We start from the raw sequence: 47,196 nt of genomic DNA, 5'->3' as shown, positions 1-47,196 counted from the left end.
GCACCCCATTATACACATCCGCGCGTCGAGGCGTGTAAAGAAACCGCAGCTCTCCACATGCGTACCACTCTTGACATTTGATAATCGGGCACCCCTCCAAAAGGTGTACCTTTTCGCGCCCACAGGGGCGCGTCGGGGCCGGGGAGGAGGGGCCGGGATGCCCGTCGCAACAGCGTCAGCAGCGAGGTCGGCAGCCCGCGGCGGCCTGGCCGCAGGGCTCCCCATGGGGCGGCGCAGCCCCAGGGGCCGCGAGCGCTGGTACCTCCTGCGGATGCCGGAGGGGCGCGAGGCGAGCCTCTGTACCGAGCTCAAGCGCCTGCTGCCGGCGTCCATCCTCGCAGACGCCTTCGTCCTGCGCAAGGAGCGTTGGATGAAGCGTGGTGGGACCTGGTTCCTGGAGCCGGTGAACATGTACCGGGGCTACGCGTTCGCGATCTCGCGGGACGCGGCCGGTCTGGCGAAAGAGCTGTCGCGTCTCACGCTACCTGTCGAGCTCGTGGGTACCGACACCCGCTCGTGGGCCCCGCTCTCTGACGAGGCGGCCGTCTGGTACGCCTCGGTCACCGACGACCGCCACGTCATCCGCAGCTCCACCGCCGTCATCGTGGACGGTGTCCTGCATGTGCAGTCGGGGCCCCTGGTCGGCCAGGAGCCGCGCATCTCCAAGGTGGACCGCCACCGCAGGCGCTGCCAGGTGCTCGTGGGGGAGGGCGATTCCGCCTTCTTCGAGCAGGCGCCGATAGACGTGCCGTTCAAGAGTTGACGTGGCCGGCGGCTGTCTTTCAAGCATTACCGCAACTGTAGGAACACTGGATCAGGGTCGGGATTCTTTGTCGATGGGACTGATGGAACAAGGCATGCCCTCGAACATTGAGGGGCACTCGATGCCATGCATGGGCATACGGGGGCTGGTGTGGTAGCCGCTCACGAGGAGGTCTTGCTTGAGGCATCCGCTCCTGCCGCATATACGAATACCGAGGGAACCGCCGGGCATCAAGCCCCCGCCGCGATCGATTCGGCCACGCAGGCCGCCGCCGAGCGCCTGCGCACGGGGCGGCTGGCCTACCGCTTCTGCAAGCGCGCGTTCGACGTCATTTTCAGCCTCATCGTGCTCGTCGGCCTCTGCTGGCTGTACGCCATCGTGGCCGTGGCCATAAAGCTGGACGACCCGCGCGGCCCCGTCGTCTTTAAGCAGGTGCGCGTGGGCAAGGACGGCAGGGAGTTCCAGATGTACAAGTTCCGCTCCATGGTGACCGACGCCGAGGCGCACTTGGCGCAGCTGCTGGAGCGCAACGAGAAGACCGGCCCGGTGTTCAAGCTGCACGACGACCCGCGCGTGACGCGCGTGGGCCGCGTCATCCGCAAGGTGAGCCTTGACGAGCTGCCGCAGTTCGTGAACGTCCTCAAGGGTGACCTCTCCGTGGTCGGTCCGCGCCCTGCTCTGCCGCGAGAGGTGGCCGCCTACGATGACCACCAGCGCCAGCGCCTGCTCGTGAAGCAGGGGCTCACCTGCTACTGGCAGACGCGCCGCGATCGGGACTCCATCACGTTCGACCGATGGATTGACTTGGACCTGCTCTACATCCGGAAGTGCTCCGCGTGGACGGACCTCAAGCTGATCTTCCAGACCGTGGGCTGCGTGCTCACGGCCCAGGGGCACTAGGGAAAGGACAAAGGATGAGGATAGCCGTGGCAGGCACGGGATATGTGGGGCTGAGCGTCGCCCTGCTGCTCTCGCAGAAGAACGATGTGAGGGCGCTCGACATCGTGCCGGAGAAGGTCGCGATGCTCCAGCGGTGCGTAAGCCCCATCAGGGACGCCGAGATCGAGCGATTCCTGGCGAACCGCGATGAGATGGGCCTCTCCTTCGAGGCGACGACCGACGCCGCCGAGGCGTACCGCGACGCCGAGATGGTGGTTGTGGCCACGCCCACAAACTACGACGCGGACACCAACTCGTTCGACACCTCCGCCGTGGAGGCCGCCATGGACGCGGTGCGCGCCGTGAACCCGGACGCCTGGATAGTCGTCAAGTCCACTGTGCCGGTTGGCTACACCGAGCGCATCCGCGGGGAGCGCGGCGACAACAGGATCATTTTCTCGCCGGAGTTCCTTCGCGAGGGGCATGCCCTGTACGACAACCTCCATCCCAGCCGCATCGTGGTCGGCGCGCCCCGCGACGACGCGGAGGCCGCGGCCGCCGCCGAGCGGTTCGCGGCTGCGCTCGAAGAGGGCGCCGACCCGGAGGAGCGGGAGCGCGAGAACGCCGACGGCACGACCGGCATCCCCACGCTCGTGCTCGGCCCCACCGAGGCCGAGGCGGTGAAGCTCTTCGCCAACACCTACCTGGCGCTGCGGGTCTCCTACTTCAACGAGCTGGACACCTACTGCGAGACCAAGGGGCTCGACACGCGCGAGGTCATACGGGGCGTGTGCCTGGAGCCCCGCATCGGCTCCCACTACAACAACCCCTCCTTCGGCTACGGCGGCTACTGCCTGCCCAAGGACACCAAGCAGCTGCTCGCCAACTACCGGGACGTGCCCCAGTCGCTCATATCGGCCATCGTTGAGGCCAACCGCACCCGAAAGGACTTCGTCGCCGACGAGGTGCTCAAGCGCGTGAACGGGCTCGCCTACTCTGGCACGCCAGCCCCGACCGTGGGCGTCTACCGCCTCACCATGAAGTCGGGCTCCGACAACTTCAGAGCCTCCTCCATCCAGGGGATCATGAAGCGCGTCAAGGCCAAGGGCGTGCCCGTGGTGGTCTACGAGCCGACGCTTGACGCCCCCGAGTTCTACGGCTCCGAGGTCACCCACGACCTCGAGTCCTTCAAGTCCCGCTGCGACCTCATCATAGCCAACCGCTGGTCCGACGAGCTCTCCGACGTGGAGGACAAGGTGTACACCCGCGACCTGTTCGGGAGGGACTAGTCATGGCGGGCTGCATGAAAGTTTTGGTCACGGGCGCCGCCGGGTTCATCGGCGCGTTCCTGTGCAAACGGCTGGTCGAGGACGGCGGCTGGGATGTCGTCGGGCTCGACAACGTTAACAGCTACTACGACCCGGGCATCAAGAAGGACCGCCTCCGGATGCTGCGGGAGATGGACGCGGAGGGCCGCTTTACCTTCGTGCGCGGGGACCTCTGCGACGCTGCGCTGATCGAGCGGATGTTCGCCGAGAACTCCTTCGACGTCGTGGTGAACCTCGCCGCCCAGGCGGGCGTGCGCTACTCGATCGAGAACCCCAAGGCGTACGTCGACTCCAACCTTGTCGGGTTCTTCAACATCCTGGAGGCCTGCCGGCACCACCCGGTGAAGCACCTCGTGTACGCCAGCTCAAGCTCGGTCTACGGCGGCAACGAGAAGGTCCCCTTCTCCGAGGGGGACAGGGTCGACTCCCCGGTGTCGCTCTACGCGGCGACGAAAAAGGCGAACGAGCTCATGGCGCACGCCTACAGCAAGCTCTACTCGATCCCCGCCACGGGCCTGCGCTTCTTCACGGTCTACGGCCCCATGGGCCGGCCCGACATGGCCTACTTCAAGTTCGCCGACACCCTGCGCTCGGGGGGCACCATCAAGATCTACAACATGGGCGACTGCAAACGCGACTTCACCTACGTGGACGACATCGTGGAGGGCATCGTGCGCGTGATGGCGAACCCGCCCGAGGTGCGCGAGGGCGCCGACGGCCTGCCCATGGCCGCCCATCGCGTCTACAACATCGGCAACTCCGAGCCCGTGCAGCTGCTCGACTTCGTGGAGACACTCCAGCGCGTCCTCGTTGAGGAGGGCGTGCTGCCCGCCGGCTACGACTTCGAGTCGCACCGCGAGCTCGTCCCCATGCAGCCGGGCGACGTGCCGGTCACGTACGCCGACACCTCGGCGCTCGAGCGCGACACGGGCTACCGGCCCGCAACTTCGCTCGAGGACGGGCTGCGCGCGTTTGCGAAGTGGTACGCCGGCTACTACGGGGTGTCATAAGCCATGACCAAGCGTAAGGAACGGGTAAAAATCTGCCTGGTGTCGTCATCGGGCGGCCACTGGGAGCAGCTGAAGAAACTGAAGCCGCTTATCGACAAGTACGGCGGCTTCTACGTGACGGAGCGGACCCCCTTCGTGGAGGACGGCCCCTACCTCATGGTACAGACAGATTTAAAGGACAAACTGATGCCGCTCAAGATGCTGGTGAACGCCGTCCACGCGCTCGCCATCTGGGTCAAGGAGCGCCCCGACGTCGTCGTCACCACGGGTACCATGGTCGCCTACCCCTTCTACCTGCTCGCGGTGCTGCTCAAGAAGAAGTTCGTCTTCATCGAGACCTTCGGGCGCTCCAACGAGCCCACGGTCGCGGGGAGACTGATGCAGAAGCACGCCGACCTGTTCTTCGTGCAGTGGGAGAGCCAGAAACGCTTCTACGACAACGCGATCTACGTGGGGTGCCTGTACTGATGATATTCGCGTGCGCGGGCTCCAGGCCCTACCAGTTCAACCGGCTCTTCGAGGAGCTCGACCGGCTCGTTGCTTCCGGAGATGTCGGGGGCGAGGTCTTCGCCCAGATCGGGGCCTCCACCTACGAGCCGAGGAGCTTCCCCTTCGAGCACTTCATGGAGCCCGAGGACTTCAAAGCCGCCGAGGAGCGGGCCGACATCGTCATCAGCCACGGCGCGTCGGGCTCCATCATGGGCGCGCTCAACGCCGGCAAGAAGGTGATCGCCGTGGCGCGGCTCGCCAGGTACGGCGAGCACATAAACGACCACCAGGTCGCCATCAACGAGACGCTGGCGCGCGAGGGCCTCGTGCTCAACGTCGCCGATATGGCCGACCTCGGCCCCGCAATACGTGCGCTCCAGTCCGGCGAGGTCGAGCTCAGGGCGTGGAGGAACGACAACCCCACCGCGATCGTGGACGCGATCGACGAGTTCATACAGGAGAGCTTCCATGATTGACTTCATGCCAATAGAACGTGCAACTGACAGTGGCACAGCCTCGATAGTGGGGGCTAGGTCATGAAGGTTCTCGTCATTAGCACTAACGGAATTAAAAAAGACGGAATCACCGCGTGGATGCTTTCTTATTTTTCAACCATGAATACATCTGGGATTGAGATTCACTCCGTCGCATACGAGGACGTCGATTCCGCTGCCATAGAGTCCGCGCGTCGTGCTGGAATCGCTGTTCATACGTTGCCGCGAAGGAGCTTGGCGGGTAAGTATCGTCGCTGTCTTAAGAGTCTGATGAAGGGCATCGGCTTTGACGTTGTGCATGTCTGCGGGAACAGCGCGACGATGGTGCTCGAGTTGTCGGTAGCTGAATCTGCCGGTGTCAAGGTGAGAATTGCCCATTCTCATAACACCAGGTGCACCCATGTTTATCTCGACAAGATGTTGCGGCCCTTTCTCTACAGGATCGCCACTGACCGCTACGCGTGTGGTATTGCGGCAGGAGAGTGGCTTTTCGGAGACAGGGATTTCGTTGTCATTCCCAACGGAAAGGAAATAGACAGGTTCCGCTTCTCTCGGAGAGTACGTACTAAGCACCGCAAAGACTTAGGAATGGGCAGAGAGACTGTGGCTATCGCTCATGTAGGCACGTTAAACAAGCAGAAGAACCATGGTTTTTTACTGAGAGTGTTTCAGGAATTGAGAAAACGTAGTGACTGCTATCACTTATTTCTTATGGGAGACGGTGACTTTCAGGGCACTTTGCAGAGACGCTGCTCAGAAATGGGGATTGCAAACTCGGTTTCATTCCTTGGATGGCGTTCGGATGTAAATGAACTGCTTAACGCAATGGACTGCGTGGTATTCCCCTCATTGCATGAGGGTCTACCCAATGTCGTTGTTGAGTGGCAGATAAACGGTCTTCCTTGTGTCGTTTCAGATGCCGTTTCGAAAGAGTGTGCATTTACTCCTCTCGTGCGTTTCATTTCGCTTAGAAACGATCCGGAAGAATGGGCCGACGTAGTTGAGGCCTCAATCGCAACCTCGCAAAGAGATCGGGACAGCGTCAACGGCTCTTTAGCGGCAATTGAAGCAGGTTTCGACATAGTAAAGGATGCAGAAATGCTTCGCGAACTCTACCTCAAGGGGGTGTCACGATGAGCATCGCAAAGAAAATCAGAAATATCACCTGGGAGACCGTGCGCTTGAAGTGGCGCTCAAAAGTGATTGTCCCGTTACTCCGGGACAGTTTGAGGGATGAGCTCCTGGTGACCGACTTCACAATCATATCCAACAACTGCTGGGGCGGCATGGTCTACGAGAGTTACGGGCTCAAGAAGATGAGCCCTACCGTCGGCATGTTCATCATGCCGGACGACTTCGTGCGCCTCTGCGCCGACCTGTCTGGCTATCTCGCCCAGCCCCTTGAGTTCATCGAACCCGAGGAGTCAAAGTGGGTCGACGCACTGCGCGCGAACGACAGCTGGGGTACCTACTTCATTGGACGCGTAGGCGACGTCGAGCTGCACATGCTGCATTACCACGACAAAGAGATAGCGCGCCGCAAGTGGGAGTCACGCGTCCGACGTGTCAACTACGATCGCATCCTCTACAAGCTCAACGACCAGAACGGCGCCACGGAGGACGACCTACTCGCCTTCGACACCCTGTCGCTTGAGCACAAAGTGGTCTTCAGTGCGCGGGAGCACTCAAAGGTCGTCTCCTGCGTAAAGCTGCGCTGTCCCAGAAGCCACAAGTACATCCGCGCGTCCTACGAGCCCTTTGGTCACAATAGGGCCTTCGACGTGACGCGCTATATCAACGAAAACTTGAGGTAAGATGCAGTCTTTGAATATGATTATTAATAAGTCATCGTGTGTTGTCCGTCAAGCTAACGGCAGCGCTATTGGCACATTATGCCGGATGGCGTTAAGATATACTGGCTACTTTGTTTTTGCTCTTTTCGCATTGTTACCGTTCGTCTCGAACAGCCATAATGCATTAGCCTTTGTCGTTACAGCGCCTTTTGTCGCCGTTGTATCTTATGCCGTGGCTCAAAAGAACTCGCTGTCTTTTACGATATTGTTTTGCCTCGGCGTTTCATTCTGGACAGATTTCTTGATTCACTATGTTTACGTTAGTTTGGACATCCGAATCAAGGTGATCTGTCTTATCCCTGCAGTCAGCTGTTGTTTGCGCTCAGGTGTTCAAACTAAGCGCGTGCGTATTGCCACTTTTGCGCTTCTGTTTGGGTCGGCCATTAATATCGTCGCGGCATTGTCTGAAAGCTCCCTCTTAATCGAAAACTATGTCTACTCTTTTACCCCCTTGTTTATCCTCACTCTCTTCTCAATGGAGGATGATGCATCTGAGCTAAAACACGTATATACATACATATATTGTGTATCACTGTTTTTAACGTCGATACAATCGCTTGCGAATTTCAATGTGGACACGCGCAACGGCTTATTTGGAGTTTATGGGCAAGCAGGATATTATTTATTTGCCCTATTAGCACCTTTGTATGTTTTGACTCGCTACATATATGGATATGACAAAATCAATAAAGTAATTATTCTCACGGCAAGCTCTTCGTATATCTATTTGATGACAGAAGCAAAGTCTTTTATTTTCATCTTAATTGCGCTGGAGATATGCTGCTTCATCATTTCAAGAAGAGCTAGCATAAAAAACGTCTTTATGGTCTGCCTTCTGTTTTTATGCTTTCCCATTGCTCTTTCGCTTATAGTGGCCATTCATCCTAAATTCGAATTTCTTGATATTAGCGTCATACTATCGACTTTACTTGATGAACAGGCACGCAGCGGTTTTATGTTCACAAGGTTTGAATCGCTACAAATAATCGTATCTAATATTGATCTCCCTCGCCTGATCGTAGGCAGCGGAATGGGCTCGTATTCGATACCTGACAATATGCTCATGGTGGCTCATGGTCTGGTCGAAAACATGCCTCAGTATATGAATCATTATGGTTTCTATCATGGATATGTACAAAGCACCGTCTCGGTTGCCCTTCTTGAGGGCGGAATAATCCTGATTGCCTGTATTGCGGTCATATGGTTGGGAAACATAGCTCAGCTTCTGCGAGGCATCCAAAGCAATAACAAGTATGCATGCATGGGGCTTTTACTGTTAGCCATGCATCTTGCTATACTGTACCAGCTCATATATTCAAATCTTTTTAATTATAACTCTATCCTGTTGCTCAGTATCATTCAAATATTAATAAATAACTACCTAACACTGTGTAAGAATTCTTGCTATTCAGAAAGATGGCCCAGATGATTTCTGTCTGTATACCTGCGTTTAATTGTGCCAAAACAATTGAATCTTGTCTCGAATCAGTCCTGTCTCAAAACGATGGCGGAATTGAAATAGTAATCGTGAATGATGGTTCCCGGGACGGGACGCAGGAAAAATGTGCTTCTTACGCAAAGAAGCACGGAAACGTTACGCTATACAGTCAGGATAACCGAGGCCAGATTGCCGCTAGACAGCAATGTATCAGGATGGCTCGCGGAGATTATTCTGTATTTCTGGATGCTGATGACGAGCTATGTCAAGGTGCTTTGGAGCTGCTCAACCAGCACATCGAAGCCAGCCATTCAGATGTGTATTTCTTCGATTGGAGATATGATAGCTCAACAGGCCAAATTGTCAGCCCTCCCTTCAGGAGAGAGGGTGCAATCAGCAAAAAAGAGGTTGTCGAAACCTTTAGCAGGACAGGCAAGATTAACGCAATGTGGAGTCATGCTGTCAAAACATCGCTACTTCGAGAAGCCCTTGTTTCCGGATTCGAAGATTTGCGGTTTGGAGAGGATGCCGTTCAGAGTTCAGTAATATTTGCAAAAGCAGCAACATTTTATTATTTTAGTACACCATTCTATATTTATAGGCAAAATTCATTTGGTGTAACCCACGCCCTAGACATATCGAAGCGTTACTTCGATTTGGAATATGTGCGACAGTATCTCTATGTGTATTATCTTCGCCTTGCAGATAAAGAAAAAATATTATCAGTTGATGAGATGTCTCGCCTTCATAACAATTTGGATGCTGTCTATCTAGAGAATACGATTAATCTAATATGGCAATGCTATCGGCATTTGTCGGGCGATAACATAAAATGGATACGCTATCTTCCGAAGTCGTCCCTTTTTCGCTCTGCGTCTCGATTGTCCGTGTGTGTCCGACTGCCAATACGCTATTTATTTTTAGTTGTATTAGTTAAATTAAAAGTCAATAATTTATTAATACATCTATATGGATTGATCGGGAAGGGCGATGCAAAATGCGACGCTGAGGGCACGTGTGGGTAACGGCATGCAGCAAGCAGTCAAATGGAAATAATAAAAATGAACCGGCTGAGAGAGGGGAATATGGATAACACGGTTGGAATATTGACATTTATTGCAACGATTAATTATGGAGCTGAGTTCCAGGCATATGCGCTAGTGAGAGCCGTTCGTGAGATGGGATATTGCGCTGAGCTGGTTAACTATACGTGCCCTAAAATTGCTGACCAAGAGACACCGAAGCTTATTCGAAACAATGAAGAGTTTTCGCTGTCTTCGTTCGCTCGAAATCTACTCAAATATCCTTCGCAAAGGGAGCGTCAGCGTAGATTTCGGGAGTTTTCATCATCTAAAATCCAGCTCGGACGGATCATGCGGGGGGCACAGGACATCCTTGATTCGTACAGGTATATCGTGGTGGGTAGCGACCAGGTTTGGTCGTCAAAAATCACGGGCGGAGATGGAACCTTCCTTTTAGACGGAAAAAGGCATGAAGGTCAAAGGCTCGTATCCTATGCCGCCAGTTTCGGAGATTCTTACCCGGACCCCGGGGGACGCCAACGGCTTAGCCGCGAACTTTCAAAGTTCGACAGGATTAGCGTGCGCGAGGAATCCGGGCTCGCCGTACTTGAGCAGCTTGGAATTGCTGGCGGAACAACGACTATTGATCCCACATTGCTGCTTTCGAAAGAAAACTGGAGCGAAATCGCTGCCCCAAATAATAAAGACAGCTACGTCTTTGCCTACGCCGTTGCCGAGGGCCGATCGACACTGGAGTACGCAAGACGAGTGGCGAATGAGTTCGGTATGGAACTTCGCTACATCAGTGCTTACGGCTCACGACCTTTGCCGCATGCGAAGAATTGTGGATCCTGCTCTCCCAGCCATTTTCTTTCCCTGATAAGGGATGCCGCTTTTGTCGTGACGAGTTCGTTTCATGGAATGTGCTTCTCAATCCTCTTCAACAAGCAGTTCCGCTTTGCTTTTGCAGGGGATAAGGGGACCTCGAGATTGTGTAGCCTTGCAGAAAAGCTCGGTATATCCGCATACGACATATCCAATTGCGACTTCGATGACAAGATCGACTACTGCATGGTCGATAAGTTGCTGGAGGATTTGAGAAACGAATCGAAGGAGTGGCTGAAAGCCTCTCTCTATTTTCAAGGGTGAATCCCCCCAGGATTCTATAGCGTCCTTCTGTTTAGGAGATGAACTGGACGATTGTCAATGAAGATTGGACGTGGCCGATCCCAGGCCTTTATCAGCAATACACTTTGTTCGCTGCTGTTGCAGGTCGTGAACATTGTCGTGGGTTTCATCGTGCCGCATGCTCTCATCGGCACCTACGGTTCGGGGGTCAACGGCTTAGTCACCTCGCTCACGCAGTTCGTGAGCTACGTGCAGCTCGTTGAGGCGGGCATCTCGTCGGCCGCCGTGTTCCAGCTGTATGCCCCTCTTGCACAGGGCGATGCAGAAGGGGCGAGCCGTGTGGTGTCCGCCGCACGGGTCTTCTACTATAAGTCGGGAGCCGCCTTCACCGCCCTTATGCTCGCCCTCGCATGTCTGTACCCGGTGTTCGTTCAGGTCGAGGGCGTATCGACGCCCGGTGTGTTCGTGTTAGTGCTCGCGCTAGGGGCTACGGGGTTTCTTGACTTCTTCACGCTCGCCAAGTACCGCGTGCTTCTCACGGCGACGCAACGCAACTGGGTCATCCAGCTCGCGTCAATCGCCTACAAGGCGCTCTACGTTGCCGTCGTGCTTGTCGGCACCTTCACCGGCGTCTCTGTCGTCGCCCTGTTCGTAATCGCTGTGCTGCCCATCATCGTCAGGACTGCCATCCTGATAGTCTACGCCAAGCGGAACTACCCCGAGATAGACTTCAATACTGACGCCAAGGGGCTCAAGCTCGACCAGCGTTGGGACGCCTTCTTCCTGCAGGTGCTCGGGGCGGTGCAATCGGGGGCGCCGACCATCATCGCCACCTTCGTGTTGGGAGACCTCTCGCTCGTGAGCGTGTTCTCCGTGTACATGCTCGTGGCGAACGGCTTGCAGAACGCGGTCAACTCGCTCAGCCAGGGGACGCAGGCCTCCTTCGGGGACGTGATTGCGCGCGGCGAGAGCGAGACCTTGAAACGCTCGTTCCGCGAGTTCCAGGCGCTCACTTACGGCGTCACGGGTGTCGCCTGCGGCGTGGGAATCGCGCTCATTGTGCCCTTCGTGCGACTCTACACCGCGGACATCGCCGACGTGGATTACGCCTATCCGCTCGTTGGCATCCTCTGCATGGCGAACGTCCTGCTCTACCACCTCAAGACCCCGCAGGGCCTCCTCGTCATCGCTGCTGGGAAGTACCGAGACACGAGGCTTCAGACGTCGCTGCAGACCGTGATCCTTCTCGTCGGCTCCATCGTCCTCGGTGCGGCGTTCGGTATGCCCGGCATCCTTTCGGGCATGATTTTCTCCAATCTCTATCGCGACATCGACCTGATGTTCTACGTCCCGCGCGAGGTCACGAAGACTGAGCCGATGGAGACACTCAAGTTCATGCTGCTTGCCGTCGCCGTCTGCGCGCTCGTCTCCGTGCCGTACCTCGCGGCCCAGCCGCTCTGCACGGGCTGGGCCGCATGGGCGTTATCTACCTTCGTCCTCGCGCTATGGGGCTGCCTGCTTACTTTGGCGCTCTACCGTGCGTTCGCCCGTGAGCAGCTGGCGGGGCTGCTCTTCCGCGCTAAGCGCCTCGTGGGCGCTAGATAGGAGACAACTGATGCTCTACACTTGCGATTTGATTTGCTGGGGCGCCGCTTCGCCGCGCACATTCCAGTCCTTCCTCGCCATGCTGGAGCGCCGTTCCGCAAAGAGCGTCGTGACCTATGTTCACCGCGGCTCCGGGATGCGCTCAAATGGTGCTGAGATCGCGATTTACTCCGATGGAGCTTCCGAGTCGGGCACCTCGGCTACCCGCTCATGGCGCCGCATCTGGTACGATCGCCTCTGCCGCGAGTCCTGCTACCGGTGTGGGCACCACTCGATGGAGCGCCCCGGTGATATCACCATCGGCGACTGGTGGGGGCTCAAGTGGTTTGCGCCCGACCTGGAGGACCCCTGGGGCGTCTCGTGCGCCGTTGCCAGCACGCCGCGCGGCCTGTCTCTGCTGCGAGGTGCCTCCGGCGAGCTTGAGCTCGCGGCGACGCCCGTGGCAGACGTCGCCAACCCCGCCCAGCCGATGCTCCTCCATCCGCCCGAGCGGAAGGGCCGCGACGCGTTCTGGCCGGAGCTCTACGCCCGCGGCTTCGAGGCCGCATGCCGCTCCGTGGGCGCGCTCGGCCCCGGACGCGAGGCGAGGGACCTCGTCAAAGGGGCCGTCTCTGCGCTCAAGGGGCCCGCGAAGGACCCCGATGCATCATCCGTGGACAATGCCTGGGAGGAGGCCCCGAAGGTGAACTTCGAGGAGCTAGAGTCGCGCGACGAGTACCCCGTCGCGTTCGTCGCGAGGAACCGCGATGACCATGTGCGCCGCCGGAGCTCATCGGGCGGCATGTATCACGCGCTCGCCTCGCACGTTATCAATGACCTGGGCGGGGTGGTCTACGGCTGTGCCTTCGACGGCGACCTGCGGGCGGTGCACATTCGCTGCGAGACCATGGCCGAGGCCGAGCGCTGCATGGGATCGAAGTACTCGCAGAGCGACATGGGGGACTCCATCCGGCGGGTGCGAGGCGATTTGAGAGCTGATCGCACCGTTCTCTTCACCGGGACGCCCTGCCAGGTGGCAGCCGTCCGCGCAGCCTGCTCGGATGTTTCGGGGGGGGGCGCCTCATGACCGCTGACATCATCTGCCACGGCGTGCCATCCCCGGGGGTGTTCCGGGGCTGGATCGCCGAGTTGGAGCGCGCCCGCGACGCAAGGGTGGTTCGCTACGAGCACCGACCCAAGACCGCGGGCTGGGGCCACTTTGAGCGCGTCACATGGGAGGGCGGGCGCACTGAGCAGGGCACGCGCTTTTCTGAGACCTGGAAGCGCCTGTTCTACGGCAACAGGATGCTGCGCACCTCGTGCTACCGCTGCCCCTACACCGTGGTCGAGGGCCGTCCCGGCAACCTCACCATTGCGGACTTCTGGGGCGTGGAGGCGACCCAGCACGCGAGGGATGATGACGCCGCCCTTGGCGTGTCGCTGGTCCTCGCCAATGGTCCGGCTGGGCTGCGCGTCCTATCAGGGCTCGACATTGACCTCGAGCCCGCGACGATGGACGAGGCGCTGCCCAGGAACCCGATGCTGCAGCGCCCCTCGACCTACGAGGGCGACCGCGATGCTTCCTGGCGAGAGCTCTACGGGGACGGCCTGCTCGCCATGACTAGGCGCGAGCGCTACCTAGCCTCGCCTGCCCGCTTCCTCGTGTCGCATGCCAAACGAACCGCCAAGCGTATCCTCGGGAGGTGACCGCATGAGAAAGAAGGGCTTCATACCGCGCAAGGGCTTCACGCCGCCGGACAATACGCCCTACCGCTACCGAGACGGCTCGCCCGTGGATGCCTCATCGGGCTACCATCCGCACACCTCCACGCGCTTTTGCAACTGGGGCGCGGAGGTCCCGTCCGCCGTTGCCAAGCGCGGGTTGCCCGAGCTCTACAGAGATCGCTCCGAGTGCTGCGGATGCACCGCCTGCGCTGCGGTATGCCCGCGCGACGCGATAACGATGGAGCCTGACGAGGAGGGCTTCACCTACCCCGTGGTGGATGCTGCGCTGTGCATCCGCTGCTTGAAGTGCGAGGACGCCTGCGTCTTCAAGTCCGCCCTCGTCGAGCGGTGGTCCCCCGACGCTGGCGGCAACCGAGCGAAGGAGGAGTCATGATCGAGAGGATAACCGAGCTCGCCGAGAAGGCGTGTCTCAAGGTGTACCGCTTGGTGAAGCGCGCCTATCTGCGCGTGCGCTTCGGCGGCCGTATATCGCTTGCGGGCGTGGGGTTCCGACGCCCCTTCTACTGCCACGTCGGACCGAGCAGCAGGATGGCCGTGGGGATACCTTCGTGAACTACAGCGCGAAGGTCATCGCGTTCGACTGCACCACCATCGGCAGACGCTGTCTTATCGGCCCTAACGTCGGCATCTACGACTTCGACCACAAGCACGAGCTCGATGGCACTCCGTTCGGCTTCCAAGGCATGGAGACCGCCTCTGCCATGATTGGCGAAAACGTGTGGATCTGCGCGAACGCCGTCATCCTCAAGGGTGCGCGCATAGGGTCAAATACGGTCATCGACGCGGGAGCTGTCGTCTCAGGTGATATTCCGCCCCGCAGTTTCGTCTACGATCGCAAGGAGACTATTGTTAGAACCAGGGAGGAGAAAACCATCGTCGAATAGTGATTTTGACTTAATTCGAACCCTTGCGGTAGCTGTGATAACCGCGTGTCGTCCCTTCAACACCTTCCGATTCTCCATACCATTCGACTCGGTATTCCTCCGGTTGCATTAACCCAGCAGCCACCTCTGCCATGTTCTGCTGTTTCTCAACGGCAGTGTCCGTGATGATGCTGTCGTCGAAGTTGGCGCTCACGTCCCCCTCTTCCGGTAGCTAGACGTCCAACGACCGCTCGACTGTCATCATTGCGCGGCAGATCCCCGCGACCGCCTTCTTCAGCACGCGCTCATGCCGTCGAATGTTGCACATCAAGGCGCTGTTGTCGCTCGACACCTCGGTTGCCGTCTTCACGTAGCCGGCCCCGTCGAAGTCGAAGTAGCTTATCCCGAACCCGCGCAGGTCGCCCAGCATCTGCAGTGCCGTCCTCAGCGCCTTCGCCTGCGCGTCCGTGCGTAAGGCAGGCGCGAACTCCTGGATGGTGTCTTCGGTCGACATCGCTTTTCGGAACACCGTGCAGTCCTGCCGCCCGAAAGGTATCGACACCTTCCGCCCGCGCCCGTCTTCCTTCTGGTCGAACATCACGTCGGACAGGAACACGCGCATCTTCCAGTTGTCGACCTCCGAGATCATCGCGTCGAACGCGAGGTTCACCGCCTGGAGGGCGTCAACCGCGTCCGTGAACACCGACTTACCGTAGGGAGACATGTCCACCCGCGTGTTGTCGATGGCCGGCATCACGATCGCGAACGTCGGCCATTCGCTGCCCGTCTCGTACGACGGGCAGACGTCCACGGGCGCGACCTCGCTGCCCGCTTCATCAAAGCACGCCGTCTCGATGCGGTATCCCTCGCGCCCGCGCAGGTGCACCTGCAGCTGGTCGACCGCGCGCCCACTGTAGAACGCCGGCGTCACAAAAGCGCACTCGGTCGTGCCCTCCTTGTCCCAGGTGAGTGGCACCACCATCCGCGCGTCGTAATGCCGGATGCGCACCTTGGCAGAATCCGCATCGACCAACAGCGCCCGCGCCCCCGTGCCCATGCCGAACGCGCGCACCACCGTCGCCTGTGCCGCCGGCATGAACTCCATCTCCGCTAGGTACGTCGCCAGCCAATCCGTGAATTCCTGCGCGTCGCGCACCACCTGCGTCTTGTCGTTCAGCAGCGGCGACCCCACTCACGACAGACCCTCATTGCCGGGTGTATCGACCTGCGGTGCACCTCGTACAGCCGCCCCACGCCGTCCGTGTCCCGGTAGTCGTAGAACGATCCCGAGGCCTGCATCCACTCGTGCCAGCTTCTGATGAGCGGCTCCATCGCCTCCAGAGGCAACGCGAACCCCAGCGCCCGCAGGTGCTCCCTCAAGTTCTCCGACACTCGGTACTCGTTGTCCATGACGTCCGCCATCGCATGCCTCCCGTCCCAGCAGCAGGTCACTCCCGAGCATCATCATCCTGACCCGTTACATGACCGACTGCGTCGCAAGCAGGACACACCGGCGAACACCCGCTGCGCGCAGAGATGAGTAGTAACCCGATTTGGTAACGGCAGTCAGCGCAAATGGTACCGCCGGTCAGCCGCCGGCGGTACCACGGTTAAGCCGTCTCGGTACCGTTACGGCTCTCTTTTCTTCGCGAAGTACTCGCGCATGTTCGGGCCGTCCAGGTCGATGTAGCGCGCGCCCGTGGCGACCCGGTTCAGTATCGAGTCCGCCATCAGCTCGCCCTCGATCCCCAGATACCACTCATTGGGCTCGAGCTGCGAGGCGATGAGGGTTGCGGCGCGGCCCTCCCGCGCCTCCATGATCTCGAAGAGGTCGACGGCGTTCTGCGTCGTCACCGGCGTGGTCATGAAGTCGTCGACGATGAGCAGCTGGACCCTTTTGTAGAGGTCCATGTGCTCGTAGTAGCTGCCGTCCCCGGCCGCACGGCAGCGGTTCAGGTCATCCATGATGTCGGCCAGGCGGGCGTAGCGCACCGTGAAGAGCCTGCGGCAGGCGGCGTTGCCGAGCGCCTGCCCGAGGAAGCTCTTGCCGCAGCCGGTCTTGGATATGATGGCAACGACCTCCCGCGCCTCGACCCATTCGCAGGACGCGAGGCGAGCGACGCGGTCTCGGCTGAGCTTTCGGTCCTTGAGATACACGACGTCCTCGACGCAGGCCGAGGGGAGCTTGAAGCGCGCCTCCCGGACGAGCTTGGCGACCTTGCGGTCGCGCCGGGCCGAGGCCTCCGCCTCGATCAGCATCCTCGAACGTATAGCGGTCGTAGGAGGCGTCCTCCACCATCTCGCGCAGCTTGTCGCCCATCGCGCGCACCCTGAACCTCGTCAGCATCTCGAAGTGCTCCTCGGTCAGCATTGGGCACCGCCTCCCCTCCGGTAGGCGTCGGCGCCGCGCAGGCGCCCGGCGGACTTCGCGCGGTCTGCCAGCCCACCGTCGCTGGCCGCAGGCGGTCTCCCCGAGGCTCTGGCCTCGGCGTCCGCCGCTCTGATCGCCAGGATCGCGTTCTTGAGGACGGTGTAGCTCGGCGCCGCGCCGAGCGCGTTCGACCTCGCGCACGCGCGCTCGAGGAGCTCCGGCGAGTACGCCTTGGAGAGGCCCAGGATGTTCCGCGCCGGCTCGAACGCCTGCTCGACGATCGGCCGGCTGGCGAGCAGCCTGTCGACGGCGCCGCCGGTCTCGGCCCCTATCCGGTGGGCCCACGACGAGAACCGCTCCGGCGACCGCGGCGAGTCCATCGCCGCGTGCGCCGGCGGCATGTGCTCGACGACCGTCGAGTACTGGCCCTTGCGGCCCCGGAGCCTGCGGTGCTCGGCGACGGCCTCGCCTCCGGACATGACGGCGACCACGGAGTCGGTGAGCCTGACGTCGACCTGCTCCCCGATCAGCCGGAAGGGGACGGAGTAGTGCATGTAGTCGACGGTGACATGGTAGTCGGGCGCGACTTTGGCGCTGCGCCACTCGCACATTTCGTAGCGCTCCGCCGGCAGTGGCTGCATGAGAGGGCGCTCCTCGGCCTCGTACACCGAGTCGCGCGACCCCTCCTTCGCGGAGAACGGGCGGGCGTTCAGCTATCTCACCCTCTCCAGGCAGAACCCGTTGAACTCCTCCAGCGTGTAGAATGTCGTCTCGTTGGCGGGCGCCACTATCCATCTCTCGACCAGGTCGACCGTGGACTCCGCCACCGCCTTGTCGCGCGGGCGGCGGACCCTGGCCGGGACGACCGCCGCCCCGTAGTGCTCGGCGAAGCGGGCGTACTCCTCGTTGACGAACGTGACGTAGACCGACGAGCGGTCCGTGGCAGTGGCGGCGTTGTCCGGGACGAGCATCCTGGGGACACCCCCGAAGTCCTCGAAGGCGCGCGCCCGCCCTTCCTGCCACGAGCGCTGGCGCATGTCCGCGAAGCCCTGCGCCCAGAACCGGTCCGAGTACGGCAGCGCCACGACGAGCAGGTAGACCTTCGTCTTGGCGCCCGTGAGCCGGTCGGTGAGCGCGGCGGTGTCCCCGGCCCAGTCCACGTACGCCTTGGCGCCCGGTTCGTGGGCGAGCCTCCTGGTCGCGCCCGCCCTCTTCGCGGCCCTCGCGAACATCTCGCAGAACGTCTGATACGCGTAGGCGGACTTCCCGTCGGCCTCGTCGGCCTCGCAGTGCTCCATCCAGAACATCTTGACCGTGAGCTTGTGGTTGCGCCTCTTGCGCTCGATCAGCGGCCCCATGTCGGGCTGAAGGTACGCGCTCTCCGCCGCGCCCCCGCCGGGCAGGGCCAGCAGCGCCTCGACCTCGGCGGCGCCCATCGCGGCGACGTCGTCGAACGCCAGACCGCGCTCGCGCAGTGCCCTGGCGCACGCGGAGACGTCGCGCTTGCTGACGTGAAGCGCGGCCGCGACCTCGGACTGCGAGACGCCTCCCTTCGAGAGCATCAGGAGGACCTTTTTCTTCTTGGACATGGGCACCAGCCCCTTCCCGCTTCGCGGCGCCCGCCCTTCGGGCGCCCCTCCCACGGATTCTAGGGGCGGTACCGTGCGAGCCGATTCCTGGTACCACCGGTGCTGACCGACGGTACCAGGAATAGCTGACTCGCGTTACCAAGTTGGGTTACTACTCACAGAGATGACCGCAGTTTATTCCGAATCGGCACCGTAAAAGAGAGTGGCGGCCGTCCCATGCCGCCATGCAAGCAGCTGTACACAGCAGGGGCAACCGCCGCGCGCATTGTCGTCGCAGCGAAGAAGGTTCCTGCCGCCCGCCCCGCCCGCGGAGGTTCCAGATTGGGTCGTCCTCGGTTACCCACTACGATAGCCGCTTGACGGCCGACGCGGAGATGGAGACGGGGCCGCATACAAGGAGCTTGCTGGTACGGGGCTCCGTTCAGGGCGCGCAATGAGGGGCCTGGCGCTGATACCGAGGAAGCTGCTTCCCAACAACAGGCTGGTGTGTGCCGACTCCCCCAACGCCGAATGCAGCGAGCTGAAGATGATTCGCCACGTGCTGTTCGAGCGGGAGCAACGGGAGTCTCCTAAAATGCACCGCGGCGTCGACGCGGGCTGCGGGGCGGTATTCATTGACGCTGTTAATTCGTAGGTTGCGCTTGAGGTGCCGATTAGCGCGCGAATGCTGATAGGGACCGGGTCCCTGCACGTGGGGGAGCGCAGGCGCTGTCATGTGTTCAGTGCTGGTGCGTACCACTGGGGCTGACGGCACGACGAGGGACCGGGCCCGCCTGCGCTCCCGCCCATGCGTTCGTCTTTGACCTCGTTCCTGCTCGATTTCCCGTCCACCCTCAAGCTCAGGCCTCAACTAGGCGCACCCCACGAAGAGGGGAGCGCCATCCTGCCGCAACCCCACGCCCCAAGACCCCAAACCCCACTCCCACGCAGCACCCCATGCCACTCATGTGAAAATTCTTCAACTTCAACTTCAAGGTTAAGGCTTGCCCTATACTGATGCTTGAACCAAGAGTAAGGAGCAGCTTTTCCGTATGAGTCCCTTGTCCTCAGTTTCTTCGCGTCCGTCTCGTCCCTGGTCGCGCATCGCGTGCACGGCAGGGCTCGCGATGGTGCTCGGGCTTTCCGGTGCGTTCGGCCCCTTCGTGTCGGTCGCCCATGCGGCTACGGCGGAGACGACCGCCGAGCTCGACCGCCTGACCGAGCAGGTCGCGCAGGCGCAGACGACGCATAGCGACGCCATCGCGCGGGCGATAGAGCTGAACGACCAGATCGCCCAGCAGGCCGACGAGATCCTGCATCTCGAGCAGGACGTCATGCCCGTCTACCGCGAGCGCGCCGCCGAGGCGGCCTCGCGCCTCTACAAGATGCACGAGACGTCGGGCAACATCATCTCGCTGCTTTTCTCGGCTTCCTCGTTTTCCGATTTCATCACGCAGATGAAGTACCTCAACGCCATCCAGGATGACAACGCGAGCGTGCTCGCGGACCTTGAGGAGGCCTCGGCTGAGCTCAACGCCAAGCTGGCCGAGCTGACCCAGGCGAAAGACGACGCGCTGTCGGAGGAGCAGAAAGCCGCCGAGGCGCTGGACCAGGTCTCCGCCGCGCAGGCTGCCCTCGAGGAGCGCGCCGCGAGCGAAGACGCCGCCGAGGCAGAGGCGGCGCGAAAGGCTGCGGACGAGGCCGCTGCCATCCAGGCTCAGATGCAGCAGCAATACGAGCAGACGTCCGCTGCGACCGAGTCGGCCGACGACGTGATCTCCCAGCAGCCTGAGCAGGATCCCGCGCAGGATGCAACCGAATCCGAGACGCCGCAGGAATCCGAGCCCGCCCCCGAAACCCCGCAGGACTCGTCCTCGGACTCCGAGAGCGGCTGGATGACCGGCGTCGCCTCCCATTACGGCACCGGCGACGGCCTCATGGGCAGCCTCACGGCAAGCGGCGAGCCGGTGACGGAGACGTCGATGTGCATCGCCATGCTCGACGTGCCGCTGGGCACAAAGGTCGAGATCCGCTATGGCGGAAAGACCGTGGTCGCCTGCGTGAACGATCGGGGTCCGTATGCGCACGGGCGCGTGATCGACATGCAGCCCGCCGTCGCCCGCGCCCTCGATTTCATCTCCGTGGGCGTCGGCACCGTGGAATACCGTATCCTGTAACGCTATGGGGGATTCGTCCCCCTTTTTCATAGGGAGGTGGCGCTTATGGCGCATGTGGACGAGGCGCGCGTCGGGCGCGTGCTGGAGCAGCTCGAGCAGGGGCACCCCTCCTCGCAGCTGCTCGTGACCGATCCCTGGTCGATCTTCTATCTCACGGGCTTCTATGCCGAGATGTTCGAGCGCTTCTCCGGCGTGCTGCTCGCACCGGGCAAGCGCCCGGTGATCTTCGACAACGCGCTGTATCCCATCGATTCGTACGACAACGCGGACGTGGTGGTGTTCAACGACACCGATGACATCGCGAGCGTGCTCATGGAGCATATCGATCCCGAACTCCCTTTGGGCGTCGATGCCCAGATGCGCTCGGGGTTTCTGCTCCCGCTGCAGGAGCGCCGCGCCGCCGCGTCGTTTTTCCTCGGTTCGTACGCGGTCGCGCAGACCCGTGCGCGCAAGGACGAGCGCGAGCGCGAGCTCATGCGCGCGTCGAGTGCCATCACCGACGCGGTTATGGCCGAGTTGCCCGCGCTCGTGCACGAGGGGGTTACCGAGCACGAGATCGCCGCGCAGATGCTCGCGCTGTATCGGGCCCGCGGCGCGCAGGGCTTCTCGTTCCCGCCGATCGTGAGCTTCGGCGCGAATGCGGCGAACCCCCATCATGAGCCGGACGACACAGTGCTGCGCGCGGGCGAGGTCGTGCTGTTCGACATCGGCGGCCAGTACGAGGGCTATTGCTCCGACATGACGCGGACGTTCTTCTTCGGCGAGCCCGATGAGGAGTCGGCGCGCATCTACGATATCGTGCGCCGCGCGAACGAGGCGGCGGAGGCCCTGGTTCGTCCGGGCGTTCGCTTCTGCGATCTCGACCGTGCCGCGCGCCGCGTGATCGAGGACGCCGGGTACGGCCCGTACTTCACCCATCGCCTGGGCCATTCGATCGGCCTTCAGGATCACGAGCCGGGCGACGTCTCCGCCGTCAACGAGGATGTCGTCGAGCCGGGCATGACGTTTTCCATCGAGCCCGGCATCTATCTGCCGGGCCGTACCGGCGTGCGCATCGAGGACCTGGTGCTCGTGACGGAGGACGGGGCCGAGATCCTGAACTCCTACACCAAGGAGCCGACGCGGATCTGAGCGCGCAGCGGTTCGGGCCCGCTCGGCTGCCGTCGTCGATAGGTTGGAACGAACCCGTCCCCATTGAACCCCGCAGTGCCTTTCCGCAGAAATCGTCGCGACGGATTCTGCGGGAATAGCGAGGCTGCTTTGCATAACGGCCAAATCGGTATACCCATCTACCTCGGCAGTTCGTCTTCTGCTCGATGAGATATGCATATCTCTTGCGCGCTTCCCGCAGAATCCGTCGCTTTGCCAACAGCGGTGTTGAGCACCGGTCGAGGGCAGGCGGCCGAGGGCGGTCTGGGGCCGTGGGTATGTCGAAAGCGTGACGTATCGCATAATGCGCATAGCGCGGTATAGAATGTCGGCATGTTTGTGTGAACCGCGTTCGGGACAGAAAGGTTGTCCGGTCATGTCTGAGTATATCCAGGAGCTCATGTCGCCCCAGCTGATGGGCGCCATCTACCTGTTCGTCGGCTTCATCGCCGCGCTTTGGGTGCTCTCCATCGTCTACGTGTTCATCGATGCCAAGCGCCGCGGCGTGAAGGCGTTCTGGGCATGGGGCATCGTCTCGATCATCCCCTTCGTCGGTCTCATCGCGTATCTCGTGCTGCGTCCGAACTCCTATCTCGCCGACCGCGAGGAGCAGGAGCTCGACATGGCCCTGCGCGAGCGCCAGCTCGCCCAGTACGGGACCTGCCCGCAGTGCGGCGCGCCCATCGAGAAGGACTTCGTGGTGTGCCCCGTCTGCAACACGCAGGTGCGCAACGTCTGCCCCAGCTGCCATCGTCCGCTCGATGCGCATTGGAAGGTTTGCCCGTACTGCCGCACCCACATCCAGTAGAGCATGAAGCCCTCTGCCCGCAGGGGGCTTTTTCATGCGCGGCGCGCCGGACTGCCGTCCCGCAGAAGCGCCGGGGGCGGGGGACTTTTTCTTATTTTATGTAACGCTTCGGGTTCTGACGTCCGCTCCGGTAGACCCGAGGGCCTGCAAGTGGTACAACTGTCTCACCCAAGATACGGAGAGGTTTGAAACCATGCAGCGAATCTTCGCTCACATAGCCCGAACTCAGACTATCTAGGCGTCTGTCTCATCGCATGGCCGGCAGGCCACGGACAGGCGCCGCATAACGCTCGTCGTCACCGTCTGACGCACGGGCTTTTTTCTTGGCTCCAACCAACCGAAAAGGGGATTCCCATGAAAGCACTGTATAACGACGGGTCTGTAGCCGAGCTGCCTGCAGACGAGGTCACGCACGTCGTCCGCCACTCCGCCGCCCACATCATGGCGCAGGCCATCAAGCGCCTGTACCCCGAGGCCGATTTCGCCTACGGCCCCGCCACCGACAACGGGTTCTACTACGACGTCGACCTGGGCGACAAGACGCTGTCCGAGGACGATCTGCCCGCCATCGAGGACGAGATGCGCAAGATCGTGAAGGAGAACCTCAAGTTCACGACCTTCGAGCTGCCCCGCGAAGAGGCCATCAAGCTCATGGAGGAGCGCGGCGAGAAGTACAAGGTCGAGCACATCGGCGACCTGGACGCCGACGCCCGCATCACGTTCTTCCAGCAGGGCGAGTACATCGACATGTGCGTCGGCCCGCACATCACCTACACGAAGGCCCTCAAGGCGTTCAAGCTCACCGGCGTGTCCGGCGCCTACTGGAAGGCCGACAAGAACAACAAGATGCTCACCCGCGTGAACGGCACCGCGTTCGCCACCAAGGAGGAGCTCGACGAGCACCTGCGCATGCTCGAGGAGGCCAAGAAGCGCGACCATCGCAAGATCGGCCGCGAGATGGACCTCTTCATGATGCGCGACGAGGCCCCCGGCTTCCCGTTCTTCCTGCCCAACGGCATGATCTTGAAAAACCAGCTGCTCGACTACTGGCGCGAGATCCACCACAAGGCCGGCTACGTCGAGATCTCCACGCCGCTCATCATGAACAAGCAGCTGTGGAAGACCTCCGGCCACTGGGACCACTACAAGGACAACATGTACTCCACCATCATCGATGACGAGGAGTACTGCATCAAGCCGATGAACTGCCCCGGCGGTGTGCTCGTGTACAAGTCGCATCCGCACAGCTATCGCGAGTTGCCCATCCGCGCCGGCGAGATCGGCCTGGTCCACCGCCACGAGCTCAAGGGCGCGCTGCACGGCCTGTTCCGCGTGCGCTGCTTCAACCAGGACGATGCGCACCTGTTCGTGCGCCCCGACCAGCTGACCGACGAGATCGTGGGCGTGGTGAACCTCATCGACTCCGTGTACCAGAAGTTCGGCTTCACCTACCACCTCGAGCTCTCCACGCGTCCCGAGGATTCCATGGGCTCCGACGAGGACTGGGAGCGCGCAGAGGCCGGTTTGCGCGAGGCGTTGGAGCGTCTGGGCAAAGACTACGTGATTAACGAAGGCGACGGCGCCTTCTACGGCCCCAAGATCGACTTCCATCTGGAGGATTCGCTCGGCCGCACCTGGCAGTGCGGCACCGTGCAGCTCGACTTCCAGATGCCCATCAACTTCGACCTGGAGTACACCGACGCCGACGGCGCCAAGAAGCGCCCGATCATGCTGCATCGCGTGTGCTTCGGTTCCATCGAACGTTTTATCGGCATCCTGATCGAGCACTATGCGGGCAAGTTCCCGACGTGGCTCGCGCCCGTTCAGGTCAAGGTCCTGCCGGTGTCCGAGAAGAGCCGCGCGTACGCGCGCACGGTCGCCGAGAAGCTCGATGCCGCCGGCATCCGCGTGGTCGTGGACGACCGCGACGAGAAGATCGGCTACAAGATCCGCGAGGCACGCGGTGTCGATCGCGTGCCCTATATGCTGATCCTGGGCGAGAAGGAGGCCGAGGCGGGCAACATCTCCGTGCGCGACCGCACGAACGAGACGCATGCCTCCACGGTCGAGGACTTCATCGCGCAGGTGAGCGCTGAGATCGCCGAGCGCCGCAGCTAAGTGCGCAAAGGCAGCCGCCGCGGGGGAGCCTCGCGGCGGCTTTTTCTTTTCTGCGGGCAGGGCGGCGGACTCGGCGCCCCGCCTTCGTGCTAAGAAAAATGCTTGTAGCGGAAGATTAATCTGCCGTTTTGAACTGGGTGGCCGCATCGCCACAGGTATACTTGACACACGTCGTAAGGAGGGGGTTGGTCGAACGTGTCCGAGGCATTCAAGGGGCTCGCCGAGGCCTATGCATCGCTGCAGGGGGCGCGCTCCGCTTGGTTCGTTCGCGCTCGCCATGTCCCCGAGACTATCGCGAAGCTCGGGTTGATCGGCCCGTCCGACCGGCTCGTGGTCCGTGCGAACGATTTCACGGATGCGTACCTTCACCATTTCGGAAACGGCGTCCTGACGTTTGCGATGGACCAGACGCCCGAGGCGTTCCTCGACGCGACCCGCTCGTCCGCCCATCCCGCTGCCGGAGGCCCCAAGGAGGGACACGCGTCCTACGCCGACGGCGCGGGCGCCCGCTATGACCGGTTGTTCTGGCTCGTGAACTCCATCGGCTGCCGCGGCCTTCGCGTCCCCGACATCCGCGTGCTCGCCGAGGCGGCGCGCGAGGCCGGCGCCATCCTCATCGTCGACAACACCGTGGCCTCCGCATGGGGTTGCCAGCCGCTTTCTCTCGGCGCCCACATCGTGCTCGAGGCGCTCGACCGCGTCGCCGGCGGCGCCCTGCATGCCAAGGCGGTCGCCATCGCCGTCGCGCGCTCCGTTTCCGGCAAGGGGAGGAAGCGCCGCACGGACGAGCTCGCCCATCGCGCGTACTGCCTGCTCGCGCAGCGCCTGGGAGGGGAGTTCTCCCAGCTCGTGTTCAATGTGGACGATGCCGACCTCGCCATCATCAGCGAGGGCCTGCAGACGCTCGGCGAGCGCATGCAGCGTCACACGGACCATGCGCGCGTCATCGCCGAGTACCTCGCGGCCCATCCCTTGGTGCCGCAGACATGCTATCCGGGGCTCAAGTCCCATCCCGACCACGACGTCGCGGCGCGTACGCTCATGCACGGATTCGGCCCGGCGGTCGATTTCGAGCTGGCCGAGCGGATGTGCGCCGGCACGTTCATCAAGCGGTGCGCGGCGTCCCATCGCGACCATCCCGCAGGCGGCCGCGCCACGCGCCTGTCCCCGCTGTGCGGAGACGAATCGCACTATATCCGCCTGTTCGCCGGCCTTGACGATCCTATCGATATCGTCGACAGCCTCGAGCAGGCCATGCGCTTGTACTGCAATCCTCCCCACGCCTGATGCGCGCGCGGTCGAGCCGCTCCACAACTCCATAGCTGAACCAACAAGACCACAACATCGGGGGAGGATGTCATGGTCGATTCCTTTTCTGCCGCCAATCTGGTCGAGGCGCTCGTTTTGGGCGTCGCGCTTGCCATGGACGCCATGGCCGTCACGTTGTCAAACTCTCTGTGCGAGCCGGACATGCCGCGCTCGAAGAAATTCGCTATGCCCGTCGCGTTCGCGCTGTTCCAGATGGGCATGCCCATCGCGGGCTTTTTCGGCGGCACGCTCGTCGCCCCGCTCATCGAAGCCTATGCGGGCATCGTCTCGCTGGTGATTCTGGGCTTCGTCGGCGGCAAGATGGTCTGGGAGGCCGTGCACGAGATGCGCGAGCCCGAGAGCTGCAGCTCTTCGCGCCTGACGTGGCCCACCATCGGCATGGAGGCCGTTGCGACCTCCATCGACGCCTTCATCGTCGGCGTCTCGTTCGCTGCAAGCGGCAAGGATATCGTGCTGTACGGCGGCGCTATCGGGCTGACGACGTTCGCGTGCTGCCTCGCCGTGCTGCTCATCGGGCGCAAGCTGGGCGAGCATTTTGGCGCCCGCGCCCAGGTTGTGGGCGGTATCGTGCTCATCCTGATCGGCATCAAGGCGTTTTTGGGATAGGGGAGAGCCGTCCCGCGCGACAGCTACACGACGCAAACGTCACCCCCGGCGAGGCACGCCTTGCCGGGGGTGACGTTTGCCCTGTCGAGCTGTCGCGCTATCCGAGCTCGAGCTCGTGTACGCGGCGCTCGAGGATCTCGGTCACTTCCTGCTTGATGCTCCAGTAGACCTCGAGCGCGCGCTTGCCCTCAGGCGTCAGGGTCGATCCGCGCGCGCCGTCGCGGGCGAGCAGTTCGTAGCCGAGCTGGCCTTCAGCCTCCTTGATGATGCGCCACGCCTTGGAATACGCCATGCCCATGCGCTTGGCGGCGCGGTTGAGCGAATGCTCCTCCTCGACGCCGTCCATCAGGAGGGCGATGCCCTGTCCGAACGCGCCCGGTAGATTGTCGTCGCTTACGAACGTGAGACGCGCCCGTGCCTTGATCGCCATATCGCTCGCTCCCCTCGGGTAAAGCCCCTGCTGCGATTTTGCTCTTCGCGGAGCACAATCCGCGTGAAGATGCTACAAATTGCATTGTAGCAGCGGAGATTGCTCTACAATAGCCGCGAACCGGCCGCCATCCGGTTCATCGGCGAAACCGTGCGGCATGGGCTTTCGCGCCGCTGTGCGCGAGGCTCGATCGCACCCTACTCGAAAGAAGGAGTATCTATGGCAATGTTCTTCCCCGGTGAGTCCCATACATTTTCCGAGTATCTGTTGGTCCCGGGTTACTCGTCTTCCGAGTGCATCCCTGCAAACGTTTCGCTCAAGACCCCGCTCGTGCGCTTCAAGCGCGGCGAGGAGTCTGCGATCAATCTGAACACCCCGATGGTCTCTGCCATCATGCAGTCCGTTTCCGGCCCCGACATGGCCGTTGCCCTGGCGACCGAGGGCGGTCTGAGCTTCATCTACGGTTCCCAGACCCCCGAGCAGGAGGCCGCGATGGTCAAGGCGGTCAAGGACCACAAGGCCGGCTTCGTCGAGTCCGACTCCACCCTCACGCCCGACATGACCATGGAGCAGGTCATGGCGCTGAAGGAGCGCACCGGTCACTCCACCATGCCCGTGACCGATGACGGCAGCTCCCGCGGCCGCCTGCTCGGCATCGTCACGAGCCGCGACTACCGTCCCAGTCGCGACGACCACTCCAAGAAGGTCTCCGAGTTCATGACCCCGCGCGAGAAGCTCATCGTGGGCGACAAGGACATCACCCTCAAGAAGGCCAACGACGTGATCTGGGACAACAAGCTGAACGCCCTGCCCGTCGTCGACGACAACGACCACCTGGTCGGCATCGTGTTCCGCAAGGACTACGACAGCCACAAGTCCAACCCCAACGAGATGCTCGACGCCAACAAGCGCTACATGGTCGGCGCGGGCATCAACACGCGCGACTATGCCACCCGCGTGCCGCTGCTGGTCGAGGCCGGTGCCGACGTGCTGTGCATCGACTCCTCCGAGGGCTTCTCCGAGTGGCAGAAGCGCACTATCGAGTGGATCCGCGCCAACTACGGTGAGTCCGTGCGCGTGGGCGCCGGCAACGTCGTCGATGCCGACGGCTTCCGTTTCCTGGCCGACTGCGGCGCCGACTTCGTGAAGGTTGGTATCGGCGGCGGCTCCATCTGCATCACCCGCGAGACCAAGGGCATCGGCCGCGGCCAGGCCACCGCGCTCATCGACGTGTGCCGCGCGCGCGACGAGTACTTCGAGGAGACCGGCATCTACGTCCCGGTGTGCTCTGACGGCGGCATCGTCTACGACTACCACATGACGCTCGCGCTCGCCATGGGCGCCGACTTCATGATGCTCGGCCGCTACTTCGCCCGCTTCGACGAAAGCCCGACCGAGCGCGTCAACGTCAACGGCCAGTACATGAAGGAGTACTGGGGCGAGGGCTCCGCGCGCGCCCGCAACTGGCAGCGCTACGATCTGGGTGGCGCGCAGAAGCTCGCGTTCGTCGAGGGCGTCGACTCCTACGTGCCCTACGCCGGCTCCCTCAAGGACGGCGTGAACGCCACGCTGTACAAGATCAAGTCCACCATGTGCAACTGCGGTGCGCTCACCATCAAGGAGCTCCAGGACAAGGCGCGCCTCACGCTCGTCTCCTCCACCTCCATCGTCGAGGGCGGCGCGCACGACGTCGTCGTGAAGGACTCCCAGCAGACGGTGAGCTACAACTAAGCCTCGGTGGGCCTTTCCTTCGGGATTCGCTTTCACGGATAGGTCGTTTCTTACGACGCGCCCTTGTGCGGAAAGTCGCGCAAGGCGCGTCGTTGTCTTCAGAGGTAGTTGCGGCCTAGAGGGTCTCTGAAAAAACGAGGGTATGAGTGCCTATAGGTTCAAAGGCCCTGAAAGCGCATCGACCACCGGAGGCGGCATGCAGTCTACCTGCATAAAGATCATGTCCGTTTGTGCCGTTTTGATCCACTTGAATGCGCGGGCACTCAAATCCCCGTTTTTTCAGTGACCCTCTTGGCCGCAACCACCTTTCTTCTGAATGAGTTCCTGTCGTAGGGTTCCTGCCGTAGCAAATATTCTGAGATACATATATTGTATGTACTATGCCAATATGATATGCTCGCAGCATGAAATGCGTACTTGGACATACTGCGGCTACAAAATGGTACATGCGCCATAAGAATCCGAGAGAAATCGGCTCTCGATCGCTGCGCGCATCCCTGGCCCATGCAAGCATTCCGAGCGATGAGGTCATTCGCAAACTGCAATGGTTCCTCGATCTTGAGGATATCCCTTTGGATTTCTTGACCGATGATCCGCTGCTGCGCAGGAGGGGCAAGAGGGTATACGCCCATGTATGTCGCGATTCGTTACCCCAGGGTTCGCTCATCGGGATACCTAGTGGTATAGACGACCTTTCCCTCTATATCACAAACCCTGAGCTCACGTTCGTGCACATGGCGGCCACATCAGACAAGCTTGGTGCTATCTATGCGGGCATGGCATTGTGTTCCGATTATCGAATTGAGCCGTTGGGAGCCGGCGGCATCGTTACCAGATCTTGTCCTGATGTACCACTGACATCGGTTTCCCGCATCGAACGATTTCTCGAGCGCGCGGGTTCGTTATACGGGGCACGAAAAGCAAGAATCGCATTGCCCTACGTGCTCGAGCATTCCCGATCTCCCAAGGAATCGGGGCTTGCCATGTTCTACGGGCTTCCCCCAGCCCTCGGTGGGATGAAGCTGGGAACTGTTAGACTAAATCCCTGTATCAAAGTATTTACGGGACGCGATCTATTCGGTAAACCTCAGAGCGAAGAGCGCTATCCCGATATCCTGCTGACCTCGGTGAGTAAGTCCGGTGCTCGGCGGGACGTTGCATTTGATTACGATAGCGTCTCGGTTCACGAAGGGGACGCCAAGCTGCTTGATGACCGTCGTCGAGCGAATGCGATTGCCACGGTCGATTCGATCGTTCATTATTCGATTACCACATCGGATCTCGAAGATTTCGATTATCTGGTACTCATGGGGGAGCGGGCTCGTCGTGTGCTGAAACTCGCTGCACGTCCAACCTTGCGCGTATCTCGCGAGAGCGAGGAGGGAAGGATGCAGCTCGCTCGATTTCGCTTTCGTCAGGATGACTTATGGAAGCGGTTTGTGTTCAAGGGTCCAGGTTACTGAGCGAGACCTTCCAAAATATGGGCACTAATCACCTCGGCTTGCTGTATGGGCCGACTCGATTGCTTCGGTGGCAGCGCATTCTTTTCTGGCAATCGCGGGGGTGTATCAACCGGGGTGCGCTTGCGTCCGGTAGTTTGAATCGAAAGAGTCGCTGAAAAAACGAGGTTATGAGCGACCACATTTTCAAAGGCCCTGAAAGCGCATCGACCATCCGAAGCGGCATGCAGTCTACCTGCAAAAATGCCATGTCCGTTTATGCCGTTTTAGTCAACTTGAGTGTGCGATCGCTCAAAACTTCGGTTTTTCAGAGATAGTAAGCCGTCTGTGTACCCCTTTCGTCTTCCGAACTTGATAAAACCCAGTCCTGCTGAACCATGTGACGTGCGCAAGATGCTGCAGGGGAGCGGCCTCCAAGGCGTCGCGCGAGATGCTGCGGGTGCGCCACGTGGCGTTGTGAATCGGTGGCCTCGATGATCACGCTCCATCATGCGGCCGATTTGCTAGAATTGTCGAGTTAGCCATATGGGCGGCCGGCATCGTGCCGACCCCGTATTTTAGAAGATTCGCCAAGCCGTAAAGGAGCCCGTATATGTGCGACTGCACCGACCATAAGGAGATCCCCGCGTACGACGCCGCGGCGATCGAGACCAAGTGGATCGAGGCGTGGGACCGCGACAACGTCTTCGCGGTGGACACCGATCCTAACAAGCCGAAAAAGTACGTGCTTGAGATGTTTCCGTATCCGTCGGGCGACCTGCACATGGGCCACGCGCGCAACTACACCATCGGCGACGCCATGGCGCGCCAGGCCCGCATGCGCGGCTTCGACGTGCTGCATCCCATCGGCTTCGACGCGTTCGGCCTGCCCGCCGAGAACGCCGCCATCAAGCACAACACGCAGGCCGGCGCATGGACCTACAAGAACATGGACCAGGCGCTCGCCACGATGAAGCGCATGGGCTTCTCCTACGATATGGATCGTCTGGTTAAGACGTGCAGCCCCGATTACTATCGTTGGGGCCAGTGGATCTTCGAGAAGATGTGGGAGCGCGGCCTCGTCTACCGCAAGAAGAGCCCGGTCAACTGGTGCCCCACCTGCAAGACGGTTCTCGCCAACGAGCAGGTGACCGAGGGCAAGTGCTGGCGCTGCGGCTCCGAGCCCGAGAAGCGCGACCTCGAGCAGTGGTACTTCAAGATCACCGACTACGCGCAGGAGCTGCTCGACGACCTCGAGAAGCTGCCCGGCTGGCCCGAGCGCGTCAAGCAGATGCAGGCCAACTGGATCGGCCGCTCCGAGGGCGCCGAGGTCGATTTCACCCTGTGCGACGCCGACGGCGAGCCCATCTGCGGCGACGAGGGCAAGATCACCGTCTTCACGACGCGTGCCGACACGCTGTTCGGCTGCACGTTCTTCCTGCTCGCTCCCGAGTACGAGGGCCTGCACGACCTGGTCGCAGGCACCGAGTACGAGCACGACGTCATGGCGATCGTCGAGGGCGCGAAGAAGATCTCCGCGGTCGAGCGCGCCCAGGGTACCCTCGAGAAGCACGGCGCCTTCACGGGCCGCTACGTGGTGAACCCCGTGTCGGGCGCCAAGGTCCCCGTGTGGGTGGCCGACTACGTGGTTGCCGACTACGGCACCGGCGCCGTCATGGCGGTGCCCTGCGGCGACCAGCGCGACTTCGAGTTCGCCCGCAAGTACGACCTGCCCATCGTGCCGATCATCCTTATGGACGACGAGCTTGCCGCGCTTGAGGAGTCCGGCGAGTCCATCGACACCTATCATGCCGAGACCGTCGACTGGGACTGCGCGCACGCCGCCGAGGGCACGCTCGTCCAGTCCGGAAAGTACACCGGCATGCGCGGAGGCAAGCACTCCGAGGGCGAGGCCGCGATCGTGGCCGACCTCGAGGCCGCCGGCACCGGCCGCCGCAAGGTCGAGTTCCGCCTGCGCGACTGGCTGATCTCCCGCCAGCGCTACTGGGGCAACCCCATCCCGGCCATCCACTGCGAGCACTGCGGCATCGTTCCGGTTCCCGAGGACCAACTGCCCGTCATGCTGCCGGACAACCTCGACCTCGGTGCGGGCGAGACCCTTGCCGAGTGCGCCGAGTTCTACGAGACCACCTGCCCGGTTTGCGGCCGCCCGGCGCGCCGCGAGACCGACACCATGGACACCTTCACGTGCTCCAGCTGGTATTACCTGCGCTATTGCGACCCGCATAACGAGGAGCTGCCGTTCTCCAAGGAGGCGGCGGACCGCTGGATGCCGGTCGATAACTACATCGGCGGCATCGAGCACGCGATCCTGCACCTGCTCTACTCGCGCTTCTTCACCAAGGCGCTGCGCGATATGGGCATGCTCGACGTGGACGAGCCGTTCACCAACCTGCTGTGCCAGGGCATGGTGAAAGACGAGAACGGCGAGACCATGTCCAAGTCCAAGGGCAACGTGGTGCCCCCCTCGAGCGTCATCGAGCCCTACGGCGCCGACACCATGCGCCTCGCCATCCTGTTCATCGCCCCGCCCGAGAAGGATTTCGACTGGGATCCCGACGCCGTCGCCGGCGCGAACCGCTTCCTCAAGCGCGCGTGGCGCATCGTGTGGACCCTCGCCAACGCCGCGGACGCTTCTGCGAAGCTGGACAAGGGTGTGCTCAGCCCCGCAGCCATGAAGCTCTACCGTGAGCGCCACCGCACGATCGCCAAGTGCACGGAGGACTTCGACCGCCAGCAGTTCAACACCGCCATCTCCGCGATCATGGAGCTCGTGAACGCCGCCAGCGCCTACATCAACGCGGGCGAGGAGCTCGACGGGGCGTTGAGCCAGCTGGTCGCGACCGACATCGTGTCGGTCATGGCGCCGATCTGCCCGTTCTGGGCAGACGAGCTGTGGCACGCGGCGCTCGGCCACGACAGCTACGCGTACACGGCGAGCTGGCCGGAGTTCGACCTCGCCGAGACGGTCGAGGACGAGGTCGAAATCGCGGTCCAGGTGCTCGGCAAGATGCGCGCCCACGCCATGGTCCCGACGAACGCTACGACCGAGCAGATGCAGGAGGCAGCCGTCGCCGTCGCCGGCAAGTGGCTCGAGGGCAAACAGATCGTCAAGGCGATCTGCGTGCCCGGCAAGCTCGTGAACCTCGTGGTGAAATAGCACCTCCAGTGAGCGCCCCGCCATCGGCGGGGCGCTTTTTTTATGCCGGCTCGGCCCGCTCCATGCAAATTTGGGGACGTACCTTCCGCATGCACTTGTGCATGCGGAAGGTACGTCCCCAAATTTGCATGTCCCCGATATGCATAGGGTGGGCCGGTTTTGTCTCATACGACCAAAACGGAAAGTCCGTTAGCCTTCCAGACTATTCGCCTGCCATTTCCTACCGTTCGCATAAGTTAACAGTTAAATTCGCGGTCCAGCTCAAGGGCCGCGAAGCGTGCGTGATATTCTTTTCTCATCTGGTCCAATAAACTTTTATTGCTCCAGAAGTTGTCCGATTTGGAAAAGGGGAGAGAAGGGACAAACATGCACCTGCAAACACAAGCACTGGTAATTGTGGTGGTGTACCTGGTTGTCATGTTGGGCATCGGCTTCATCGTCGGCAAGCTCAACATCAAGAACAGCGAGGACTACATGGTCGCAGGCCGCCGAATGGGCCTGTTCTTCGTCGCATTCTCGCTGTCCGCGAACAACATCGGCGGCGGCTCGACGACCGGTCTCGCGCAGCGCGCGTACGGTGAGTGGGGCATCAGCGCCGTCTGGTACGTGCTCGCGGCGTCGATCGCGATGATCCCGCTCGCGTACTTCGCGCCGAAGATCCGCAAGACCATGGCCGTCACCATCCCCGAGGTCGTCGGCCGTCGCTTCGGCAACGTGTCGAGCTCCATCACCGCCGTGCTGTCCGTGCTCTCGCTGTTCTGCCTGACCTCCTCGCAGATCGCCGCTGCCGGCAGCGTCGTGTCCACGCTGCTCGGCATCCCCACGAACGTGGCGCTTGTCGCCGCCGGCTTCGTCGTGATCTTCTACACCACGTTCGGCGGCATGGTCGCCGACCAGGTGGCGGACCTCATCCAGTTCTGCGTCATCCTCGTCGGCCTCGCCATCGCGACGCCGTTCGTCATCGAGGGCTGCGGCGGCTGGGAGGCCGTCTCCTCCGCGCTGCCTCCGGCTCAGCTCGACTTCACGACCATCGGCGTCGTGACGATCATCGGATACATATTCAACTACTTCTGCACGTTCCTCGCCGGTCCCGAGATGGTCTCCCGCTTCGAGTCCGCCAAGGACGAGAAGACCGCCACGCACGCCGCTTGGCTGTCCGCCGTCCTGATGGCCGCCATGGCCTTCTTCCCGACGCTGCTCGGCCTGTGCGCCGCGGCCACCATGCCCGGTCTTCCGAATGAGGGCGCCAACGCCATGCTCGAGGTCACGACCTCGCATGCGCCCGAGTTCGTGGCGGGCATCGTCTGTGCGGCCATCATCTGCGCCACGATGTCGTCTGCCGACTCCAACCTGCTGTGCATGTCGACCATCATCATGAACGACCTGTACCTCAAGTTCGGCGGCCGCGAGCTCACTGATAAGCAGAAGGTGTTCTACACCCGCGCGTGCAACGTCGTGTTCGCCCTCATCGCCATCGGCATCTCGATGTTCGGCGTCCCGATCGTGACGATGAACACGTTCGCCTTCGGCATCCGCTGCGCCGGCCCGTTTGCGGCCTACGGCCTGGGCCTCGTGGTCAAGAACGCCACGAAGAACTCTGGCATCATCTCGTTGGTCGGCGGTACCATCGGCTTTTTGTTCTGGCAGTTCCTGTCCGGCGGCGACTTCCTGTTCGGCATCCTGCCCGTCGTGTTCGGCTGCTTCGTCTCCGTCGTGGTGTTCTTCGTCGTGAACGCCATCGAGTGGAAGCGCGGCGTGCCAGCGGCTCCGTCCGCCTACCTGGAGGAGTAGAAGACCGTCATCGTGCAGATGACTCCCCTCGAGCCCCGCTCGTCAGAGCGGGGCTTTTTTCGTCGCCATCACGCCGGAAAACCGCCGTTCGCCGAGTCGTTATGTGTGCAATTTGCGGAGGAAATCGGCGCAAAAACTGCCGCTCAGCGGGCATTTGCGCACATTTGGCCAGCTTATGATATGCTTGGGCGGCAATTGAAGCTGTAATGAAAAAGGAGTGCGGGTTCGCCCGCGCTTCTTTTTTCTGTATGGGGAGGTGTTGCATGGTCAAGAGCAAGCTGGAGCAGGACATCATCGACGCGCTCGAGGCGGTCGCGCCCGAGCACGGCATCGACATCGTCGACGTCGAGATCGTCGGGGCCACCAAGGCGCCGTGCGTGCGCGTTCGCATCGACCGCCTGGACGGCGAGGGCATTTCGCTCGATGAGGTCACTGCGCAGAACGCATGGGTGAGCGATGCCGTGGAGAAGCTCGATCCCATCTCGGGTTCCTACACCCTGGAGGTCTCGAGCCCCGGTATGGCGCGCCCGCTGCGTCGACCGTCCGATTTCGAGCGCTACATCGGAAGCGCGGTCGAGCTCGTGACCACGGCCACGGAGGGCCGCCGCAAGTTCAAGGGGACCATCGCGGCGACCGACGAGCAGGCGGTGACGCTCGAGCTCGAGGATGGCGAGCAGGTTTCGATTCCCCATGGAGACGTGAAGAAGTGTGCCTTGAAGCCGGTGTATGACTTCAAGGGCGGAAAGGGTGATAAGTAATGGCATCGGAGATGATGGAAGCGCTCATGGCGCTGTGCCAGGAGAAGCATATCGATCAGCTCTACCTCATCGACCGCTTGGAGCAGTCGCTGGCCAAGAGCTACGCCGAGATCCTCCACCTCGACTGGGGCGCCAAGGTCACCATCGACCGCTCCACGGGCAAGATCTACGTCTACAAGCTCATCCCCATCGACGACTCCATGGACGAAGAGGGCAACTACACCGAGTTCGAGGAGATCGACGTCACGCCCAAGGACACCTCGCGCATCGCGGCGCAGCACGCCAAGGCCGAGATCAACGCCATTGTGCGCAACTCCGCCCGCGAGCAGATCTACGAGGAGTTCTCGTCGCGCATCGGCGACATCATCACCGGCACCGTGCTGCAGTCCACCCCCGACTTCACCATCGTGAAGATCCGCGAGGGCGTCGAGGCCGAGCTGCCGCACTTCGACCAGCGCCGCTACGAGAATGAGCGCAACGAGCGCCCCATGGGCGAGCGCTACATGCACAACCAGCGCATCAAGGCCGTCATCATCGACGTGCGCGACCCGAACTCGACCGTGCAGCCCGTGCGCGGCGAGCACTCCCGTCCGCCGATCGTCATCTCCCGCACGCACCCGGCGCTCATCCGTCGCCTGTTCGAGCTCGAGGTCCCCGAGATCTACGAGGGCACCGTCGAGGTCATGTCCATCGCGCGTGAGCCGGGCCAGCGCTCCAAGGTCGCGGTCCGCTCGCTTGACGACCGCCTGGACCCGGTGGGCGCCTGCGTCGGCCCCAAGGGCAGCCGCGTGCGCACCGTCGTGTCCGAGCTGCGCGGCGAGCGCGTCGACGTCATCCTGTGGGACGAGGATCCCGCCGTCTACGTCGGCAACGCCCTGTCGCCCGCGAAGGTGACGCGCGTGCTCATCGACGAGGAGAAGAACTACGCCGGCGTCATCGTGCCCGACGACCAGCTCTCGCTCGCGATCGGCAAGGAGGGCCAAAACGCCCGTCTCGCCGCCCGCCTCACGGGCTGGCACATCGACATCAAGAGCGAGTCGCTCGCCGCCGACATCCTGCGCAACGTCCCGGTCGCTCCCGAGCCGGCGGAGGACCTGCTCTCCGACGAGGAGCCCGAGCGCTGCGCGTACGTGAGCTCCGACGGCGTGCGCTGCCGCAACCAGGCGCGTCCCGGTTCTCGCTTCTGCGGCGTCCATGATCCCGAAGGGTTCGGAGAGGACGCCATCGAGGATGCCGAGGACCTCATCTAACGGGTAGCGCGTCCCGCCCGCGTCGCGGGGCGCACCCGAGATCGACCCGTTGGATTGCTGTGAGGGCGCCAGGCGCCCGAGAGGTAGGTGATTTGGCATATGGCAAAAGTACGCGTATCTAGCCTTGCCAAGGAATTTGGAATGACGTCCAAGGAGCTGCTCGACCATCTCGCGGAGATGAAGATTCCCGCGAAGTCCGCGTCGAGCGCCCTGGAGGACGCGTATGTCTCCATGGTGAAAAAGAAGCTCGCGCCGGTGCTAGAGGCCCGCGCCGCCGAGATCGAGGCGCAGAAGCAGGCCGAGAAGGAGGCCGCTGAGCGCGAGGAGGCCGAGAAGGCCGCCGCCGCCGAGGCCGAGCGCATCGAGGCCGAGCGCCGTCGCGAGGAGGAGCGCCGTCTCTCCCAGGCCGCCATGGCCGCCGAGGAGGCCGCCCGCGCCGCCGCCGCAGAGGCCGAGCGCGCTGAGCGCGAGCGTGCCGCCGAGGCCGCCCGCCAGGCCGAGCTCGAGGCCAAGCGCCGCGCGGTGCCCGCTTCTGACTCCGGGTCGCGCTTCCGCTCGCTGCTCGACCAGATCGCGCAGCAGGAGGTCGTGCTGAAGGAGAAGAAGGAGGCCGAGACCAAGAAGAAGGCCGACGCCGACGCCCCGCGCGCCGAGCGCGGTCGCGGCCGCAAGTCCGACCGCCGCGGCGGCGCCCCCGCCGAGAGCGCCGCGAGCGCCCCGCGCAGCCGCCGCTCGAACAGCGCGCCCGTCGTGCCCGCCGGCATGGACGTCCCCGCTCCCGAGAAGGCCGGTCGCGGCGGCAAGAAGCGCCGCGGCGGCCAGCAGGCCGATCAGCATAACGACCATTACTCCCGCATGGCTCGCGAGGCCGAGGAGTACAGCCGCGAGCGCGTCCTCGAGGAGGCCCGCGCCGCCGTCGAGGAGGCCAGCCGCGAGTCGACCGGTCGCCGCAAGAAGCGCAAGGAGAAGCGCGAGCGCGAGGCCGCCCAGATGCGCGAGGAGAAAAAGATCGAGGAGGCGCTCGCCCAGGGCGTGAACCCCGAGGACCTCGACGCTGTGCGTGTCTCCCAGGGCGTCACCGTCCAGGAGCTCGCAGAGGCCCTGGACGTCTCCCCGAACGACATCATCAAGCGCCTGTTCCTGCTGGGCACGCCGCTCACCATGACGCAGTCCATGTCCGACGACCTCGTCGAGCTCGTCGCCGACGACCTGGGCCGCCAGATCAAGATCGTCACGCCGGAGGAGGAGAACACCTTCAGCTTCTACGATGACCCGAAGGACCTGAAGCCCCGCCCGCCGGTGGTCACCGTCATGGGCCACGTCGACCACGGCAAGACGAGCCTGCTCGACGCCATCCGCCACACCGGCGTCGCGACCCACGAGGCCGGCGGCATCACGCAGCACATCGGCGCGTCCCAGGTCATGATCAACGGGCGCCAGATCACGTTCGTCGACACCCCGGGCCACGAGGCGTTCACCGCCATGCGCGCCCGCGGCGCCAAGATCACCGACGTCGTCGTGCTGGTCGTTGCTGCGGACGACGGCGTCATGCCGCAGACCGTCGAGGCCATCAACCACTCCAAGGCAGCCGGCGTCCCCATCGTCGTCGCCGTCAACAAGTGCGATAAGCCCGATGCGAACCCCGACCGCGTGCGCCAGGAGCTCGTCGAGTACGGCGTCATACCCGAGGAGTGGGGCGGCCAGAACATGTTCGTGAACGTGTCGGCGCGCCAGAAGACCGGTATCGACGACCTGCTCGAGACCATCCTGCTCCAGGCGGACGTCCTCGAGCTCAAGGCCAACCCCGACACCTTCGCTTCCGGCTACATCATCGAGGCCAAGCTCGACCGCGGCCGCGGCCCCGTCGCCACGGTGCTCGTCAACCGCGGCACCCTGCACGTGGGCGACACCCTCGTCGCGGGTATGAGCTACGGCCGCGTGCGCGCCATGCTCGACCAGCACGGCAACAACGTCAAGGAGGCCAAGCCCTCCGACGCCGTCGAGATCCTGGGCCTGAACTCCGTGCCCGCCGCCGGCGACGAGTTCCGCGTCTTCGAGGACGAGCGCGACGCGCGCGACCTCGCCGAGCAGCGCTCGCTCAAGGCGCGCATCGAGGAGCAGAACAAGGTCAAGCACGTCACGCTCGAGACCCTGTTCTCCGAGATGAGCGAGAACGAGCTCGCCGAGCTCAACCTTGTCGTCAAGGCCGACGTCCAGGGCTCCATCGAGGCGCTCGCTGACGCGCTGGGCAAGATGGACCAGTCCGAGGTCCGCATCAACATCATCCACTCCGCCGTCGGCGCCATCTCCGAGACCGACGTCGTGCTCGCGGCCGCCTCGAACGCCATCATCATCGGCTTCGGCGTCCGCCCGCAGGGCAAGGCGCGCGACCTGGCCGAGAAGGAGAACGTGCAGATCAAGACCTACTCGATCATCTACAAGGCGATTGAGGACATCGACGCCGCCCGCGTCGGCCTGCTCAAGCCCACCGAGGAGGAGGTCCGCACCGGCGAGGCGGAGGTCCGCGAGACCTTCCGCGTGCCCAAGGTCGGCCTCATCGCCGGCTGCATGGTCACCGAGGGCGAGATCGAGCGCACCGACTCCGTGCGCGTCGTCCGCGACGGCGTCGTGGTGTTCGACGGCTCGTTTGCCTCCATGCGCCGCTTCAAGGATGACGTCAAGAGCGTCAAGGCCGGCTACGAGTGCGGCCTGGGCATCGAGAAGTTCCAGGACATCAAGGTGGGCGACATCCTCGAGGCGTACAAGGTCGTCGAGGTCGCCCGTACGGAGTAAGGGAGGCGCACGTTGAAGCAGACAGCCGCTACCCGACGCACCGGAGAGCAGCTTCGCGAGAAGCTCGGCTACATCCTGCTGTTCGAGATCTCCGATCCGCGCCTGGACCTCGTGACCCTCACGGGCGCCGAGGTCAGCGTGGACCGCACCTACGCGCGCGTCTACGTTTCGTGCGACCGGGAACGCTACGGCGAGGTCATGGAGGCGCTGGAGAGCGCCCGCGGCCGCATCCGCAGCCTGCTCGCCCGCTCGCTGGACTGGCGCACGGTACCCGAGCTCGATTTCCGCATCGACCAGTCCACCGACGAGGCGGAGGCCATCGCCCGTGCGCTCGAGAACGTCCCGGCCACCATGGCGGTCGAGAAGGACGAGGAGGGCTATCCCATCCAGCCCGCGAGCGATGAGGAGGCCTGAGTCTCGATGGGCATGTGCAAGGAGGCGCTTTCGCCTGATCTTGTGAACGACTACCAGCGCATCCTCAAGTTCATCGAGGACGCGTCGTGCATCGCCATCTCGGGCCACACCTCGCCCGATGGCGATGCCCTGGGGTCGGTGCTCGGCTTAGGCATGGCCCTGGTCGAGCGCTATCCCAAAAAGGACGTCGTCTTCCTGCTGGCCGATCGCGGCTGCGTGCCGCGCATCTACCAGTTCATGGCAGGATCGGAACGGTTCGTGTGCGCCGCCGACACGGCGTGCGCACCCGACCTGTTCATCTCCGTCGACAGCCCCACGCTCGAGCGCCTGGCCGATTCCGTCCAGGTGGTGGAGCGGTCCCGCAACGTCGTGTGCTTCGACCACCATCCGGCGCGCGAGGAGTTCGCCGACGTCTGCGTGCGCCGTCCGGCTGCCGCGGCGACGGCCGTGCTCATCGAGGAGTTCCTCGCGTGGGCGGGCATCCCCTGCAACAAGTCCACCGCGACCAGCCTGCTGTGCGGCCTCATGACCGACACGGGCCGGTTCCAGTACCAGAACGCCGACCCCGCCGCATTCGCCTGCGCGGCGCGCCTGGTCGACGCGGGCGCCGACCCCTCGCTGATCGCGCTCGAGGTCTACCAGAGCCAGCGGCTCGAGTACCTCAAGCTCGAATCGCTCGTCATGAGTCGCATCCACACCGTCGCGCACGGGCGCGTCGCCTACAGCTACGCCTACGCCTCCGACCTGACCTCCTACGGGGTCACGGCCGACGAGTGCGACGGCCTGGTTGACGTGGTCCGCTCGGTGCGCGGCGTGGAGGTCTGCCTGTTCGTGAAGGAGACCGAGTGCTGCCACAGGGTGCGCGGCAACCTGCGTTCCAAATGCGATCTGGACGTCTCGGGCATCGCCGCCCGCTTCGGCGGCGGCGGTCACGTGGCGGCGGCGGGCTTCACCTACGAGGGCAGTATCGTCGAGACCCTGAACGATGCGCTCCCCATGCTCTGCGAGCTGGTGGGGGAGAGCGCCGCGGGTCTTCACGTCGAGCTGTGACAGGACGTTTATGGCAAAACGCACAATTTCCGATTTGAACCTGCTGCTTGCCGTCGACAAGCCTCAGGGCTGCACCTCGCACGACGTCGTTGCGCGTGCGAGGCGCGCCGTTTCTGAGCGCCGTATCGGGCATGCCGGCACCCTCGACCCGCTCGCCTCGGGCGTGATGGTGCTGGGGCTCGGTCAGGGCACGCGCCTGCTCGGCCGCATCACGCAGGACACCAAAAGCTATATCGCCGACGTGACGTTCGGCTTCGAGACCAATACCGACGACGCCGAGGGGGAGCCGACGCGGACCGTCGAGCCCGCCGCGGAGCTGTTCGATGCCGCCGCGGCCGCACGCGCGCTCGCCTCCACCGTCGGTCCGCAGATGCAGGTGCCCCCCGCCTTCTCCGCCATCTCGGTGGGAGGGGTTCGCTCCTACAAGCGGGCCCGCGCGGGCGACGCCGTCGAGCTCCCGGCGCGGCCCATCGAGGTGCGCGCCGCCACCTTGATCTCGGTGAGCGAGGTCGACGGCGCGCCCGTGTGGACCGTCGCCTACACCGTCAGCAAGGGGACCTACATCCGCGCCCTGGCGCGCGACCTGGGCCGCATGCTCGATGCCGCCGCCCACGTCTCGTCGCTGCGCCGCACGGCGTCGGGTTCGGTCACGCTCGCCTCGTGCGTGTCGCTCGACGACCTGTCGCCCGAGACGGCGCGCGCGAAGATGCTCGACCCCGTGGAGGTCCTCGGCGTGCCCGCCATCGCGGTCGAGGGGCGCCATCTCGACGACATCGCCTGCGGCAGGAAGCTGCCCGGCGGCCTGATGGCGACGGCCGACAGGGCGGTGGGCGAGGGCGACACGGTCGCGCTCGTGAACGGCGGCGCCCTGCGGGCGCTCGGCCGCATCGAGGCGGGGCGCATCGCGATGTCCGACGTCTTTCCGCAGCCCATATGTGGGGTGCGCCCATGATGCCGGAGGTGCGCGAGCTGCGCCGCGACTTCCTGCGCGAGGACGGGCCTGCGGCCCTCATTAGGTTCGATGACGGCGCCGCGGAGCCGCTCGGCGACGCCGTCATCGCCATCGGGGCGTTCGACGGGTTCCACATCGGGCATCAGAAGCTCATCGCCCGCACCATCGCCGACGCCCGCGCGCGCGGGATGCGCGCCTGCGCGGTCACCTTCGACCCCGATCCCGATTGCATCGTGGGGCCGGGTCCGGCCCCGAAGCTCATGCTCCGAGAGGACCGGCTCTTTGCGCTTCGCGCCAGTGGGGTCGATGCCGTCGTCGTGGTGCCGTTCACGCGCGAGCTCGCGGCGCTCGACCACGTCGCCTTCTTCTCTGACGTGCTGTCGCCCGTCATGGACGTGCGCGCCGTGCACGTGGGCTGCGACTTTCGCCTGGGGCGCGGGGGCGCCTCGACGGTGGAGGTCATGCGGACGTGGGGCGCTGCGCGCGGCATCGAGGTCACCGGCCACAGCCTGGTGCTCGCCGACGGCTCCGCGGTCACGGCGACGCGCATCCGCGCGCTGCTGGCCGAGGGGCTCGTCGAGGACGCGCGCGCCGAGCTGGGGCGCCGCTTCATGATGCGCGGCACGGTCGGCTCGGGTCGCGGCCAGGGCACCGGCATGGGGTTCCCGACGGCGAACATCGCCGTTCCCGCAGGGCTCGTGTGGCCTAAGGACGGCGTGTACGCCTGCTTGGCCGAGCTCGACGGCGTCGTGTGGCCCGCCGCGGTGAACGTCGGCATCCCGCCGACCTTCGCTGGGCTCCCCGGCGCCTCGAAGCTGGAGGCGAACCTGATCGGCTTCTCGGGCGACGTGCGCGGCTCGGCCGTCTCGCTCGCCTTCTGCCGCCGCCTGCGCGACTCGCGGGTTTTTGGCTCCGAGCGCGAGCTGATCGACACCGTGATGGGTAATATCCAAGATATCCGGGACGAATACGGTGAAAGCGGGGTGTGTATCGCATGATCTCCGATGAGGACCGCGAGCGCGTGCGCGCGGCGACCGACCTGGTGCAGCTGGTCCAGGAGACCGTCGAGCTCCGCCCCCGCGGCCAGGAGTTTTGGGGCTGCTGCCCCTTTCATGGCGAGAAGACCCCGTCGTTCCACATCATCCCCGCGACGCAGGTGTGGCACTGCTTCGGGTGCGGCGAGGGCGGCGACGTCTTCAGCTACGTCATGAAGCGCGAGAACCTCACGTTTCCCGATGCCATCCGCTACCTTGCCGATCGGGCCGGCATCGAGATCGCCGACGACGCGCCCACGGCGCGCCGCGGCACCAAGCGCACCCGCATCATCGACGTGTGCGAGGAGACGTGCGCGTTCTACCACACCATGCTCATGCGCGGCAAGGACGGGCGCGGCCGCACCTACTTCGCCTCGCGCGGCCTGGGCTCCGATATCTGCCAGCGCTACCGGCTGGGCTTCGCCCCGGGGCGCGGGACGCTCGTCGCCCACCTCTCGTCCAAGGGTTTCACCCCGCGCGAGATGGTCGACGCCAACGTGGCGATCAGGCGCGACCGGGGCAATCTCGCGGACCGCTTCTACGAGCGCGTGATGTTCCCCATCTTCGACGAGCAGGGGCGCTGCATCGCGTTCGGCGGACGCATCATGGGTGCGGGCGAGCCGAAATACCTCAACACCGCGGAGACCCCAGTCTTCCATAAGAAGCGCAACCTCTACGGCTTCAACTGGGCCAAGGAGCATATCGTCGCGGCCAACGAGGCGATCGTGGTCGAGGGCTATACCGATGCGATCGCGTGCTGGGAGGCGGGGATCAAAAACGTCGTCGCGACGCTCGGCACGGCGCTCACCGAGCACCACGTCAAGACGCTGACCCGCTTTGCCAAGCGCATCGTCTACCTGTTCGACGGCGACGCGGCCGGCCAGAAGGCGGCCGAGCGCGCCATCCAGTTCGTCGAGACCGGCTCGGTTGACCTGCGCTGCGTCATCTTGCCCGACGACCTGGATCCGGCTGACTTCCTGCGCGACCGGGGAGGGGAGGAGTTGCGCGCGCTCCTCGATGCCGCCGAGCCGCTCATGGACTTCGTGTTCCGCAAGCTCGAGGACCGCAGCGACGTGTCGACGCCCGGCGGGCGGGCACGTGCGCTCGAGGACGCGTGCCGGCTCATCTACCCGCTGCGCGACAGCTACATGATCGACACGTACTACATGCAGATCGCAGACCGCCTGGGGGCCGACGTGGACATGGTGCGCCAGTCGGCGACCAAGGTGTTCCGCCAGGTCGCCCAGGAGGAGCAGAACGCCAAGACGCGCGAGCGCAACCGCGAGCGCGCCCAGCGGGTGGTATCGGACCGTCGCGGGGGAGACGCGCGTCCGGTCGCGCCGGCGCCTGAGGCCATGGACGCATGGGAGGGCGCTCCCGTCGAGGAGGAGCCCTACGACTACGTGCCCGTCGAGGCCCAGGCGGCGCCCGCGTCCTTCGCGCCCGCGGCGCCGTCGCAGCCCGCGGCGGCCCTGACCGAGCTCGAGCGCCGCTCGCTTGCGGGCGAGCGCGAACTCGTCTGCCTGCTCGCGAGCTACCCCGACAGCTTTCGCGCGTTTGCCGACCGCATCACCGAGATTTCGTGGATCGACCCGCGCAACGAGACGATCGCGTGGGCGGTGCTCGCGACCCCCGAGGGGACGCCGGTTCCCGAGGTGATGAGCTCGGTGCGCAGCGTCTGCCCCGAGGCGTCAAAGCTGGTGAGCGCGGGAACGATCGACGCGACGAGCGCCCACCCCACCGAGACGAACATCGAGTTTCTGCTCGACACGCTCGAGCTCTACACGATTCGCCGCCGCATGCGCGCCGCTCAGGCCCGCCTGCGAACAGACCGCACCCTGAGCGCGGAGGAGCGGCGCGACATGACCATCAAGGCCACGCAGGACGCGGCGCGCGTGCGCGAGCTCGAACGCGCCGTCGAGGGCGTTGCCGACCCGTTCCGAACCCTCGGGTCGTGATCGCATGAACCCGTCCGCCTTCAGCCTGCGTGCCGTATGCCGTATATCCGTAAAATACTTGACGGATGCACGATATTCGGCTAGGCGGGTATAGAACGTTGTGCTAAAGTTGAGAGTCCTGTGTCATGAAGGGAGAATCTGTGCCAAAGAAGACCGAAAGCACGAGTGCCGATCTCAATTCGTACCTCGATAAGCTTCTGGACCAAGGCTCAAGGTCCGGTTCAGTCACCGAAGACGATATCCAGATCGCGCTCAAAGATGTCGATGTGTCCGATGCACAGCTGAACTCCGTCTACCGTAGCCTGCGCGACCATGGCATCGAAGTCATTTCCGCCAGCGGGGACGATGACGATACGTCCCTCGATATCGGCGACTCCGATGTGCTGGATGACGACGAGCTGGGCGACGAGAGCATTGAGGACCATGAGATCAAGGTAGCCAAGAACGCCGACGCCGAGATGGCCTCGGCGCGGACCAAGCGCAAGTCGCGCGTCCGCACCTCGCGTTCCCGCTCCCGCGCGCGCGGCATCGACGCGTCCACCGTCATGCTCACCGGCGACCCGGTCCGCATGTACCTGAAGGAGATCGGCAAGGTTGACCTGCTGACCGCCGCAGACGAGGTCGACCTGGCCATGAAGATCGAGGCCGGCCTGGACGCCACCAACAAGCTCGAGGCCGCCGAGGCGGGCGAGATCGAGCTGACGCGCGCCGAGATGCGCCGCCTGACCCGCGTCGAGCAGGTGGGCCTGGAGGCAAAGCAGGCGTTGATCTCGGCGAACCTTCGCCTGGTCGTCTCCATCGCCAAGCGCTACGTGGGCCGCGGCATGCTCTTCCTCGACCTCATCCAGGAGGGCAACCTCGGTCTGATCCGCGCGGTAGAGAAGTTCGACTACGAGAAGGGCTTCAAGTTCTCCACCTATGCGACGTGGTGGATCCGCCAGGCGATCACGCGCGCCATCGCGGACCAGGCCCGCACGATCCGCATCCCGGTCCATATGGTCGAGACCATCAACAAGCTCGTCCGCGTGCAGCGCCAGCTGCTGCAGGACCTGGGCCGCGACCCGACGCCGGAGGAGATCGGCGCCGAGATGGACATGAGCGCCGATCGCGTGCGCGAGATCCAGAAGATCTCCCAGGAGCCTGTCTCGCTCGAGACGCCTATCGGTGAGGAAGAGGATTCCCAGCTGGGCGACTTCATCGAGGACTCCAACGCCGAGGTTCCGCCCGATGCCGCGAGCTTCTCCATGCTTCAGGAGCAGCTCACCCAGGTGCTCGACTCGCTTGCCGATCGCGAGCGCAAGGTCATCGAACTGCGCTTCGGTCTCGTCGACGGCCATCCGCGCACGCTCGAGGAGGTCGGGCGCGAGTTCGGTGTCACGCGCGAGCGCATTCGCCAGATCGAGTCCAAGACGCTGGCCAAGCTTCGCCACCCGAGCCGTTCGAGCAAGCTCAAGGACTACATCGAAAGCTAGCAGAAAAGCCCCCGCAACCCGGGGGCTTTTTAGTGCAAACAGGGGGACGTACCTTCCGCTTGCAGAAATGCAAGCGGAAGGTACGTCCCCCTGCTTGCATGGTGGTGCGGTAAAGAAAAACCCCGCCAGCTGGGCTGACGGGGCGTTGGATTCTGGCTCCTCGAGTAGGACTCGAACCTACAACAACGCGGTTAACAGCCGCGGGCTCTACCATTGAGCT

Annotated in this window: 43 protein-coding genes; 36 read left to right on the top strand and 7 right to left on the bottom strand. The window is 63.1% G+C overall.

Features of this window, described 5'->3' with window-relative positions:
• The first annotated feature begins 157 nt into the window (after nt 1-157).
• The 17 genes from B5F74_RS11065 to B5F74_RS12275 all read left to right on the top strand — a co-directional run bounded on the left by B5F74_RS11065 (nt 158) and on the right by B5F74_RS12275 (nt 14,618).
• On the top strand, nt 158-763 hold the full coding sequence (locus B5F74_RS11065; protein ID WP_143753874.1) for a hypothetical protein: 606 nt from the start codon (nt 158-160) through the stop codon (nt 761-763).
• 150 nt (nt 764-913) lie between these two features.
• Entirely contained in the window at nt 914-1,663 is a 750-nt protein-coding gene (locus B5F74_RS11060) for a sugar transferase (RefSeq protein ID WP_204212582.1), read from the top strand.
• A gap of 26 nt (nt 1,664-1,689) precedes the next feature.
• A complete protein-coding gene (locus tag B5F74_RS11055; protein ID WP_239283470.1) occupies nt 1,690-2,931 on the top strand; it encodes a nucleotide sugar dehydrogenase in 1,242 nt (413 codons plus the stop codon).
• A 14-nt stretch (nt 2,932-2,945) separates the two neighbouring features.
• On the top strand, nt 2,946-3,980 hold the full coding sequence (locus B5F74_RS11050) for an NAD-dependent epimerase/dehydratase family protein (RefSeq protein ID WP_275531976.1): 1,035 nt from the start codon (nt 2,946-2,948) through the stop codon (nt 3,978-3,980).
• 3 nt (nt 3,981-3,983) lie between these two features.
• Nucleotides 3,984-4,448 (top strand): PssD/Cps14F family polysaccharide biosynthesis glycosyltransferase, encoded by a 465-nt coding sequence (pssD, locus tag B5F74_RS12545; RefSeq protein WP_204212578.1) that lies wholly within the window; start codon nt 3,984-3,986, stop codon nt 4,446-4,448.
• The gene (locus tag B5F74_RS11045) at nt 4,448-4,945 is read left to right on the top strand and encodes a glycosyltransferase (RefSeq protein WP_087202479.1); all 498 of its coding nucleotides are present in this window, start codon (nt 4,448-4,450) and stop codon (nt 4,943-4,945) included. The genes pssD and B5F74_RS11045 overlap by 1 nt, the downstream gene beginning before the upstream one ends.
• A gap of 60 nt (nt 4,946-5,005) precedes the next feature.
• The gene (locus tag B5F74_RS11040) at nt 5,006-6,100 is read left to right on the top strand and encodes a glycosyltransferase family 1 protein (RefSeq protein WP_087202477.1); all 1,095 of its coding nucleotides are present in this window, start codon (nt 5,006-5,008) and stop codon (nt 6,098-6,100) included.
• On the top strand, nt 6,097-6,777 hold the full coding sequence (locus tag B5F74_RS11035; RefSeq protein WP_087202474.1) for a DUF1919 domain-containing protein: 681 nt from the start codon (nt 6,097-6,099) through the stop codon (nt 6,775-6,777). Before B5F74_RS11040 ends, B5F74_RS11035 begins: the two co-directional genes overlap by 4 nt.
• Before the next feature lie 16 nt (nt 6,778-6,793).
• On the top strand, nt 6,794-8,245 hold the full coding sequence (locus B5F74_RS12280; RefSeq protein WP_158095768.1) for a hypothetical protein: 1,452 nt from the start codon (nt 6,794-6,796) through the stop codon (nt 8,243-8,245).
• A complete protein-coding gene (locus B5F74_RS11030; RefSeq protein ID WP_158095767.1) occupies nt 8,242-9,279 on the top strand; it encodes a glycosyltransferase family 2 protein in 1,038 nt (345 codons plus the stop codon). Before B5F74_RS12280 ends, B5F74_RS11030 begins: the two co-directional genes overlap by 4 nt.
• A 60-nt stretch (nt 9,280-9,339) precedes the next feature.
• The gene (locus B5F74_RS11025) at nt 9,340-10,425 is read left to right on the top strand and encodes a polysaccharide pyruvyl transferase family protein (protein WP_158095766.1); all 1,086 of its coding nucleotides are present in this window, start codon (nt 9,340-9,342) and stop codon (nt 10,423-10,425) included.
• 150 nt (nt 10,426-10,575) lie between these two features.
• Nucleotides 10,576-12,009, top strand: coding sequence for a hypothetical protein (locus B5F74_RS11020; RefSeq protein ID WP_143753872.1), 1,434 nt, complete (start codon nt 10,576-10,578; stop codon nt 12,007-12,009).
• A gap of 10 nt (nt 12,010-12,019) precedes the next feature.
• A complete protein-coding gene (locus B5F74_RS11015) occupies nt 12,020-13,075 on the top strand; it encodes a Coenzyme F420 hydrogenase/dehydrogenase, beta subunit C-terminal domain (protein ID WP_087202466.1) in 1,056 nt (351 codons plus the stop codon).
• Entirely contained in the window at nt 13,072-13,695 is a 624-nt protein-coding gene (locus B5F74_RS11010; protein ID WP_087202463.1) for a Coenzyme F420 hydrogenase/dehydrogenase, beta subunit C-terminal domain, read from the top strand. Before B5F74_RS11015 ends, B5F74_RS11010 begins: the two co-directional genes overlap by 4 nt.
• 4 nt (nt 13,696-13,699) lie before the next feature.
• A complete protein-coding gene (locus B5F74_RS11005) occupies nt 13,700-14,107 on the top strand; it encodes a 4Fe-4S dicluster domain-containing protein (RefSeq protein WP_204212576.1) in 408 nt (135 codons plus the stop codon).
• Complete coding sequence (locus B5F74_RS11000; RefSeq protein WP_087202458.1) at nt 14,104-14,286, top strand: hypothetical protein; 183 nt, start codon at nt 14,104-14,106, stop codon at nt 14,284-14,286. The genes B5F74_RS11005 and B5F74_RS11000 overlap by 4 nt, the downstream gene beginning before the upstream one ends.
• Nucleotides 14,283-14,618 (top strand): acyltransferase, encoded by a 336-nt coding sequence (locus B5F74_RS12275; protein ID WP_143753871.1) that lies wholly within the window; start codon nt 14,283-14,285, stop codon nt 14,616-14,618. The genes B5F74_RS11000 and B5F74_RS12275 overlap by 4 nt, the downstream gene beginning before the upstream one ends.
• 10 nt (nt 14,619-14,628) lie before the next feature.
• Here the strand turns inward: B5F74_RS12275 and B5F74_RS12695 are convergent, their stop codons facing one another.
• From B5F74_RS12695 to istA, 6 genes are all read right to left on the bottom strand, one after another.
• Complete coding sequence (locus B5F74_RS12695) at nt 14,629-14,811, bottom strand: hypothetical protein (RefSeq protein WP_239283469.1); 183 nt, start codon at nt 14,809-14,811, stop codon at nt 14,629-14,631.
• A gap of 18 nt (nt 14,812-14,829) precedes the next feature.
• Nucleotides 14,830-15,789, bottom strand: coding sequence for a hypothetical protein (locus B5F74_RS10990; protein WP_239283468.1), 960 nt, complete (start codon nt 15,787-15,789; stop codon nt 14,830-14,832).
• On the bottom strand, nt 15,771-16,007 hold the full coding sequence (locus tag B5F74_RS12690; RefSeq protein WP_239283467.1) for a hypothetical protein: 237 nt from the start codon (nt 16,005-16,007) through the stop codon (nt 15,771-15,773). Before B5F74_RS12690 ends, B5F74_RS10990 begins: the two co-directional genes overlap by 19 nt.
• A gap of 219 nt (nt 16,008-16,226) precedes the next feature.
• On the bottom strand, nt 16,227-16,856 hold the full coding sequence (locus B5F74_RS10985) for an ATP-binding protein (protein ID WP_087202456.1): 630 nt from the start codon (nt 16,854-16,856) through the stop codon (nt 16,227-16,229).
• Nucleotides 16,857-16,961: 105 nt separating this feature from the next.
• The gene (locus B5F74_RS10980; RefSeq protein WP_143753870.1) at nt 16,962-17,609 is read right to left on the bottom strand and encodes a hypothetical protein; all 648 of its coding nucleotides are present in this window, start codon (nt 17,607-17,609) and stop codon (nt 16,962-16,964) included.
• Nucleotides 17,610-17,681: 72 nt separating this feature from the next.
• Complete coding sequence (gene istA, locus B5F74_RS10975) at nt 17,682-18,557, bottom strand: IS21 family transposase (protein WP_087202452.1); 876 nt, start codon at nt 18,555-18,557, stop codon at nt 17,682-17,684.
• A gap of 1,031 nt (nt 18,558-19,588) precedes the next feature.
• On the opposite strand from istA, the gene B5F74_RS10965 reads away from it, so the two are divergent.
• The 6 genes from B5F74_RS10965 (at nt 19,589) to B5F74_RS10940 (ending at nt 26,723) form a co-directional block, all read left to right on the top strand.
• Nucleotides 19,589-20,713 carry a septal ring lytic transglycosylase RlpA family protein gene (locus B5F74_RS10965; RefSeq protein ID WP_087202449.1) on the top strand — a complete coding sequence of 375 codons (1,125 nt, stop codon included), beginning with the start codon at nt 19,589-19,591 and terminating at the stop codon, nt 20,711-20,713.
• Nucleotides 20,714-20,758: 45 nt separating this feature from the next.
• Nucleotides 20,759-21,844: a Xaa-Pro peptidase family protein gene (locus tag B5F74_RS10960; RefSeq protein WP_087202447.1), complete on the top strand. Its 1,086-nt coding sequence runs from the start codon at nt 20,759-20,761 to the stop codon at nt 21,842-21,844.
• A 394-nt stretch (nt 21,845-22,238) separates the two neighbouring features.
• Nucleotides 22,239-22,670 carry a zinc ribbon domain-containing protein gene (locus tag B5F74_RS10955; protein ID WP_066832716.1) on the top strand — a complete coding sequence of 144 codons (432 nt, stop codon included), beginning with the start codon at nt 22,239-22,241 and terminating at the stop codon, nt 22,668-22,670.
• Between the two features lie 354 nt (nt 22,671-23,024).
• On the top strand, nt 23,025-24,788 hold the full coding sequence (gene thrS / locus B5F74_RS10950; RefSeq protein ID WP_087202445.1) for a threonine--tRNA ligase: 1,764 nt from the start codon (nt 23,025-23,027) through the stop codon (nt 24,786-24,788).
• A 195-nt stretch (nt 24,789-24,983) separates the two neighbouring features.
• A complete protein-coding gene (locus B5F74_RS10945; RefSeq protein ID WP_087202443.1) occupies nt 24,984-26,075 on the top strand; it encodes a PLP-dependent transferase in 1,092 nt (363 codons plus the stop codon).
• 72 nt (nt 26,076-26,147) lie between these two features.
• Nucleotides 26,148-26,723, top strand: a complete 576-nt coding sequence (locus tag B5F74_RS10940) for a manganese efflux pump MntP family protein (protein ID WP_087202441.1) — start codon at nt 26,148-26,150, stop codon at nt 26,721-26,723.
• Nucleotides 26,724-26,820: 97 nt separating this feature from the next.
• Here B5F74_RS10940 and B5F74_RS10935 read toward each other — a convergent pair whose 3' ends face one another.
• Nucleotides 26,821-27,153 carry a LysR family transcriptional regulator gene (locus B5F74_RS10935; RefSeq protein WP_066832689.1) on the bottom strand — a complete coding sequence of 111 codons (333 nt, stop codon included), beginning with the start codon at nt 27,151-27,153 and terminating at the stop codon, nt 26,821-26,823.
• Between the two features lie 219 nt (nt 27,154-27,372).
• Between B5F74_RS10935 and B5F74_RS10930 the strand changes: the two genes are divergently transcribed.
• From B5F74_RS10930 to rpoD, 13 genes are all read left to right on the top strand, one after another.
• Nucleotides 27,373-28,884 carry an IMP dehydrogenase gene (locus B5F74_RS10930; RefSeq protein ID WP_087202439.1) on the top strand — a complete coding sequence of 504 codons (1,512 nt, stop codon included), beginning with the start codon at nt 27,373-27,375 and terminating at the stop codon, nt 28,882-28,884.
• 446 nt (nt 28,885-29,330) lie between these two features.
• Complete coding sequence (locus B5F74_RS12270) at nt 29,331-30,347, top strand: hypothetical protein (protein ID WP_143753869.1); 1,017 nt, start codon at nt 29,331-29,333, stop codon at nt 30,345-30,347.
• 589 nt (nt 30,348-30,936) lie between these two features.
• On the top strand, nt 30,937-33,504 hold the full coding sequence (gene leuS, locus B5F74_RS10920; RefSeq protein WP_087202434.1) for a leucine--tRNA ligase: 2,568 nt from the start codon (nt 30,937-30,939) through the stop codon (nt 33,502-33,504).
• Between the two features lie 366 nt (nt 33,505-33,870).
• A complete protein-coding gene (locus tag B5F74_RS10915) occupies nt 33,871-35,295 on the top strand; it encodes a sodium:solute symporter family protein (RefSeq protein WP_087202432.1) in 1,425 nt (474 codons plus the stop codon).
• Nucleotides 35,296-35,558: 263 nt separating this feature from the next.
• On the top strand, nt 35,559-36,053 hold the full coding sequence (gene rimP, locus B5F74_RS10910) for a ribosome maturation factor RimP (RefSeq protein ID WP_066832671.1): 495 nt from the start codon (nt 35,559-35,561) through the stop codon (nt 36,051-36,053).
• Nucleotides 36,053-37,303, top strand: coding sequence for a transcription termination factor NusA (gene nusA / locus B5F74_RS10905; RefSeq protein WP_066832668.1), 1,251 nt, complete (start codon nt 36,053-36,055; stop codon nt 37,301-37,303). Before rimP ends, nusA begins: the two co-directional genes overlap by 1 nt.
• 99 nt (nt 37,304-37,402) lie before the next feature.
• The gene (gene infB, locus B5F74_RS10900) at nt 37,403-40,096 is read left to right on the top strand and encodes a translation initiation factor IF-2 (RefSeq protein WP_087202430.1); all 2,694 of its coding nucleotides are present in this window, start codon (nt 37,403-37,405) and stop codon (nt 40,094-40,096) included.
• A gap of 12 nt (nt 40,097-40,108) precedes the next feature.
• Nucleotides 40,109-40,510, top strand: a complete 402-nt coding sequence (gene rbfA, locus B5F74_RS10895; protein ID WP_066832658.1) for a 30S ribosome-binding factor RbfA — start codon at nt 40,109-40,111, stop codon at nt 40,508-40,510.
• Between the two features lie 12 nt (nt 40,511-40,522).
• Nucleotides 40,523-41,560, top strand: coding sequence for a DHH family phosphoesterase (locus tag B5F74_RS10890; protein ID WP_239283471.1), 1,038 nt, complete (start codon nt 40,523-40,525; stop codon nt 41,558-41,560).
• Between the two features lie 10 nt (nt 41,561-41,570).
• On the top strand, nt 41,571-42,512 hold the full coding sequence (gene truB / locus B5F74_RS10885) for a tRNA pseudouridine(55) synthase TruB (RefSeq protein ID WP_087202425.1): 942 nt from the start codon (nt 41,571-41,573) through the stop codon (nt 42,510-42,512).
• Complete coding sequence (locus B5F74_RS10880) at nt 42,509-43,510, top strand: riboflavin kinase (RefSeq protein WP_087202423.1); 1,002 nt, start codon at nt 42,509-42,511, stop codon at nt 43,508-43,510. The genes truB and B5F74_RS10880 overlap by 4 nt, the downstream gene beginning before the upstream one ends.
• A complete protein-coding gene (gene dnaG / locus B5F74_RS10875; protein WP_087202421.1) occupies nt 43,507-45,504 on the top strand; it encodes a DNA primase in 1,998 nt (665 codons plus the stop codon). The genes B5F74_RS10880 and dnaG overlap by 4 nt, the downstream gene beginning before the upstream one ends.
• Before the next feature lie 140 nt (nt 45,505-45,644).
• Nucleotides 45,645-46,976 carry an RNA polymerase sigma factor RpoD gene (gene rpoD / locus B5F74_RS10870; protein ID WP_066832650.1) on the top strand — a complete coding sequence of 444 codons (1,332 nt, stop codon included), beginning with the start codon at nt 45,645-45,647 and terminating at the stop codon, nt 46,974-46,976.
• Nucleotides 46,977-47,196 lie beyond the last annotated feature (220 nt).

Origin of the sequence: Collinsella sp. An271, from assembly GCF_002159695.1 — a bacterium.
GTDB lineage: Bacteria > Actinomycetota > Coriobacteriia > Coriobacteriales > Coriobacteriaceae > Collinsella > Collinsella ihumii.
This window is presented reverse-complemented; position numbering and strand designations above follow the sequence as displayed.

What these genes read in the sequence shown, in the direction of transcription:
- B5F74_RS11050 (WP_275531976.1), top strand. Translation starts at nt 2,946, where the DNA reads ATGAAAGTTTTGGTCACGGGCGCCGCCGGGTTCATCGGCGCGTTCCTG.
- B5F74_RS10955 (WP_066832716.1), top strand. Translation starts at nt 22,239, where the DNA reads ATGTCTGAGTATATCCAGGAGCTCATGTCGCCCCAGCTGATGGGCGCC.
- B5F74_RS11040 (WP_087202477.1), top strand. Translation starts at nt 5,006, where the DNA reads ATGAAGGTTCTCGTCATTAGCACTAACGGAATTAAAAAAGACGGAATC.
- B5F74_RS10880 (WP_087202423.1), top strand. Translation starts at nt 42,509, where the DNA reads ATGATGCCGGAGGTGCGCGAGCTGCGCCGCGACTTCCTGCGCGAGGAC.
- B5F74_RS11015 (WP_087202466.1), top strand. Translation starts at nt 12,020, where the DNA reads ATGCTCTACACTTGCGATTTGATTTGCTGGGGCGCCGCTTCGCCGCGC.
- B5F74_RS11035 (WP_087202474.1), top strand. Translation starts at nt 6,097, where the DNA reads ATGAGCATCGCAAAGAAAATCAGAAATATCACCTGGGAGACCGTGCGC.
- B5F74_RS11010 (WP_087202463.1), top strand. Translation starts at nt 13,072, where the DNA reads ATGACCGCTGACATCATCTGCCACGGCGTGCCATCCCCGGGGGTGTTC.
- B5F74_RS10935 (WP_066832689.1), bottom strand. Translation starts at nt 27,153, where the DNA reads ATGGCGATCAAGGCACGGGCGCGTCTCACGTTCGTAAGCGACGACAAT.
- B5F74_RS12690 (WP_239283467.1), bottom strand. Translation starts at nt 16,007, where the DNA reads ATGGACAACGAGTACCGAGTGTCGGAGAACTTGAGGGAGCACCTGCGG.
- istA (WP_087202452.1), bottom strand. Translation starts at nt 18,557, where the DNA reads ATGTCCAAGAAGAAAAAGGTCCTCCTGATGCTCTCGAAGGGAGGCGTC.
- B5F74_RS11045 (WP_087202479.1), top strand. Translation starts at nt 4,448, where the DNA reads ATGATATTCGCGTGCGCGGGCTCCAGGCCCTACCAGTTCAACCGGCTC.
- infB (WP_087202430.1), top strand. Translation starts at nt 37,403, where the DNA reads ATGGCAAAAGTACGCGTATCTAGCCTTGCCAAGGAATTTGGAATGACG.
- B5F74_RS11000 (WP_087202458.1), top strand. Translation starts at nt 14,104, where the DNA reads ATGATCGAGAGGATAACCGAGCTCGCCGAGAAGGCGTGTCTCAAGGTG.
- pssD (WP_204212578.1), top strand. Translation starts at nt 3,984, where the DNA reads ATGACCAAGCGTAAGGAACGGGTAAAAATCTGCCTGGTGTCGTCATCG.
- truB (WP_087202425.1), top strand. Translation starts at nt 41,571, where the DNA reads ATGGCAAAACGCACAATTTCCGATTTGAACCTGCTGCTTGCCGTCGAC.
- B5F74_RS11005 (WP_204212576.1), top strand. Translation starts at nt 13,700, where the DNA reads ATGAGAAAGAAGGGCTTCATACCGCGCAAGGGCTTCACGCCGCCGGAC.
- nusA (WP_066832668.1), top strand. Translation starts at nt 36,053, where the DNA reads ATGGCATCGGAGATGATGGAAGCGCTCATGGCGCTGTGCCAGGAGAAG.
- B5F74_RS11065 (WP_143753874.1), top strand. Translation starts at nt 158, where the DNA reads ATGCCCGTCGCAACAGCGTCAGCAGCGAGGTCGGCAGCCCGCGGCGGC.
- B5F74_RS11025 (WP_158095766.1), top strand. Translation starts at nt 9,340, where the DNA reads ATGGATAACACGGTTGGAATATTGACATTTATTGCAACGATTAATTAT.
- B5F74_RS10960 (WP_087202447.1), top strand. Translation starts at nt 20,759, where the DNA reads ATGGCGCATGTGGACGAGGCGCGCGTCGGGCGCGTGCTGGAGCAGCTC.
- B5F74_RS10940 (WP_087202441.1), top strand. Translation starts at nt 26,148, where the DNA reads ATGGTCGATTCCTTTTCTGCCGCCAATCTGGTCGAGGCGCTCGTTTTG.
- B5F74_RS11030 (WP_158095767.1), top strand. Translation starts at nt 8,242, where the DNA reads ATGATTTCTGTCTGTATACCTGCGTTTAATTGTGCCAAAACAATTGAA.
- B5F74_RS10985 (WP_087202456.1), bottom strand. Translation starts at nt 16,856, where the DNA reads ATGCTGATCGAGGCGGAGGCCTCGGCCCGGCGCGACCGCAAGGTCGCC.
- leuS (WP_087202434.1), top strand. Translation starts at nt 30,937, where the DNA reads ATGTGCGACTGCACCGACCATAAGGAGATCCCCGCGTACGACGCCGCG.
- rimP (WP_066832671.1), top strand. Translation starts at nt 35,559, where the DNA reads ATGGTCAAGAGCAAGCTGGAGCAGGACATCATCGACGCGCTCGAGGCG.
- dnaG (WP_087202421.1), top strand. Translation starts at nt 43,507, where the DNA reads ATGATCTCCGATGAGGACCGCGAGCGCGTGCGCGCGGCGACCGACCTG.
- B5F74_RS10965 (WP_087202449.1), top strand. Translation starts at nt 19,589, where the DNA reads ATGAGTCCCTTGTCCTCAGTTTCTTCGCGTCCGTCTCGTCCCTGGTCG.
- B5F74_RS10890 (WP_239283471.1), top strand. Translation starts at nt 40,523, where the DNA reads ATGTGCAAGGAGGCGCTTTCGCCTGATCTTGTGAACGACTACCAGCGC.
- B5F74_RS12270 (WP_143753869.1), top strand. Translation starts at nt 29,331, where the DNA reads ATGCGCCATAAGAATCCGAGAGAAATCGGCTCTCGATCGCTGCGCGCA.
- B5F74_RS10930 (WP_087202439.1), top strand. Translation starts at nt 27,373, where the DNA reads ATGGCAATGTTCTTCCCCGGTGAGTCCCATACATTTTCCGAGTATCTG.
- B5F74_RS12280 (WP_158095768.1), top strand. Translation starts at nt 6,794, where the DNA reads ATGATTATTAATAAGTCATCGTGTGTTGTCCGTCAAGCTAACGGCAGC.
- thrS (WP_087202445.1), top strand. Translation starts at nt 23,025, where the DNA reads ATGAAAGCACTGTATAACGACGGGTCTGTAGCCGAGCTGCCTGCAGAC.
- B5F74_RS10915 (WP_087202432.1), top strand. Translation starts at nt 33,871, where the DNA reads ATGCACCTGCAAACACAAGCACTGGTAATTGTGGTGGTGTACCTGGTT.
- B5F74_RS10980 (WP_143753870.1), bottom strand. Translation starts at nt 17,609, where the DNA reads ATGCAGCCACTGCCGGCGGAGCGCTACGAAATGTGCGAGTGGCGCAGC.